The organism is Streptomyces sp. NPDC054047, from assembly GCF_055585065.1.
On record NZ_JBVJKV010000003.1, the window covers coordinates 53605 to 110164 of the forward strand.

General features: G+C 71.4%; 49 protein-coding genes (2 of these 49 running past the window's edge). 14 read left to right on the plus strand and 35 right to left on the minus strand.

Annotation, left to right across the window (positions count from 1 at the left end):
* The 18 genes from ACZ6ZP_RS12045 to ACZ6ZP_RS12130 form a co-directional block, all read right to left on the minus strand.
* Nucleotides 1-67: the start of a glycosyltransferase family 2 protein gene (locus ACZ6ZP_RS12045; protein WP_469406618.1), read on the minus strand. 881 nt of this gene lie to the left of the window's left edge; 67 of the gene's 948 nt are visible here — the first part of the coding sequence; it begins with the start codon at nucleotides 65-67; its stop codon lies beyond the left edge, outside the window.
* Nucleotides 64-1338 (minus strand): MATE family efflux transporter, encoded by a 1275-nt coding sequence (locus tag ACZ6ZP_RS12050; RefSeq protein WP_366463012.1) that lies wholly within the window; start codon nucleotides 1336-1338, stop codon nucleotides 64-66. The genes ACZ6ZP_RS12045 and ACZ6ZP_RS12050 overlap by 4 nt, the downstream gene beginning before the upstream one ends.
* A gap of 5 nt (nucleotides 1339-1343) precedes the next feature.
* Nucleotides 1344-2618, minus strand: a complete 1275-nt coding sequence (locus ACZ6ZP_RS12055; protein ID WP_366463011.1) for a DUF4910 domain-containing protein — start codon at nucleotides 2616-2618, stop codon at nucleotides 1344-1346.
* Complete coding sequence (locus tag ACZ6ZP_RS12060) at nucleotides 2615-3640, minus strand: NAD-dependent epimerase/dehydratase family protein (protein WP_351157780.1); 1026 nt, start codon at nucleotides 3638-3640, stop codon at nucleotides 2615-2617. The genes ACZ6ZP_RS12055 and ACZ6ZP_RS12060 overlap by 4 nt, the downstream gene beginning before the upstream one ends.
* Nucleotides 3641-3643: 3 nt before the next feature.
* Nucleotides 3644-4324 (minus strand): PIG-L deacetylase family protein, encoded by a 681-nt coding sequence (locus tag ACZ6ZP_RS12065; RefSeq protein WP_399981599.1) that lies wholly within the window; start codon nucleotides 4322-4324, stop codon nucleotides 3644-3646.
* Entirely contained in the window at nucleotides 4321-5115 is a 795-nt protein-coding gene (locus tag ACZ6ZP_RS12070) for a sugar phosphate nucleotidyltransferase (RefSeq protein WP_351157775.1), read from the minus strand. Before ACZ6ZP_RS12070 ends, ACZ6ZP_RS12065 begins: the two co-directional genes overlap by 4 nt.
* Nucleotides 5112-6347 carry a class I SAM-dependent methyltransferase gene (locus ACZ6ZP_RS12075; RefSeq protein ID WP_351157772.1) on the minus strand — a complete coding sequence of 412 codons (1236 nt, stop codon included), beginning with the start codon at nucleotides 6345-6347 and terminating at the stop codon, nucleotides 5112-5114. Before ACZ6ZP_RS12075 ends, ACZ6ZP_RS12070 begins: the two co-directional genes overlap by 4 nt.
* A complete protein-coding gene (locus ACZ6ZP_RS12080) occupies nucleotides 6344-7585 on the minus strand; it encodes a glycosyltransferase (protein WP_351157769.1) in 1242 nt (413 codons plus the stop codon). Before ACZ6ZP_RS12080 ends, ACZ6ZP_RS12075 begins: the two co-directional genes overlap by 4 nt.
* A gap of 2 nt (nucleotides 7586-7587) precedes the next feature.
* Nucleotides 7588-8847 carry an O-antigen ligase domain-containing protein gene (locus ACZ6ZP_RS12085; protein ID WP_383826180.1) on the minus strand — a complete coding sequence of 420 codons (1260 nt, stop codon included), beginning with the start codon at nucleotides 8845-8847 and terminating at the stop codon, nucleotides 7588-7590.
* 1 nt (nucleotide 8848) lies between these two features.
* A complete protein-coding gene (locus ACZ6ZP_RS12090; RefSeq protein WP_351157763.1) occupies nucleotides 8849-10387 on the minus strand; it encodes a right-handed parallel beta-helix repeat-containing protein in 1539 nt (512 codons plus the stop codon).
* 8 nt (nucleotides 10388-10395) lie between these two features.
* Nucleotides 10396-12354, minus strand: a complete 1959-nt coding sequence (locus ACZ6ZP_RS12095; protein ID WP_469406621.1) for a heparinase II/III family protein — start codon at nucleotides 12352-12354, stop codon at nucleotides 10396-10398.
* Entirely contained in the window at nucleotides 12351-14552 is a 2202-nt protein-coding gene (locus ACZ6ZP_RS12100; protein WP_366463009.1) for a bi-domain-containing oxidoreductase, read from the minus strand. Before ACZ6ZP_RS12100 ends, ACZ6ZP_RS12095 begins: the two co-directional genes overlap by 4 nt.
* Nucleotides 14553-14578: 26 nt before the next feature.
* A complete protein-coding gene (gene asnB / locus ACZ6ZP_RS12105) occupies nucleotides 14579-16504 on the minus strand; it encodes an asparagine synthase (glutamine-hydrolyzing) (RefSeq protein ID WP_469406622.1) in 1926 nt (641 codons plus the stop codon).
* Nucleotides 16505-16507: 3 nt separating this feature from the next.
* Entirely contained in the window at nucleotides 16508-18010 is a 1503-nt protein-coding gene (locus ACZ6ZP_RS12110; RefSeq protein WP_469406624.1) for a Wzz/FepE/Etk N-terminal domain-containing protein, read from the minus strand.
* On the minus strand, nucleotides 18007-19377 hold the full coding sequence (locus ACZ6ZP_RS12115) for a Wzz/FepE/Etk N-terminal domain-containing protein (RefSeq protein ID WP_366463007.1): 1371 nt from the start codon (nucleotides 19375-19377) through the stop codon (nucleotides 18007-18009). The genes ACZ6ZP_RS12110 and ACZ6ZP_RS12115 overlap by 4 nt, the downstream gene beginning before the upstream one ends.
* The gene (locus ACZ6ZP_RS12120; RefSeq protein ID WP_469406626.1) at nucleotides 19374-20648 is read right to left on the minus strand and encodes a glycosyltransferase family 4 protein; all 1275 of its coding nucleotides are present in this window, start codon (nucleotides 20646-20648) and stop codon (nucleotides 19374-19376) included. Before ACZ6ZP_RS12120 ends, ACZ6ZP_RS12115 begins: the two co-directional genes overlap by 4 nt.
* Nucleotides 20638-21954 carry a nucleotide sugar dehydrogenase gene (locus tag ACZ6ZP_RS12125; RefSeq protein WP_351157746.1) on the minus strand — a complete coding sequence of 439 codons (1317 nt, stop codon included), beginning with the start codon at nucleotides 21952-21954 and terminating at the stop codon, nucleotides 20638-20640. Before ACZ6ZP_RS12125 ends, ACZ6ZP_RS12120 begins: the two co-directional genes overlap by 11 nt.
* A gap of 73 nt (nucleotides 21955-22027) precedes the next feature.
* Nucleotides 22028-23506: a sugar transferase gene (locus ACZ6ZP_RS12130; RefSeq protein WP_351157743.1), complete on the minus strand. Its 1479-nt coding sequence runs from the start codon at nucleotides 23504-23506 to the stop codon at nucleotides 22028-22030.
* Between the two features lie 913 nt (nucleotides 23507-24419).
* Between ACZ6ZP_RS12130 and ACZ6ZP_RS12135 the strand changes: the two genes are divergently transcribed.
* Entirely contained in the window at nucleotides 24420-25286 is an 867-nt protein-coding gene (locus tag ACZ6ZP_RS12135; RefSeq protein WP_469407236.1) for a phosphotransferase, read from the plus strand.
* Between the two features lie 163 nt (nucleotides 25287-25449).
* Here the strand turns inward: ACZ6ZP_RS12135 and ACZ6ZP_RS12140 are convergent, their stop codons facing one another.
* On the minus strand, nucleotides 25450-26682 hold the full coding sequence (locus ACZ6ZP_RS12140; protein WP_469406627.1) for an alpha/beta hydrolase family protein: 1233 nt from the start codon (nucleotides 26680-26682) through the stop codon (nucleotides 25450-25452).
* Nucleotides 26683-27067: 385 nt separating this feature from the next.
* On the opposite strand from ACZ6ZP_RS12140, the gene ACZ6ZP_RS12145 reads away from it, so the two are divergent.
* From ACZ6ZP_RS12145 to ACZ6ZP_RS12155, 3 genes are all read left to right on the plus strand, one after another.
* On the plus strand, nucleotides 27068-28087 hold the full coding sequence (locus ACZ6ZP_RS12145; RefSeq protein WP_469406629.1) for an MDR family NADP-dependent oxidoreductase: 1020 nt from the start codon (nucleotides 27068-27070) through the stop codon (nucleotides 28085-28087).
* A gap of 22 nt (nucleotides 28088-28109) precedes the next feature.
* On the plus strand, nucleotides 28110-28487 hold the full coding sequence (locus ACZ6ZP_RS12150) for a MerR family transcriptional regulator (RefSeq protein ID WP_351157737.1): 378 nt from the start codon (nucleotides 28110-28112) through the stop codon (nucleotides 28485-28487).
* 279 nt (nucleotides 28488-28766) lie between these two features.
* Nucleotides 28767-29045, plus strand: coding sequence for a hypothetical protein (locus ACZ6ZP_RS12155; protein WP_351157735.1), 279 nt, complete (start codon nucleotides 28767-28769; stop codon nucleotides 29043-29045).
* A 301-nt stretch (nucleotides 29046-29346) separates the two neighbouring features.
* On the opposite strand, the gene ACZ6ZP_RS12160 is transcribed toward ACZ6ZP_RS12155, so the two are convergent.
* On the minus strand, nucleotides 29347-30537 hold the full coding sequence (locus ACZ6ZP_RS12160; protein WP_469406632.1) for an MFS transporter: 1191 nt from the start codon (nucleotides 30535-30537) through the stop codon (nucleotides 29347-29349).
* Between the two features lie 176 nt (nucleotides 30538-30713).
* Between ACZ6ZP_RS12160 and ACZ6ZP_RS12165 the strand changes: the two genes are divergently transcribed.
* Nucleotides 30714-31946, plus strand: a complete 1233-nt coding sequence (locus ACZ6ZP_RS12165) for an ROK family protein (protein ID WP_351157730.1) — start codon at nucleotides 30714-30716, stop codon at nucleotides 31944-31946.
* Here the strand turns inward: ACZ6ZP_RS12165 and ACZ6ZP_RS12170 are convergent.
* Both ACZ6ZP_RS12170 and ACZ6ZP_RS12175 read right to left on the minus strand, forming a co-directional pair.
* Nucleotides 31943-33157 carry an MFS transporter gene (locus ACZ6ZP_RS12170; RefSeq protein WP_469406634.1) on the minus strand — a complete coding sequence of 405 codons (1215 nt, stop codon included), beginning with the start codon at nucleotides 33155-33157 and terminating at the stop codon, nucleotides 31943-31945. The genes ACZ6ZP_RS12165 and ACZ6ZP_RS12170 overlap by 4 nt on opposite strands.
* 200 nt (nucleotides 33158-33357) lie before the next feature.
* Nucleotides 33358-34020, minus strand: coding sequence for a TetR/AcrR family transcriptional regulator (locus tag ACZ6ZP_RS12175; protein WP_351157726.1), 663 nt, complete (start codon nucleotides 34018-34020; stop codon nucleotides 33358-33360).
* Nucleotides 34021-34168: 148 nt separating this feature from the next.
* On the opposite strand from ACZ6ZP_RS12175, the gene ACZ6ZP_RS12180 reads away from it, so the two are divergent.
* On the plus strand, nucleotides 34169-34477 hold the full coding sequence (locus tag ACZ6ZP_RS12180) for a hypothetical protein (RefSeq protein ID WP_351157724.1): 309 nt from the start codon (nucleotides 34169-34171) through the stop codon (nucleotides 34475-34477).
* Between the two features lie 134 nt (nucleotides 34478-34611).
* On the opposite strand, the gene ACZ6ZP_RS12185 is transcribed toward ACZ6ZP_RS12180, so the two are convergent.
* From ACZ6ZP_RS12185 to ACZ6ZP_RS12200, 4 genes are all read right to left on the minus strand, one after another.
* On the minus strand, nucleotides 34612-35523 hold the full coding sequence (locus ACZ6ZP_RS12185; protein ID WP_469406636.1) for a phosphotriesterase family protein: 912 nt from the start codon (nucleotides 35521-35523) through the stop codon (nucleotides 34612-34614).
* Nucleotides 35520-36122, minus strand: coding sequence for a DUF4865 family protein (locus tag ACZ6ZP_RS12190; protein ID WP_469406638.1), 603 nt, complete (start codon nucleotides 36120-36122; stop codon nucleotides 35520-35522). Before ACZ6ZP_RS12190 ends, ACZ6ZP_RS12185 begins: the two co-directional genes overlap by 4 nt.
* Nucleotides 36123-36144: 22 nt before the next feature.
* Nucleotides 36145-36564 carry a (R)-mandelonitrile lyase gene (locus tag ACZ6ZP_RS12195; RefSeq protein ID WP_361472217.1) on the minus strand — a complete coding sequence of 140 codons (420 nt, stop codon included), beginning with the start codon at nucleotides 36562-36564 and terminating at the stop codon, nucleotides 36145-36147.
* 65 nt (nucleotides 36565-36629) lie between these two features.
* The gene (locus tag ACZ6ZP_RS12200; RefSeq protein WP_361472220.1) at nucleotides 36630-37205 is read right to left on the minus strand and encodes a TetR/AcrR family transcriptional regulator; all 576 of its coding nucleotides are present in this window, start codon (nucleotides 37203-37205) and stop codon (nucleotides 36630-36632) included.
* Between the two features lie 405 nt (nucleotides 37206-37610).
* Here ACZ6ZP_RS12200 and ACZ6ZP_RS12205 point away from each other — a divergent pair, with 405 nt between their 5' ends.
* The 3 genes from ACZ6ZP_RS12205 to ACZ6ZP_RS12215 are packed head-to-tail and all read left to right on the plus strand — an operon-like array spanning nucleotide 37611 to nucleotide 41322.
* The gene (locus tag ACZ6ZP_RS12205) at nucleotides 37611-37913 is read left to right on the plus strand and encodes an SHOCT domain-containing protein (RefSeq protein WP_351157712.1); all 303 of its coding nucleotides are present in this window, start codon (nucleotides 37611-37613) and stop codon (nucleotides 37911-37913) included.
* Nucleotides 37910-38755: an ABC transporter ATP-binding protein gene (locus ACZ6ZP_RS12210; RefSeq protein WP_469406639.1), complete on the plus strand. Its 846-nt coding sequence runs from the start codon at nucleotides 37910-37912 to the stop codon at nucleotides 38753-38755. The genes ACZ6ZP_RS12205 and ACZ6ZP_RS12210 overlap by 4 nt, the downstream gene beginning before the upstream one ends.
* Nucleotides 38756-38760: 5 nt before the next feature.
* The gene (locus ACZ6ZP_RS12215) at nucleotides 38761-41322 is read left to right on the plus strand and encodes an ABC transporter permease (protein WP_469407237.1); all 2562 of its coding nucleotides are present in this window, start codon (nucleotides 38761-38763) and stop codon (nucleotides 41320-41322) included.
* A gap of 38 nt (nucleotides 41323-41360) precedes the next feature.
* On the opposite strand, the gene ACZ6ZP_RS12220 is transcribed toward ACZ6ZP_RS12215, so the two are convergent.
* Together ACZ6ZP_RS12220 and ACZ6ZP_RS12225 are read right to left on the minus strand one after the other, a co-directional pair.
* Complete coding sequence (locus ACZ6ZP_RS12220) at nucleotides 41361-41900, minus strand: ATP-binding protein (protein WP_469406640.1); 540 nt, start codon at nucleotides 41898-41900, stop codon at nucleotides 41361-41363.
* A gap of 202 nt (nucleotides 41901-42102) precedes the next feature.
* The gene (locus ACZ6ZP_RS12225) at nucleotides 42103-42432 is read right to left on the minus strand and encodes a hypothetical protein (protein WP_351157705.1); all 330 of its coding nucleotides are present in this window, start codon (nucleotides 42430-42432) and stop codon (nucleotides 42103-42105) included.
* A gap of 330 nt (nucleotides 42433-42762) precedes the next feature.
* On the opposite strand from ACZ6ZP_RS12225, the gene cds1 reads away from it, so the two are divergent.
* Nucleotides 42763-43857, plus strand: a complete 1095-nt coding sequence (gene cds1 / locus ACZ6ZP_RS12230) for an L-cysteine desulfhydrase Cds1 (protein ID WP_351158034.1) — start codon at nucleotides 42763-42765, stop codon at nucleotides 43855-43857.
* 24 nt (nucleotides 43858-43881) lie between these two features.
* Here the strand turns inward: cds1 and ACZ6ZP_RS12235 are convergent, their stop codons facing one another.
* Together ACZ6ZP_RS12235 and ACZ6ZP_RS12240 are read right to left on the minus strand one after the other, a co-directional pair.
* Nucleotides 43882-44361 (minus strand): SRPBCC family protein, encoded by a 480-nt coding sequence (locus tag ACZ6ZP_RS12235; protein ID WP_469406643.1) that lies wholly within the window; start codon nucleotides 44359-44361, stop codon nucleotides 43882-43884.
* A gap of 63 nt (nucleotides 44362-44424) precedes the next feature.
* On the minus strand, nucleotides 44425-45327 hold the full coding sequence (locus tag ACZ6ZP_RS12240; RefSeq protein ID WP_351157700.1) for a DeoR/GlpR family DNA-binding transcription regulator: 903 nt from the start codon (nucleotides 45325-45327) through the stop codon (nucleotides 44425-44427).
* Nucleotides 45328-45534: 207 nt separating this feature from the next.
* Here ACZ6ZP_RS12240 and ACZ6ZP_RS12245 point away from each other — a divergent pair, with 207 nt between their 5' ends.
* Nucleotides 45535-47910: a hypothetical protein gene (locus ACZ6ZP_RS12245; RefSeq protein WP_469406645.1), complete on the plus strand. Its 2376-nt coding sequence runs from the start codon at nucleotides 45535-45537 to the stop codon at nucleotides 47908-47910.
* On the opposite strand, the gene ACZ6ZP_RS12250 is transcribed toward ACZ6ZP_RS12245, so the two are convergent.
* The 4 genes from ACZ6ZP_RS12250 to ACZ6ZP_RS12265 all read right to left on the minus strand — a co-directional run bounded on the left by ACZ6ZP_RS12250 (nucleotide 47870) and on the right by ACZ6ZP_RS12265 (nucleotide 52511).
* Nucleotides 47870-50287, minus strand: coding sequence for a right-handed parallel beta-helix repeat-containing protein (locus ACZ6ZP_RS12250; RefSeq protein ID WP_469406647.1), 2418 nt, complete (start codon nucleotides 50285-50287; stop codon nucleotides 47870-47872). The two genes, ACZ6ZP_RS12245 and ACZ6ZP_RS12250, sit on opposite strands and share 41 nt — an antisense overlap.
* A 176-nt stretch (nucleotides 50288-50463) precedes the next feature.
* Entirely contained in the window at nucleotides 50464-51069 is a 606-nt protein-coding gene (locus tag ACZ6ZP_RS12255; protein ID WP_351157696.1) for an Rv1733c family protein, read from the minus strand.
* 142 nt (nucleotides 51070-51211) lie between these two features.
* Complete coding sequence (locus tag ACZ6ZP_RS12260; protein ID WP_351157694.1) at nucleotides 51212-52036, minus strand: MOSC domain-containing protein; 825 nt, start codon at nucleotides 52034-52036, stop codon at nucleotides 51212-51214.
* A gap of 46 nt (nucleotides 52037-52082) precedes the next feature.
* Complete coding sequence (locus ACZ6ZP_RS12265) at nucleotides 52083-52511, minus strand: DUF6643 family protein (RefSeq protein WP_351157691.1); 429 nt, start codon at nucleotides 52509-52511, stop codon at nucleotides 52083-52085.
* A gap of 305 nt (nucleotides 52512-52816) precedes the next feature.
* Here ACZ6ZP_RS12265 and ACZ6ZP_RS12270 point away from each other — a divergent pair, with 305 nt between their 5' ends.
* On the plus strand, nucleotides 52817-54124 hold the full coding sequence (locus ACZ6ZP_RS12270; RefSeq protein ID WP_366463299.1) for a TerD family protein: 1308 nt from the start codon (nucleotides 52817-52819) through the stop codon (nucleotides 54122-54124).
* Nucleotides 54125-54140: 16 nt separating this feature from the next.
* On the opposite strand, the gene ACZ6ZP_RS12275 is transcribed toward ACZ6ZP_RS12270, so the two are convergent.
* On the minus strand, nucleotides 54141-55316 hold the full coding sequence (locus ACZ6ZP_RS12275; protein ID WP_469406649.1) for a glycosyltransferase: 1176 nt from the start codon (nucleotides 55314-55316) through the stop codon (nucleotides 54141-54143).
* A gap of 58 nt (nucleotides 55317-55374) precedes the next feature.
* On the opposite strand from ACZ6ZP_RS12275, the gene ACZ6ZP_RS12280 reads away from it, so the two are divergent.
* Nucleotides 55375-56160, plus strand: a complete 786-nt coding sequence (locus ACZ6ZP_RS12280; protein WP_468613414.1) for a glutamate racemase — start codon at nucleotides 55375-55377, stop codon at nucleotides 56158-56160.
* Nucleotides 56161-56309: 149 nt separating this feature from the next.
* On the plus strand, nucleotides 56310-56560 hold the 5' portion of the coding sequence (locus ACZ6ZP_RS12285) for a hypothetical protein (RefSeq protein ID WP_351157679.1). 304 nt of this gene lie beyond the right edge of the window; 251 of the gene's 555 nt are visible here — the first part of the coding sequence; its start codon is at nucleotides 56310-56312; its stop codon lies beyond the right edge, outside the window.

Genomic DNA, 56560 nt, shown 5'->3' on the forward strand with positions numbered 1-56560 from the left:
CCTCCGCGAGGTACTCCTCGCCGTTGTACACGGGCAGGCCGATGCTCAGCCGGGGTTGGGCGGTCATGACGTCCTCACTTCGGGAAGGGTGTTCTGGTGGCGCTCGTGCAGGGCGGACCGCAGCTGTAGCCACCACACGGCCGAGCCGCAGACGGTCGCGGCGGCGACGCCCCAGGCCGAGCCGACCGTGCCGGCCACGGCGGCTCCGCCGAGTCCGCCGCCGACGTAGCAGGCGGAGGCGAACAGTTGGCAGCGCAGGCTGCGCCGGGCCGCCGCGAGCGCGCGTAGCCCGGCCGCCGCGCCGGTACCGAGACCGGCGCCCGCGACGCCGAGCGCGGCCGGCACGATGAGCTCCGACGCGGAGTGCCAGACGTCGCCGAGCACGAGCTCGCCGGCGCGGTCCGGCATGAGGAGCAGCGCCGCGCCCCACAGCAGCGCGGCGGCGGCCTGCCCGCCGCCGAGGAAGAGGCAGAACCTGCCAAGGCGGTGCGGGGCCTTGCGCAGCACCCGGGCCGCCTCGGCGACGGTGACCAGCGACAACCCCATCAGCAGCGCGAGGAACGGGCCGAGCAGGAGCTCGGCGCCCCGGACCGCGCCCACCGCGCCGACCCCGACGATCACGCCGAGTCCGTAGGCCCGCAGTTGGCTCGCGCCGCTGACGCTGACGTTCTCGACCAGATAGCGGTAGCCGAGGTCGCGCTGCTCGCGCAGCCATCCGCGCGCCTCGGTCAGCCGGGGCCGGATGCCGGACTGGAGGCAGCCGTACACCGCGGCCACCGCGGCGGACGCGCCCCAGGCGAGCACGAAGGCGGCCACGCTGCCCACCTGGGCCGCCACGACCATGGCCGGGACGAGCGCGATGCCCCACACCAGGTCGTTGGCGAACGCCTTCTGGCCGGTGCCGGCGGCGAAGAACGCGAACCGCCAGGCGTCCTGAAGCAGCAGCGCGGGCAGCACGACGCCGAGGCTGACGAACGCGGGCCCCACCCGACCGCCGAGGCCGAGCCCGACCAGCAGACACGCCGCGCCGAGGACGACACCGACGGCGAGCGCCGCCCCCGACGCCCGGGTCGCCGCGGTGCGCCAGGACGCGGCCGGCACGCCGCTGAAGCGCACCACGAGCGGGTCGGTGGCCAGACCACGGGCGACGTTGAGCACCACGCCGTAGGTCAGCCAGGCCAGGCTGAACACGCCGAACGCGGCCAGGCCCAGCGAGCGTGCCACGTAGATGCCCACCGCGAAGTTGGTCATGCTGGAGGCCGCCTGGTCGGCGAGGCCCCAGGACAGCCGGCCGACCATGGCCCGCTTGGCGGTCCGCTTCTTCCCCTCGGCGGTCATCGGCGTCACGCCTTGATCAGTCCGGCGCCGTGCAGGGCGTCGGCCGCGGTGGCGACGGCGTCGAACGGCAGCCCGGCCCGCTCGGCGACGTCGAGCAGACTGTGCTCGCCGTCGGAGAGGCTGAGCACCCAGAGCATCGCCATCTGGGCCTGCTTCGCGTCGCTGCGCCCGCCCAGCGACTCGTACAACCCCCGTCGTCCCAGCTGTGGTTCGCCGTAGGGACTGAGGTTGAGGTAGCGCCGGTTGCGGTCGAGCACGGCGAACGCCTCACCGCAGACGGCGAGCGTGTCCTCCATCGCCTCCGGGGTGACGAAGCCCGGGCTGTCCGCCGAGGTGTGGTACTCGGGGTAGCCCGCGTACGGCGTCCGGCTGAGCGAGCCCACGCCGAGGTTGAACCCGGGGGAGCAGAACTGCCGCTCGTCGTAGCCGTACGGAGTGAACTCGGTGACGCGGTGCGGGCGTTCGGATGCGGCGAGCACGTGCCGCATCACCCGGTCGATCTCCGCGTCGGCGCGCCTGCTCTGCTTGTACGTCAGCTGGCCGGAGTCGCCCGCGCAGGCCAGCACGAGGCCGTGCTTGACGTGCTCGATCCGCTCCGCGTTGCGGGCCAGCCAGGTGATCGCCCCGATGGTGCCGGGCGCGTAGATGAACCGGTAGGTGTAGTACGGCGTCTCCCGCGCCAGGGCGCGGGCCAAAAACGTCGCCACCGCGATGCCGGCCAGGTTGTCGTTGGCCAGCGACGGGTGGCAGACATGGCAGGAGACGATCACCTCGTCGGGGACCTGGCCGGGGATGACGTGCTCGGCGTAGGTGAGGTGGCCGTCGGCGAGCGTGGAGTCGACACGCACCTCGTAGTCGCCGTCCGGCAGCGCGTCCAGGGTCTCCTGGGCCAGGCAGAATCCCCATTTCGGCTCGTAGTAGCTGGTGCGGTAGGGCACCCAGCTCGGGTGGTCCGGCAGGGTGTGCAGGTGTTCACGCAGCTCGGCCAGCGGCATGGTCGTCGACACCGGCACGCTGTAGCCCAGCACGTGCAGGCTGGACGCGGCGAAGTCGACGACCCGGTTGCCGGCGGAATCGGCGATGTAGGCGTCCCGGATGTTCCACTCCTGCGGCACCGTCCAGTCGAGCACCTGCGTCCCGGTCGGCACCTCGTGCATCTCCAGGGGGACGTACTCGTTGACGATGTCCAGGGTGGCGCGCACACCGTCGCCGGTGATGCTCCGGCAGAGCGGGTACAGCCGCTCCACCAGAGCATGCATCTCCTCGCCGACAGCGGTCATCGGCGCCCTCGCAGGGTGGCGTCGACGGTGCCGGCCTCGGACGCCGCGCGCAGCACGGCGAGGCGGGTGAAGCGCTGCTCGAAGTCCTCGCGGGTCAGCCCGTACGTCCGGTAGGCGTCGGCGAGTTCGAGCGCGCCCTGCTTGACCGTCCACTCGCAGTCGAAGCCGGGCACCGCGGCGCGGAACCGGGCGAAGTCCACCCGGTAGGAGCGCGGGTCGGCGCCGTTCTCCCCGGTGATCCTCACCTTCGACCCCGACACGGCCTCGGCGACCTGCTCGGCGATCTCGGCGACCGTGACGTTGTTGACCTCGCTGCCGATGTTGAACGCCCGGTCGTGCACCGCCTCTCGGGGCGCGGTCAGCGCGGCCGTGAAGGCCCGGGCGATGTCGGCGGCGTGCACCAGCGGGCGCCAGGGGGTGCCGTCGGAGAGCACCAACACCTCGCCGGACAGGAGCGCGTGGCCCACCAGGTTGTTCAGCACGATGTCGGCGCGCAGCCGGGGCGAGAAGCCGAACGCGGTGGCGTTGCGCATGAACACCGGGCTGAAGTCGCCGTCGGCCAGCGCGTGCAGGTCGTCCTCCACCCGCACCTTGGACTCCGCGTACGGCGTCACGGGGCGCAGCGGGGCGTCCTCGGTCACCAGGTCGTCACCGCCGGCGGCGCCGTAGACGGAGCAGGTCGACGCGTACAGGAAGCGCCGCACTCCGGCCTCGCGGGCCAGCCGGGCCAGGCGTACCGACGCGTGGTGGTTGATGTCGTAGGTGAGGTCCGGCGCCAGTGATCCCAGCGGGTCGTTGGACAGCGCGGCCAGGTGGATCACGGCGTCCACCCCGGTCAGGTGGTCGACCGCGACGTCGCGCAGGTCCACCCGGTGGCCCTGCGGGTCCGCGGGCGGCGGGCCGAGGACGCAGTCGGCGAACAGGCCGGAGTCGAGACCGACGACCTCGTGCCCGGCGGCCGTGAGGACCGGGGCCATCACGGTGCCCAGGTAGCCCTGGTGTCCGGTCAGCAGTACGCGCAAGGTTCATTCCCCCACATTGGAAGTGCCCAGGACATTCGAAGTGCCCAGGTCGAGCGTGAATTTGGTGACGGCGAACGCCTCGGCGTAGCGCGCGTGGCATTCGATGCCGCGGATGCGTGCGAGGCCGAGGAAGGCCTCGCGGTCGTACCAGGGGCGGTGGCGCTGCGAGGGGTAGTGCTCCTGCAGCAGCCGCACCTTCCGTTCGGCGATCTCCGGCGACAGCGGCTGGTACGCGGGCGGACGGCCGAGATCGCCGTCCCACTTGACGATCTCGTAGCCGAGTACGAGGTGGTCGCGGAACGCGGTGGTCATCAGCCGCGCCAGGCCGCGGTGATCCTGGTGCGCGTCATCGGTGCGCGGCGCGAGCACCAGATCAGGGTCGGTCTGCGCGCGCAGCTCCTCGACGGCGGCCTTGGCCTCCTCCCACTGCGCCGGCAGCCGGCCGTCCGCCAGCTTGAGGACGGTCAGCCGCAGGTCGGCGCCCGGGCAGAACGCGGCGAGCGCGGCCTGCTCCTCCTGCTCCCGCTCGCTGCCACCGCCGGTGAGCACCAGCGCGTCGACGCGCATGCCCGGCTGCGCCAGGCACATCGTCAGCAGGCTGCCGCCGGCGCCGATGGCGATGTCGTCGCAGTGCGCGCCGACCACGACGATCCGTTCCAGGGGTCCGGCCCCCAGCCGGATCACGCCCGGGCTCCGGCGGCGTCCCGCTCCCACACGGCCCACGGGCGGTCGCCCCGGGCGTAGGCTTCGTCGAGCGCGGCGCGCTCCTTCACGGTGTCGGTCGGCTTCCAGAAGCCGCGGTGCTGGTGCGCCACGAGGCGCCCCCGCTTGGCCAGTTGGGCACAGCCGTCGGCGACCAGGTCCCCGTTCTCCGGGATGTGGTCGAAGACCTCCTGGCGGAGCACGAAGTAGCCGCCGTTCTCCCACATCGGCAGCTCGCTCACCGGGGTGATGCCCCCGACCAGGCCGTCCTCGCCCATGTCCACGCAGTGGAACGAGGACTGGGGCGGCACCACCATCATCGACGCCCCGGCGTCACGCCGGGAGAACCGGTCGATCATCTCCGGCAGCGGGGCGTCGGTGAGCACGTCGGCGTAGTTGGCGAGGAACATCTCGTCGCCGTCCAGATGGTGGCGCACCCGGCGCAGCCGCTCACCGATCGGCGACTCGATGCCGGTCTGCGCGAACGTGATCGTCCAGTCGGCTATGTCGGTGGACAGCAGCTCGGTCTGCCCGCCCCGCAGCACGAAGTCGTTGGACGTCGTCTCCTCGTAGTTGAGGAAGAAGTCCTTGATGTGCTGCGCCCCGTACCCCAGGCACAGGATGAACTCCGTGTGCCCGAAGTACGCGTAGTAGCGCATGACATGCCAGATCAGCGGCCGCGGGCCGACCATCGCCATCGGCTTGGGCATGTCGTCGGAGGTTCCGCTGCGCATCCGCAGTCCGTAACCGCCGCAGAACAGGACGACCTTCATGACTTGACCTCGACAATGCTGAGTTCCGGGATGGGAAAGACAAGGCGGCCGCCCCACTCGTGCACGAAGGACAGCTGCTCGACCAGCTCGGCGCGCAGGTTCCACGGCAGGACGAGGACGTAGTCCGGCTTGTCGGCGGCTATCCGCTCGGGCGGCAGGATCGGGATGCGGGTGCCCGGGGTGAACCTGCCGTGCTTGTAGGGGTTGCGGTCGACCGTGTACGCGAGCAGGTCGGGCCGGATGCCGCAGTGGTTGAGCAGGGTGTTGCCCTTGCCCGGGGCGCCGTAGCCCACGACGCTCTCGCCGCGCTCGGCCGCATCGATGAGGAACCGCAGGAGGTCCCGGCGCACCTTGGCCACCCGGGCGGAGAACTCGGTGTACCCGGACAGCTCCTGCAGCCCGGCGGCCTTCTCCCGGTCCAGCACGTCGGCCACCTGCTGGGTCGGCTCGCCCGCCACCTCGGTGGGGCGGGCCCACAGCCGGATGGAGCCGCCGTGCGTGGGCAGCAACTCGACGTCCACGAGGGCGAGTCCGCCGCTCGCCAGGGCCCGGGCCGCGGAGGCGACCGTGTAGTACTGGAAGTGCTCGTGGTAGATCGTGTCGTACTGGTTCTCCTCGATCAGGGTCAGCAGGTGCTGCACCTCGATGGAGACCCAGCCGTCGTCGGCGACCAGGGCGCGAAGACCCTGGGTGAAGCCGACCACGTCGGGGATGTGCGCGTACACGTTGTTGGCCACGACCAGGTCGGCCGGGCCGTGCTCGGCGCGGGCGGCCGCGCCGGTCTCCGGACTCAGGAACTCCGTGAGCGTGGGCACGCCCGCCTCCCGTGCCGCGGCGCCGACGTTCACCGACGGCTCGATGCCCAGGCAGCGGATCCCCCGGTCCACCATGTGCTTGAGCAGGTACCCGTCGTTGCTCGCGACCTCGACCACGAAGGCGTCGGGACCGAGCGCAAGACGCTGTACGGCGTCGGCGACGAAGGTGCGCGCGTGCTCCACCCAGGAGGTCGAGAACGACGAGAAGTACGCGTACTCCTTGAACGTCTCCTCCGGCGTGATCAGCGGCGGGATCTGCGCCAGCCAGCAGTCGGTGCACACCCGCAGGTGCAGCGGGTACGCCGGCTCCGGCGTGTCCAGTTGGTCCGCGGCGAGAAAGCTCTCACACGGCGGGGTCGCCCCCAGGTCGACGACGCTCGCCAGAGTCGCCGAGCCGCAGAGTCGGCATCGTGTCATCTACTGCCCCCATCCCTGCCCGCGCGGGTGTCCCCGCCGCGAGCCAGTGCTGACCGACCCGCGATCGCGGTGCGGTACTCCTTCACCAGGCGCTCAAGACCGACGGCCGGGCTGAAGCCCTGCTCGTAACGGCTCCGGGCCGCCTGGCCCATCTCCCGGTTGCGGGCCGGATCGGCCGCGATCCGGCGTATGCGGGACGCGAGCGAGGCGGCCTCGCCCGGCCGGTGCAGCAGCCCGGTCACCTCGTCGTCGACGAGTTCGACGAAGGCGCCGTGTCCGGCGGCGACGGTCGGGACCCCGGCCGCCATCGCCTCCACGACCACCAGGCCGAACGTCTCCTGCCACGTCGAGGGCGCGACCACGGCGACCGAACGCGCCACGGCCTTGCGGGACTCCGCCGCGTCGTACAGGCCGACGTAGCGCACGTCGTCCCGGCCCGCCGCCCAGGCGGCCACCTCCTGCTCAAGCGGCCCCGCCCCCGCGATCACCAGCGGCACGCCCACACCGCCCTGTGCGGTGATCTCGTCCCACGCGGTCATGAGCAGCCGCAGGCCCTTGGCCTCCGCGAGCCGGCCGAGGTAGAGCAGATGCTCGCCGTCGCCCTCTCGGGAGGCGTCCGGCTCCGGCACGAAGTTGTGCTTCACCACCAGCCGCTCGGCCGGCAGGCCGGAGCGCACCAGGATGTCGCGCTGCGCCGCGGAGATGCACAGGAAGCGCTCCACGCCGGACCACCACCGCCGCCGGTTGACCGTCAGGCCGACCGCGAGCGGCACCGTCGCGAGCCGCGAGCCGCGGTAGCAGCCGTGCCGGACGGCGGGCAGCGGCGCCGACCTGCCCACGCACTCGGTGCACGGGCGGCCGTCGCGCTGGAGCGTGCCGGGCGGGCAGACCTGGTTGTAGTTGTGCAGCGTGGCGACGGCGGGCACACCGGCGTCGGCGCAGGCGGCGAGCACCGCGGGCGACAGGAGCGGGAAGACGTTGTGGACGTGCACCACGTCCGGGCGCGAGGCGCGAAGGCGGGCGGCGAGCTCCGCGCGGACCGCGGGGTTCCACGGCACGAGCAGCGGCACCTTGGCCTTGCCGAGCAGGGACAGGGCACCGATGTCGTCGCTGCGCCGCTCGAACACCTCCACCCGGTGGCCGGCCGCGCGCAGCAGCTCCGCCTCCTGGTCGACGACCTTGTTCTCACCGCTCGGCTGCGCCGACGCGTAGCGGTTGTGCACCACGAGGACATGCATGCTCAAGTCACCTCCGATGTGCGGGCCCAGCGCGGTACACGGCGGCGCGGGGCCGGGGGCGTCGGCAGCTGCGTGACCGCGGCGGGTGCCGCGAGCAGCGAGGCGGCCACGGCCAGATGCAGCAGATACGGCGAGGCGTCGCCGAGACCTGCCTCGGTGTACGACGCGATCGCGCAGTAGCTGATCAGGAAGATCGCGCAGGCCCTCGCCAGCGACGGCGGCCGCAGCAGCGCGACGCCGGCCAGCACGATGATGATCGCCGCCACGATGGCGGCGCCGGTCAGACCCTGTTCGTGGTAGACGGCCAGCCAGCTGTTGTCGATCGGAAGCCCGCCGAACGACTTGTCGCCGAGCCCCATGCCGAACAGCTGCTCCGATGTCGTGCGCGGGGCCGCGAGCAGGGCGTCCCAGACCTTGGCCCGCCCGGTGAGGTTGGAGAAGTTCTCCTGGCTCTGCCCGCGCAGGAACCACGCCTGCACGGCGGTGCTGAAGGCCACCGTGGCGACGGTGGCGCACAGCACCGTCCAGGCGAAGAACCGGCGGGCGGCGGCACTGGTCAGGATGAGCGAGCCGATCGCCAGCGCGAGACCGACGAGAAGGCCGAGCGTGGCCGTGCGGGTATGGGTCAGCGCGAGCAGGACGAGGGAGGGCACGATGACCACCGCCGCGCTGGTCCTGTCGGTCCTGCGGCCCAGGAGGAGCAGCACGGTGAGCCCGATGATCACCGCGGCGTACTGGCCGATCTGCGGCGGGGTGAGCGGCCACAGCGCGCCGACGAGCCGCCCGCCGTAGAGCTCGGGCAGGGCCGCTCCCGGTGAGATGACCAGGCCGGCGGCCACCGACCCCAGCACCACGAAGTACATCCGGATGTGGTGCCGCACGAACGTCACGCCGCCGTCCCACCAGCGGCTGAGCAGCCACAGCGTGGCGACGAAGAGAGCGAGCCGCCCGCAGCGGAACAGCGCCCCGAACCCGGACTCCAGGCCCACGCTGGCGATCACGCTCGGCACGAGTAGCAGGGTGAGCAGGAACACGAAGGCACTGGCCCGGATGCGCAGCCGCAGATTGACCGCGAGCGCCAGCGCGAACGCGGCGACCAGCGCGCCCATGGTGACCATCTGGATGAGGGAGCGGGGCAGCGGGACGATGGTCTTCGCCCCGGCGGAGCCAAGCGTGTTGAGGATCAGCAGCCCCCAGACCGTCCCGACGATCTTCGACGTGTGGTCCTTGTGGTTCATGTGCTCCGTGTGCTGTGGACTCATCTCAACCACCGTCCCGCGCGCGGAAGGTGCTGCCCGCGTCCTGCTTGTACGGCGTGCTCTGCCACTGCGCGAAGTCGAGCTTTCCGCTCGGGTCGTGGGCGATGAAGCTCCACGGTCCGCGGTAGACGTTGTCGTGCCAGCGGTTGTGCTGCTTGCGGGTGATCGCCTCGGAGACCCGTTCGCCCTTGTACGGCGACCAGTCCGGGTAGGTGCCGTAGTTGGCGAGCACCGCCATGCGGCCGCACTGCACCGTGCACTTGACGACGGAGGTGTCCAGGACGAAGCGGTTGTGGTGGATGTCCACCCGCTGGGTCTTCCACCGGCAGTCGTCGTAGAGCGGTGCGTCGGTGATCTTCGGCCGCGCGCAGCGGTCGGTGTTCTTCACCAGCAGCGTGCAGTCACCGGACGAGGTGTTGGCCGGGCTGTTGCAGAACCGGTCGGCGTTCTCCCACAGGGTGATCCCGGACCAGTTGTTCTCCAGGACGTTCCGGTAGACCTCGATCTTGTCCGTGCGGGCCCGGACCCGTGGTTCGCCGCCGGACTCGGACAGATAGATGGTCGCGAAGGGGAAGTTGTCGCCGCGGTCGGCGTACCGGCGGCCCTCGACCCAGTTGTTGCGCCGGATCGTGTTCTTCCGGATGACCGCGTTGTAGCTGGTCTCGTAGATCAGCGCGGCACCGTCGTTGGCCTCGAGCACGTTGTTCTCGATGCGGAAGTCGTTGTTGTTGGTGTCCGCCCACAACCCCGTTCCGCGGTTGTCGTGCACCCAGTTGCCGCGCACGTCGGCGCCGTCGACGGCCCAGAACTTGATGCCTCCGGTGCAGCCGCAGCCCTTGCGCCGCCGCTCCCAGTCGTCGGTGTTGTTGCCCACGATCTCGTTGCCCTCGACCACCAGGCCGCTGATGCGGCCGGAGGCCTTGTACGCGTTCATGCCGTACTGGCCGTTGTCGCGCAGGCAGTTGGCGCGCACCTGCTGGCGGGCCCCGGCCATCAGCCCGGCACCGGAGTTGTTCTGGACCGTCGCGTGCTCGATCACCCACCCGTCGGCCGAATCGTGGTTGACCACGCCCTCGTCCGGCGGTGCCACGAACCGCTGCACGGTCAGGTGGCGGATGGTCACGTCGTCGGCCCTGCCGCCGAACGCGTACTGGTTCTTCTTCCGGCCGTCGAGCACCGCGCCCGGCGCGCCGAGGTAGCGGTTCCCCTTCTTGGGGATGACCTGGGCGTAGCGGTTCCGATCGAGCCGGTGCTTGCCCGGGCCGAGCCAGAACGTGGTGTCCGGCGGGCTGCTCTTGGTCTTCGCGGCCAGGTCGCCGACCACCGCGGGGTCGACCTTCACCGCGCCCTTGGGCGCCTTCGCGGGACCGGCCGCGGGCTTGGCGCACACCCGGGCCACGGACGTGGACGGCGCGCCGGACGCGGCCGGTGCGTCGGTCGGCTTCGCTTGGTCGTCCGACGAGCTCGTACAGCCGGTCGTCGCCAGCAGGGCCAGCGCCACCGGTGCCGCCGGCCACGCCCACTGCCGCCACTTGATCCCCACGCGGCCCCCTAGTCGCAGAACCTGAGTACGGTGGTGAACCCCTTTGCGCCGTCGGCGAAGCCCGTGCCGATCAGCGTGGTGGCGGGTTCCTTGCGTCCGAAGCCGGGGGAGTACCAGCCGAGGGGCGGGTCGCTCTCGCCGCGATGCGCCCGCCAGTCCAGCTGTCCGGGCAGGTCGAGCACCGCCGAGCGGTCCTCGCCGTCCCGGGCCCAGGTGAGCACGGCCCAGTTCCCCACCAGGTCGACGGCGATCGCCGGGCCGAGGTGGAACGCCAGGCGCACGGCCCGGCGCGGGCCGCGCACCTCGTCGATCACCCGCAACTCCTTGGCGGAGGAGACCAGTTCCACCCGGCGGCGGTGCACCGAGCGCTGGTAGCCGTCGTGCTCGGCGCACCAGCGGGCCACGTCCTCACCTGCGGTGTCCGCGACCAGGACGCGGCTGCGGGCGTGCCCGGTCCACAGGAACGGGCCGCCGGAGACGGACTGGTCGGCGCCGTCCAGCTCCAGCGTGTTGTGGCCGAGCGTCGAGCGGAAGTACTGCCGCCACTCGGGCTGCCCGTGGTAGCAGAACGTGCCCGGGTCGGCGAGTACGTCGACCCCGTCGTGCCGGACCTCCACCGACAGCGCGTCCGCGTGGGCGTGCGCGGCGATGGACAGGAACCCGTGCGGACCGCCGTCGCAGCGGCACCAGATCCCGTCCGGACCGCGCAGGATGGTCATGCCCGCATCGGCGAAGTGCGCCGGGCGGTCGGCCGGGCGGGACACGGCCGGTCCCGTTCCCTTCCGTGCGTACGGCTTGATGAGTGCGGCAAGGAGCGGGGTGCGCACATCGGTGCCGGTCACCTCCGGCCACCAGGCGAGCCGTCCGAACACGGCGTCCCCGGTGGCGAGGAGCGAGCCCCAGCGGTCGGTGCCCGCGCCGTCCACGATCAGTCCGTGCCCGTCGTCCGCGTCCCCCTGGCGCGGCGGCCGCAGCCGCCCGTCCACCACGGCCGCGAGCGCGTCGGTCATCCGCAGCAGCACCAGGCGCACCGACGGGGGGACCGGCACGCCGGAGGCATCCGCCTCGGCCAGCGCGGCCAGGCCGAGCTCGAGCACGAGGCCGTGGTACTCGGTGGCCAGCTCGCGGTTGAGGCCCGAGCCGAAGGTGTTGGCGCGCAGATGCCGCTCAAGGGACCGCAGCGCGTCGGCTCGCCAACGCGCCGACGAGGGGAACCAGCCGAACGCGCAGGCCGCGGCGAACTGCCCGGCGGCCTCGGCGATGACGTGGTTGTTCGCCGATGACCCCCGGCTGGGGAAGGCGGCCAGCCAGCGCTGGTGGTGCCAGATCTGGTTCCGCGCCACCGGGTTGTCCTCGAAGAGATCGGCGGCGCCCGGCCAGCCGTCGAGCAGCCGGCGGATCCACACCCAGGAGAGCAGCCGGATTCCCAGCTCGATGCCGCTGATCCAATGCACGCCGCGCAGCGGCGCGTTGGCCGCCCACCACAGCCGCAGGTGCTCGGCCACGCGCTCGGCGTACCGCTCGTTCCCGGTGATCGCGTAGGCGGCGGCGAGCACCGTCAGGTACTGGTGCCGGGACGGCTCCCAGATCTGCTTGATGTCGCCGACCGCCTCCTCGTTGCGGTACGGCACGTCGAAGGCGTAGCCCCACGGAGCCCGCCGCCCGGTCTTCGGGTCGTACCACCAGTCCGGGTTCACCAGGTCGTCGCGGACCACCCCGAAGAACTCGGCGTGCCCGGCCATCAGCCGGTCCGCCTCGGCGACGAGACGCTTCGCGGCGTCCGGCGGCACCGCGGCCGCCGTCCCGGCGGGCAGCACCGCACTGAACCGGGCGTCGGTCACGTCCGGGCAGTCCGGCGGCGCCGAGCGCCACCGCCGCCTGCGCACCGCGTCGCCCACCCGGCCGCCGACCTCCCGCGGCCCCATCCGGGATAATCGCCGCAGGTACCATCCCGCGCTCAACGTCATCGCGCCCTCGCCAACGTCACCGGCGCGCCGCCGGCCAGGCCGGTCTGCACGGCGAGGGTGGCCGCCGTGGTGGCGACGAGCGACTCCAGCGGCACCGGCATCGGCCCGCCCGTGCGCACGGCCTTGATGAACGCGGCCAGCTCGGCGTTCTGCCCCTTGTCCCGGGCCTTGGGCAGCCGCGAGCTGACCCAGCGCTTGCGGCCGACCCCGCCGTCCGCGAACACCGAGGCACGGACGAAGTCGTCGAGCCGCAGCACCTTGCCGTCCGCGATCAGGTCCACCGTCTCCTTGGGGAAGCCTGCCGCGCCGGTGGTGACGTAGCTGATGGTGGCGGTGGACCCGTCCGGGTAGCGCAGCACGACCTGAAGGTCCTCGTTGCCGGACGTGGCGACCGCGTACACCGAGACCGGTTCGGCCCCGAGCAGCCAGCTCGCCGTGTCGATGAAGTGCCCGCCCTCACCGGCGAACCGCGAGCCCTCGGTGCCCTGCTGCAGGTACCAGCTGCCGTGCTGGAGCCGGCCCGCGTTGACCAGGTAGCGCAGGCTCGCCGGACCGGTGCGGGCGCCGAAGCGTCCCTTGGCCTCCTGGAGCAGCGGCGCGAACCGGCGGTTGAAGCCCACCTGGAGCCGGTCGTTGCCGGACTCCTCCACCGCCGCGAGCACGCCCGCAAGCTCGTCCTCGGTGAGCGCCAACGGCTTCTCCACGAACACCGTCTTGCCGGCGAGCAGCGCCCTGCGGGTCAGTTCGGCGTGCGAGCTGTGCCGGGTGACCACGAACACCGCGTCGATGGACTTGTCGTCGAGCACGGCGTCGAGATCGGTGGTCGCCTCGGCGAAGCCGAACTTCCGCTTCGCGTTGGCCGCGGAGAGCGCCGTCGTGGTGACGACCGTGGACAGCTCGACGCCGTCGCGCCCGGTCAGGTGCGGCAGCAGCATCGACGTCGCGTAGTTGCCCGCGCCGACGAACGCAAGGCGCACGGGCCCCGTGACGGCCCGAGCCGCACTCGGCCGCACCTGCACCGCGGGCACGGCCACTGCCGGGGACTGCGCTTCCCCTTCCTCCGCTTCCTCGACGTGATCGGGGTAGCGGAACAGCACCGCCACGGCCTTCAGGTCGCCGTCCTTCAGGCTCTGGTACGTCTCGACGGCGTCATCGAAGTCGGCGACGTGGGAGACCAGGGGCTCCACGTCGACGCGGCCGCGGGCGACCAGGTCGAGGAAGCACGCCAGGTTGCGGCGCTCGGTCCAGCGCACGTAGCCGATCGGGTAGTCGCGCCCTTCGAGCTCGTACTCCGGGTCGTAGCGCCCGGGGCCGTAACTGCGCGAGAAGCGGACGTCCAGCTCCTTCTCGTAGTACGCGTTCCACGGCAGGTCCAGGCGGCACTTGCCGATGTCGACGACCCGGCCGCGGTCCCGGCAGAGCCGGGCGGCCAGCTCGACGGGCTGGTTGCTGCCGCCACCGGCGGCCAAGTACACCTGGTCCACGCCGTGTCCGTCGGTGAGTTCGGCGACGGACGCCTCCACCGCCGAGGAGGCGGGATCGCCACAGGCCACCGCGCCCAGCCGCTGGGCCAGTTCGCAGCGCGCCGGGTCGGGGTCGGCCCCCACGACACGTACTCCCGAAGCGGCCAGGAGCTGCACCACCAACTGCCCGATCAGCCCGAGGCCGATGACCAGCGCCACCTCGCCGAGCTGCGGCTCGCCTTGCCGGACGCCCTGCATCGCGATCGACCCGACGGTGCCGAAGGCCGCGTGCCGGGGCGCGAGGCCGTCCGGCACCGGGACGTAGAGGTTCTTCGGCACCCAGTTCAACTCGGCGTGCAGCGCATGCTCATTGCCGGCGCACGCCACGACGTCGCCGACCTTCACGTCGTCGATCCCGGCGCCGACCTGCTCGACCACCCCGCACAGCGAGTAGCCGAGCGGCGTGTAGGAGTCGAGCTTGCCCATCACCTTGCGGTAGGTGGCCGGCACCCCGTTGGTGGCCACGCTCTGCACGACCTTGGCCACCTGGTCGGGCCGGGAGCGGGCCTTGCCCAGCATCGACATGCCGGCCTCGGACACCTTCATGAGCTCGGTCCCGGTGGAGATCAGCGAGTAGGCGGTACGCACGAGCACACCGCCCGGCTTGCACCCCGGTACCGGCACGTCGAGCACCGCCAGCTCGCCGCTCTTGTAGTTCTGCACAACTTGCTTCACTCGAACTCCTCTGATTCCTAAGCCGTTTACCGAGTGCTCCGGCCGGACCCAGAGGTCGCGCCGCGATACCAGTACTCGAGGGTCAGCACATGCCACAGATGCTTGGAGAAGTCCCGCTGCCCGGCGGCGTCCTCGGCGACCATGCGCGCCAGCGCGTCGCGGCGCAGGAAGCCGGAGCTGACGAGCACACCGTCGTTGACCACCTCGCGCACCAGCGGTGCCAGATCCCGGCTCATCCAGGCGCGCAGCGGGGCGCTGAACAGGCCCTTGGGCCGGTACACGATCTCCTTGGGCAGGATCGAGGTGGCCGCCTCCTTGAGGACGGCCTTGCCCTGCCGTCCGACGATCTTGCGATCGCCGGGCACGGCGAACGCCGCCTTGACCACCTCGACGTCCACGTAGGGCACCCGCACCTCGGTCGACGCGGCCATGCTGGAGCGGTCCGTGTAGGCGAGGTTCAGGCCCGGCAGGAACATCCGGGCATCGCCCAGGCACATGCGGTTGACGAAGTCGTCGAGGTCGTTGTCCTGGTAGATGTCCGCGTGCTCGGTCAGTACGTCGTCGACCGTCGGGGCCAGGTCCGGATTGATCAGGGCGAGCAGCTCGTCCTGGTCGTACATGGTGTAGCTGCGCCGGAACGCGGTCTCCTCCGGCAGATCGGCGAAGGACAGGAACCGCTTGGCGAAGCGCACCGACCGGTAGCCCCTACGGGCCGTGGCGACCGGCAGCCGGTCCACGGCCCGGGACAGACCGCGCCGCAGGGGCCGCGGGACACGCTGGTAGCGCAGCGCGATCAGGTTGGCCAGGTGCTTGCGGTACCCGGCGAACAGCTCGTCGGCGCCCATCCCCGAGAGCATCACCTTGACCCCCGCCTCGCGGGCGGCCTCGCAGATCAGGAACGTGTTGATGGCGGCGGGGTCGCCGATCGGCTCGTCCAGGTGGTGCGTCATCTGCGGCAGCAGGTCGAGCACGTTGGGCGCGATCTCGATCTCGTGCAGGTCGACGCCGAACTGCTCGGCCACCTGCCGGGCATAGCGCAGGTCGTCGGGCATCGCCTCGAACTTTGCGTCCTCGGCACGGAACCCGATCGTGTAAGCGGAGATCCCGGGCCGGTCGCGGGCCGCGAGCGCGGTCAGATAGCTGGAGTCGAGACCGCCGGAGAGGAACGTCGCCACGGGTACGTCGGACATCAGGTGGCGCCGGGTCGACTCCTCGACGATGGCGGCCACGTCCGGCAGCTCGCCGCCGCGCGCCCGGTCCCGCCCCTCGGCGGCGACGTCCCGCAGATTCCAGTAACTGCCGCGCTGCACCTGGCCGTCGGGCCGGACACGCAGCCAGCTGCCCGGCGGCAGCTTCTCCGCCTCGCGCAGCGCGCAGCGCGAGTCCGGCACCCAGTAGTACAGCAGCGAGGCCACCAGCGCCGCCTCGTCCACCTGAAGCGACCCGCCGGTGGCGGCGGCCAGCGCCTTGAGCTCGGAGGCGAACACCAGGCCCCCGCCGCGCCGGAGCACGAACAGCGGCTTGATGCCCAGCTGGTCTCGGGCGAGCACCAGGTCACCGGTGCGCTCGTCGAAGATCCCGAGCGCGAACATGCCGCGCAGCCGGGGCAGGCAGTCGGTGCCCCAGCGCCGCCAGGCCTCGAGCAGCACCTCGGTGTCGGAGGTACCGCGGAAGCGCACCCCGGAGGCCGCCAACTCGGCGCGCAGCTCGGGCGCGTTGTACAGCTCGCCGTTGTACGTCAGGGCGAGGCCGTCCGAGACCATCGGCTGGGCGCCGGTCTCGGACAGGTCGATGATGGCCAGCCGCCGGTGCCCCAGCTGTACGTCGCCGTCACCGACGGAGTGGCTGTAGCGTCCCGCCCCGTCCGGACCGCGGTGAGCGAGGGTATCGGTGAGCCGGTCCGCCACGACCTTCCCGTCCGGCCATCGGTACGTGCCTGCGATGCCACACATGTTCTACCGCGCTTCCTGGTCGATGTCCGGGACTCGTGCCCATGACGGCCGCTCCGTCCGCGGCTGGCCCGTCCCGTTCTGCCGACCGCGCAGCGCGGTGTGCAGCCCGTCCCACAGGGTGCCGTCCGTGCGGTCCCGCGGATCGGGGTCGATCAGCACCACACCGATCACCGGAATGAGCAGGTCCGCGAGCTGCCGCGCCACGGTGTGCAGCCAGGCGGCGCTGCCGTGCCCGGCCCGCACGACGAGCACGGTCTGGGTGCCGAGGTACTGCAGGTCGGTCCACGCCGCGCCGGGCGCCACCGAGCCGACGCCGATCCGGCGCTCCTGATGCGGCACGGCCGCCGCCTGCTCGAAGCTGACCACGGCCGGGTCTCCCGGCTCCTGGCCGCGCCCCGCGAGCCGCGGGCGCAGCCCGTCGACGACGAGCACCGGCCCCTCCGCGGCCAGGGCCCTCGCGAGGTCCAGGGCGATCACGCTCGTGCCGCGCGCACAGCCCAGTTCGAGCAGGGACACCGGTTCCGCGGAGCCGCGCACGGTGCGGGCCAGGGTCGCGGTCAGCCGTGCCCGCTCCTCCCGGGTCCGTCGGCGCCGCCACGGCCCGGCCCGCCGGTGGGGCGCGCGGCGCAGCTCGGCGATGACCGAGGCGCCCAGGTTCGCCGCGATGTCCCGGCGCAGCACGGGGCGGTCCGCCACCACCGTGCCGACCGCGGCCACCGCGAGCCCGAGGACGAGCCCCAGGACGAGCCCGATCGCGGCGTTGGTGACAGCGGTCTTGGGCATGGAGTGCTGCACCGCGCGCGGTGCGTCCACGATCTGCGTCCCGGCGACGAGCCGGGGCGTGCCCATGCGGGCCTCCTCGGCGCGCTGGTCGAAGTCGGCGATCCGCGAGGTCAGTTCGGCCCTGCGGGCGAAGAGCGACTCGATGCTCGCCGACGCCTTCGGGTCGCTCTCCGGCGACCTGCCGCCGATCTCCTCGTTGACCTGGGCGAGTTCGCCCCGCATCCGGTCACGCTGGTCGCGCAGGGCCTTGGCCTCGGCCTTGGCGGCTTCCTGCATCCGCCGCACATGGTCGGCGACGAACGCGTCCGCCAGCGCCTTGGCGCGGGCCACCGCGTCCGCGTCGCTCTCCCCTGTCACATCGATCTGCAGCAGGTTGTTGGTCAAGCCGGTCCCTCGGTAGTCCTGCATGAAGTCTTCCGGGAGTTCGGAGGACTTGAGGGACCGCAGGGCCCGGTCGGCGATCCGCGTGGTCCCCAGCAGCTCCACGTCGGTGCGGATCAGCGTCCCGGTGTCGTTCGGCTGGTCCTCCTTGTGCGCGACCAGGACCTTGACCACCGCGGCGGGCGCCGGCGGCCGCAGGACCGCCACCGCCGCGCCGACCAGCAGCCCCAGGAGGGCAAGCGAGCACCAGAGGCGGCGACGTCTGCGCACCGCCACCACAAGACCCTGCACATTCAGCAGCGGGGCGGATGCCGACGATTCCGTCGGCGTACTCGTCGTCACACCGAACCTCCCGTCGCGTGGCCGCGCACCGCGAGCGCCGGCGTGGCATCGTCCGCACGATGGCCGGCCGACCGCGTCGACCCGTCCCGTACGGTGCCGGCGACGACGACGCCGACGACCTCGTGCCGGCCGTCCGCACACGCCTCGGCGATGCCGCCGAGCTCCACCGCGGTCCAGCTGCCCGCGCTGAGCACGACCAGGGCACCGGACTCGGTGTCGCGGTCGGGCACCATCGGCTGGGACACCGAGACGTCCACCACCCGCAGCAGCGGATCGTTCTTGGCCTCGGCCACCAGCTGCCCGGCGGCCCGGCGGGCGATCTCGTCACCCTCCGGTACGACGACCAACAGGCGCCGGGGCGCGGGCAGTTGGGTCCGGAGGCGCGCGCACAGCCGCCGGTAGCGGATCTGCCTGGCGGCCTCGTCGCCGGACACCTGCGGGGTCGGTATGTCCCACCGGGTGTCGGCGCCGAGCAGCCAGCGGACCCTGGCCCACGGGCCAGGGCCTCTGGGCCGTTGCGCGGACCGCTCGCCGGGCACGTCGACGGTGCCCAGCAGCGGCGAACCCAGCGCCGCGGCGATCTCAGCCTCGGTGCGCAGCCGACGGCTCATCCGCGCGGCGGCGAGATGCCCGATGACCGCGACCAGCAGGAACAACAGCGCCCCGCCGACGGTGAGTTGCAGCCTCGTCGGCGGTGCCTCGCCGGTCGGCCGGGCCGCGGGCCCCATGACGACCATGCCGGCCTTGTTGGACGCCGGGTCGGCCTCCTCCAGCTTCTGCATGGCCTCCTGCAGCGCGGTGCGCAGCTTCTCCAGCTCGGTACGGGCCTGTACGCTCTCCACGGTCTGCCCCGGATCGGCCGCGTTGGCCAGGTCGGTGATGCGGCGGTTGGTCTCCGCCACCTTCTTCCGCAGCGCTTCGGGCCCCGTCGCCGTCTCCGGCTCCTCGGTGGTGTCACCCGCGATCCGCGACGCGAAGGTGACGAACTGCTGGGCCACCTCGTCGGAGAGCCGCTGCGCGCGCCCCGGGGTCTCGGCCGTACCCGAGATCTTGATGATGTTCCCGTCGGCGGCCGTGGCGCTCACCTGGTCCCGCAGCTCGCTGTCGCTGACGCCGGACCAGTCGAGCGTGCCTGCCGCGCGGTCGACCACGGCCGAACTGGCCGCGATCTCCGCCTGGGTCAGCAGCTCGCGCTCCTCCCACTGCCCTGCCAGGAGGACCGATGTCGACGTCGTGTATCTCGGCGGGAACAGCATCGACGTGCCGTAGCCGACGAGCGCGCCCACCACGACGAGGACGGCCAGCAGCCGCCGTCGCCGACGGAGAATCCGCCCGATGGTGACCAGGCGTATCGTGTCGTCGCTCAACGGCCCGGCCTCCTCCCGATCCGGGCCGGGCCGCGCTTCGAAGTGCGGACACGGCAGGCGGCGGCGTAGGCGGAGAGCAGCGACACCTGCGAGTTGCGCCAGGAGAGCTCACCGGTGATCCGCTCCTGGCCGATCTCGCCCATCCGGGCCCGCTCCTTCGGATCGTCGAGCAGCAGCGCGATGAGCTTGGCGAATTCGCCCTCGTCGTTGGCGGGCGCGTACACGGCGGCGTCACCGGCGGAGACGCGCGCCTCCCGGAGGTCGAACGAGACGATCGGCCGGCCCATGGCCATGTACTCCAGGACCTTGTTCATGGTCGACACGTCGTTGAGCGGATTGCGCGGGTCGGGGGAGAGGCACACGTCCGCGGTGGACAGGTAGCGCACCAGGTCGGCGTCCGGAATGCGCCCGGTGAACTGCACCTGCTCACCGAGCCCGAGCTTCCGGGACAGCTCCACCATCGCCTCGAAGGCGTCACCGGAGCCGACGAACACCGCGTGCCAGTCGGTCCGCCCGAGATCGTCGCGCAGCTTCGCCAGGGCCCGCAGGGCGTAGTCGACACCGTCCTGAGGGCCCATGACGCCGAGGTAGCACAGCAGATGAGGCTTGCCGCGCTTCAACTCCGGCTCGGGGTCCACCGGTTGGAACCGGTCGGTCTGGGGCGCGCTGCGCACCACGAAGACGTCCTCCGGCCGCCGCCCGCCACGGCGCACCGCGACGTCCCGGTAGCTCTCGTTCGTGGCGAGCACGATGTCCGCGGCCCGGTAGGTCCGCCGCTCCAGCGCGCACACGGCGCGGTAGAGCAGATCCTTGCCGCGGTCGAACCGGGAGAGGTACAGCTCGGGCACCAGGTCGTGCTGGTCGAAGACGAACCGCGCGCCGCGCCGCTTCATCCACAGCGCGGGCAGGAACAGCAGGTCGGGCGGGTTGCAGGCGTGGACCACGTGGACCGGTCCGACCTTCCGGGCGAGCCGGACCGTGTGCCACAACGCCGATCCGTACTCCCGCAGGTAGCCGGAAGGACCGCCGGTGGCGGCGCGCAACGGGTAGCGGTGGATCCGCACCCCGTCGATCACCGCCTCCGGCTCCGTGTCCCGCTTGGTGCCCTGGGGGCAGATGACGTGCACCGTCCAGCCCGCGTCGCGCAGCGTCGTGCACTCTTGCCACACCCGCCGGTCGAAGGGCACCGACAGGTTTTCCACCAAGATCAGCGCGCGCCGGTTGGTCCCGTCGCCGCCGGTTGTTCCATCGAACGATGTGTTACCAAGCAAGGCCCACGTACCCAGGTTCGGCCCGCCGCGCGTCGGCGTCGGGAAGGTGGATGAGGTCGACGAGCACCGGGCCCTCGCCATGGGGCAGTGCCGAAAGCACGGCCGGATCCTTGGTGCCGATCAGGCACACCTCGGAGTGTTCGAGCACTTCGTCGACGGAGTTCGCGAGCAGCTGCGCCAGGTGCGGCAGCCGGGTCTCGATGTACTCGCGGTTCGCGCCGAGCAGTCGGGACATGCTCACGTTGGCGTCGTAGATCTTGAGGTCGTACCCCTTGCCGAAGAGTCTCTCCGCCAGCTCGACGAGCGGGCTCTCGCGCAGGTCGTCGGTGCCGGGTTTGAAGGACAGCCCGAACAGGCCAACCCGGCGCTTGCCGGTGCGCTCGACCAGCTCCACCGCACGCTGCAGATGGTCGGAGTTGGAGGGCAGCACGTGCGACAGGATGGGCACCGAGACGTCCGCCCGCTGCGCCGCGTGGACCAGGCTGCGCAGGTCCTTGGGCAGGCAGGAGCCGCCGAAGGCGAAGCCGGGACGCAGATAGGCGGGGCTGATGTTCAGCTTGCGGTCGGCAAGGAACACGTCGATCACCTGGTGCGAGTCCACCCCGAGCGCCTGGCACACCGCGCCCAGCTCGTTCGCGAAGCCGATCTTGAGGCCGTGGAACGCGTTGTCCGCGTACTTGATGGCCTCGGCCGTCGGGAGCGGCACCCGGAACACCTCGCCGGGCAAGCCGTCGTACAGCGCCGCCACCGCGTCGCCGCTCGCCGGGTCGAACTCGCCGATGACGGTCTTGGGCGGGTCGAAGAAGTCCCGCACGCTCGTGCCCTCGCGCAGGAACTCCGGATTGACCGCGACCCCGAAGTCCACCCCGGCGGTGCCGCCGACATGCTTCTCCAGGATCGGCACCAGCAGGTTCAGGCAGGTGCCCGGGAGCATGGTGCTGCGGAACACGACGGTCTGCCGCCCGCCCCGCTCGGCCAGTGCGGCGCCGATCTGCTCGGTGACCCGCTCCAAGTACGTGGTGCACAGGCTGCCGTTGGGCTCCGACGGGGTGCCCACGCAGATCAGCGACACCTCGCTGCCCATGATCGCCTCGCGTACGTCACCGGTGGCGCGTAACGCCCCGGTCCGTACGACATCGGCGATGAGCTCGCCGATCCTCTCCTCGACCACCGGGGCCTTGCCGTCGTTGACCAGGTCTACCTTCACCTGGTTCACGTCGACGCCGATGACCTCGTGCCCCATGCTGGCCAGGCACGCGGCTGACACACAGCCCACGTAGCCGAGCCCGAAAACGCTGACTCTCATGACCCGCTCTTCCCCCCAGGCAGGCCCTTTCGGCCTGCGGTCCACGTGCCGACCGGACGGCGATTGCCGCGCATCAGTAGGCCCCCTGCCCGTAGAACACCGCGCGCAGGGTCTTCCACAAGATCACTGTGTCCAGGGCGAGCGACCAGTCCTCCACGTACCGCAGGTCGAGGCGGACCGCCTCCTCCCACGGCAGGTCGCTGCGCCCGCTGATCTGCCACAGGCCGGTGAGGCCTGGCTTGACCAGGAGCCGCCGCCGGATGTCGGGGCCGTACGCCGCGGACTCCTCCGGCAGCGGAGGCCTCGGGCCGACGAGCGACATCGATCCGGCGAGTACGTTGAACAGCTGCGGGAGCTCGTCGAGCGAGTACCGGCGCAGCACTGCTCCCACCCGGGTCACCCTCGGATCCCGGCGCAGCTTGAACAACAGACCGGCACCTTCGTTGCGGTCGGCCAGCGCGGCCCGTGCCCGGTCGGCCCCGACGACCATGGTGCGGAACTTGAAGATGGTGAACTCGCGGCCGTCCTTGCCGACTCTGCGCTGGCGGTACACCGCACCGCCCCGGCTGTCCATCAGCACCAGCAGCCCGACGAGCACCATCAGCGGCGCGAACACCATCAGCAGGATCGCCGCGCCCAATCGGTCGACGACCCCTTTGACCACCCGGCGGCCCCCGGTGAAGGTCGGCATGCTGACCCGCAGCAGCGGGATTCCGAGCACCGCGTCGACATGCAGCCGCGGTCCCGCCACCTCCATCAGGACGGGGGCCACGACCATCTCGGCCTCGCTGCCCTCGAGGTTCCAGGCCAGCCGCTGGAGCCGGTCAGGCGACCAGTGCGGGTCCGGTGTGACCGCGACGACACGGTAGCCGTCGCGCCGGACGTGATTGGCGACGTCTTCCAGTCGGCCGACGACCGGCACACCGTCCAGCTGGTCACCGTCGAGGCCGAGACCGTCCGTCGTGCACACCGCCTCCACCCGCCAGCCGAGGTGCGGGAACTTGCGCGCCCGGGTGATCAGGTCATGCACGGTGGCCACGCTCCCGGCAGCGAGCACCGGTCGCAGGCACTGCCCCTCTTTCCGCTGTTTGTGCAGCCAGAGGCGGAGCAGATACCGCGCGGTCATGGTGACGAGCGCGATCGCGGGGACCGCGACGAAGATCCAGAGTTTGATGTTGCGCGAGGTGAGGGCGATCCCGCCGAGCGCGAGGACGACGACCGCCGCGAACAGCGAACGTCCGAGCCGACGGAATTCCTCCGCGCCCTGGCCGAGCACGTCCGGCGCCCACGCCCGGCTGACCGCGAGCGCTCCCAGTACGAGGAGCTCGGTGCCGAACGCGAGAATGCCCCACTTCTCATGCCAGTTGGCGGCGTCCCGGGCCCCGAAGAAGAGGCCGATCGACGCCACTACGAAGGCGGTGGTCAAGGTATCGCTGGTGATCACGGTACGTCGGTACCGCTGCTCCCAGTCGACAGCGGGCCCTCTGATTGCCCCGTTCGTCAGACGCCCGCTCGCCGACGGAAACGGGCTCGCTAATTCCCCCTGCTGCACAGAACCCCCCACAGGTCACCAGTGGTTGGGCGTGATCGCCCAGCACTGTCCCTCTCCCCCGGGAGACGCCCCCGCCCCCCGCGCCGCGCTGTTCCTCCCCTTGAGAGGCCCCCAGCCTCCCGTGCACGCCATCCAGGCCATTGCACTGTTACGTGGTCAACTCACCCCAGCGGCACCGGACTAGACCACCCGACTCCGCCCACGAGGTGCCTCGGAACCCGTCGCGACCTCGGGCGCTCCCCGCGCCCAAAGCCCTTCCGGTCCCCAAGAAATGACCACCCCCACGACCGCTGCCGGGGACGCGACCACTGGCCATATGTCGCGCCGGACCTAAAGATCATTACTGGTCGCTTCGTGCCCGAACAGCTGAAGCACGGTCAATTTAGACCATCGGAATCGGTATGTAGAGGGGCTGTGTGCATTTTGTGCTCAAGCTTTGTAACTGGACCCTCTGATCGGTGACTGCACGCGGGTGTCCCTGCCGAAGAACACATGCCCTGTGACCTGTGACGACGGGAGTTCTCCAGGCCGCCCGACACAGCCGGCCCCGAGGCTTCCCGGAACCGGAAAATGGGCCGAATACAGGCCCTGCGAACGTCTGCCAGCGGTCTGGACCCATGGTCCAACAGCCCTGCGTAGGCGGGATGTTGGGCGGCGGGGACGCATGGCCAGATTTGTTGCCCAGCTGCCACGGGAGGTGGTTGAAGGGCGGACCGACACGGCCAACTCGCGTACCGCAGCGCCGACATGTGGACACACTGCCTCATGTGGACACCGGTTCCGCTCGCTGCACAAGGACCCGACCGCGACCCTCGCGGACAGGATCGAGAAGCGAGCTGTGCCGAGCCGCGACGGTTGCCACCTGGCCACGCCGCTCGGCACCGCTCTCGCTCATCTGTGCCAAGATTCCAGGGTGGAGATGACCGACGTCACGCGTGCGATCGCGGCCGCGACTTCGGTCGCCGCATCGCTCGACCTGCCGGCCGACGACGCGATCGTTCTCCACAACTCGAACAAACTGGCACTGCGGCTGACGCCGTGCGAGGTCTTTGCCCGGGTCGCCCCCGTGGGGCAAGAGGTCGCACAGTTCGAGATCGAGCTCGCGCAGCGGCTCGCCGAGGCCGGATGCCCGATGTGTCCCTTGGAGCCTCGGGTGGAGCCGCGTGTGTACACGCGCGATGGCTTCGCGGTGACGCTGTGGACCTACTACGAGCCCGTGACCCCGCACACCTCACCAGCCGACTACGCCAAGGCGCTGGAGCAGCTGCACACCGGCATGCGCAAAGTCGATGTGCCGAGCCCGCGGTTCACGGACCGGATCACGGAGGCGGAAGAAGTTGTCGCCGACCCGGATCGCTCGCCGGAGCTCGCCACCGCGGACCGCGTGTTCCTCAGCGGCAGGCTGGCAGGCCTGCGACGAGCCATCGACGACCGCGGCGCCGTGGAGCAGCTGCTCCACGGCGAGCCGCATCCGGGCAATGTGCTCAGCACGACGCAGGGCCCGTTGTTCATCGACCTTGAGACGTGCTGCCGCGGACCGGTCGAGTTCGACCTCGCCCATGTCCCCGAGGCGGTCCGCTACCACTACCCGAACGTCGACCAAGGCCTGCTGGACGAGTGCCGGCAGCTCGTCCTCGCGATGGTCGCCGCGTGGCGTTGGGAGCGTGGCGACCAGTTCCCGAACGGGAGGCGCTTCGGAGAGGAACTCCTGCGCGCACTGCACGACGGCGCTCCTTGGCCGACACTCGACACGATGAACAAGCGAGCGGGCGGCCCGTAGAAACGCCGGAGGCCACGGGAGAGCGGCAAGGAACCTAGCGACGAGACGGTCGCAGTTGCAACCCCATGCGCGCCGGCCTCGCTGCCGCGCTGAGCCAGGGCACCGGTGCAGAGCCGGAGCTCAGCCGACCATCCACGACCGGATCGACCACCGGCGCAATTCCCTACGCCAGTCGCAGGAACCAGCGCAGCACGTCCGCCGTACCTTGCACGTTCGACCCCAGATGCCGCGATCCTTCGTAGTCGACCGCCCCCAGGTCCACCACCTTCGCCTCGACCCCATTGCCCCGCAGGGACTGTGCGCAGTGCGCCGTATTGGCGGTGGTCGCCTGTTCATCGCCGCCCGCCATGTACAGCCGGACCGGCACCCGGGGCGCCCAGTCGCGGCACACGCTGTCCGTCTCCCGCAACGCATCCGCGAGGCCGCCCCGGGGCCGGGCCAACAGGTCCAGGCCGTACGGAGTGAGCAGGTCGTCCAGCGAGTCCGGTGTGCCCTCGAAGAGCTGGCGTCCGGTGTGCTCACCGTCGAAGAGCGCCTCGACGGAGGGGTCCTCGAAAACCTCACCGGGATGGTCGTACACGCGGTGCACGCGGTTGAAGGCGACCAACGTGTACGCCGCGTAGATCACGCTCGACTTCTGGTCCAGGTCCCCCGCGAGCAGTGCCGGGAGCTCGGCTCCGCCGAAGTCGTATGCACCGCTGATGGGCGCGAGCGCGCCGAGCCTGAAGTACCGGTCCTCGCCCGCCTGTAGAGCCCGGCCGAGCCCGAGGGCGGCGGAGGCTCCCTGCGAGAAGCCGGTGGCCAGGACCTTGCGATCGAGAGGGTGGAAGGCGCGGACCGCCCGGAGCAGGTCCAGGGAGGCGGTCGCCTCGGACGGGACGTGCATCCAGGGGTGCAGGCCCGGCCCCGAACCCATGCCGAGATAATCGGGCGCCACGGCGGCGAACCCGGCCGAGGCGTAGGTGACGGGCGGGCCGGTCAGGAATGTGCCGCGCTGCATCGAGGGCGTGTCGCTGCGATGGCTGCCGGTTCCATGCGCGAAGGACACGGCACGCAGACGGCCTTCACGGCCGCGCGGCAGGACGAGCAGGCCGCTGGCCGTGGTCGGGCGCCCCTGCGGGTCGATCGTCCGGTAGGTGAGGCGGTAGGCATCCACCCCGTGCCGCGCCTGCGAGGCGTCGAACCCCGACTTTGTCAGCTCGGCAGCGACGGCTTCGCGGGTCTTCAGGGTGTAGAGGTGCTGGGCGTGGAGCAGGGCGCCGCGGCCGCTCTGGTGCTGGGGGTGCGTGACGGCGGTTCGGACCGGTGCTGCGATCGCGCCCGTGGCTGCGGCCGCGGAGCCGATAAGCATGACGGCGCAGGCCACTGCGGTGGTGAGTCGTCGGCGGCTGGGCATGAAATTCTCCTCAAGTCGACTCAGTAGCTGTTGAGTTGACCCTCTCCTCTGCGATCTCTGGGCGCACTGGTGCGGCCCCCCGGAGTGAGTGGGGGCCCAGCCGCACCGGAGTCTGCCTGCGCCAGGGCAGGGACCGCCGCCTGCCCGCCGTGTCGGCCGCCGAAGCCGTCCACTTGTAACCGGTTGTGCCATCCGCCTTTGCGGCCCGGTGGCCGACGCCGAAACCTGTCCCGCTCACGGCGAGGTGTCCGGCCCCGGCAGCGCAGCCGGGAGGAACTGGGCCGGGTGTGTAACGCCTCGAAGGTGCTGCCCAGGCTGTTCTCCGCGTCCCCTGCACTGCGCCCGCTTGCGCTTGACGTGCACGTCAAGTTCTACCGTGCGCGGCATGAGTCACAACAGCGCCACCCACCGCGAGGTACGTCTGTCCATCCGGCCTCAAGGGACCCTCACCCCCGCGCACTTCGAGGTGGTCGAGGTGCCGGTCCCCACCCCCGCCCCTGGCCAACTGCTCGTACGCAACCGTCTCATGAGTGTCACCGCCGTGATGCGCACCCTCATGCGGGGCGAGGTCGAGCTGCCGATGCCCGGATACGTTCCCGGCGCGGTCCTGTGGGGACCGGCCGTCGCCGAGGTGGTCACCGCGCCGCCGGGCTCCGGCCTGCGCCCCGGCGACCTCGTCGAACACGGACTGGGCTGGCGCGAGTACGCCGCGCTGCCCCCGGAGGACGCACAGCTCCTGGACCTCGACGTGCTGCCCGACCCGACCGCGCATCTCTCCCAGGGATTCATCGCCTGGCTCGGAGTGGTACGGGCGGCTCACGTGCGGCCGGGAGACACGGTATTCGTGAGCGGCGCGGCGGGCGGTGTCGGCTCGCTGGCGGGCCAGTTCGCGCGACTGCGCGGCGCCGGACGGCTCATCGGCAGTACGAGTACACGGCGCAAGGGCGCGTACCTGATGAAGGAACTGGGTTACGACGCCGTCGTATTGCGCACGGAAGGCGAAGGCACCGTTGAGGAGCAACTGCGCGAAGCCGCGCCGGAAGGTCTCGACGCGGTCTTCGACAACGTGGGCGGCGAGCAGCTGCGCGCCTCGGTGGCGCTGGCCCGCAGGGAGGCGAGAATAGCCCTGGTGGGAGGCCTGTCGGGGCAGATGGCGGGGGGAGCCGGAACCCTCACCGAGATCGACACATTCGACCTCGTCTCGCGGGGGATCACTCTGCGAGGGATCGCGGGGGCCGACCATCTGGACGCGCTCCCGCAGTGGCAGGATGAGTTCGGCCGAGGGCTCCGGGACGGAACCCTGACCGTCCCGCACGCAAGCCTGCTGGGCATCGACCGGGCCCCACAGGCACTCTGCGAGCTTCTAGAGGGTCGGCACGTCGGTGCTGTCCTGGTCAAGCTCTGACCTCGGATCAGGAAGGCTGTGCATGCGGATCGGCGACGCGGCAGCGGCGGCTGGCCTCACACCGAGGGCGCTGCGCTACTACGAGCAGCAGGGCCTGCTCATGCCCGGGCGTGCGCCGTCCGGTCACCGGGAGTACGGAGCCCAGGACGTCCGGCGGCTGCGAACCGTACGCGAACTGCTGGAGGCGGGCCTCACCATCGCGGACGTCAGAAGCTTCGCCCACGTGCTGGAGGGCGCGCTCGCCGCCGACGGTCATGATCATGAAGGTGAAGCGGAGCACTGTGAGATCGGGGAGGTGGGCATGCGGCGGCTCGCGGAACTCGACGAGCGTATCGAGCGGCTGACACGTCTTCGCGCGAAACTGGCCTCCCGGATGGCCGACCGTTTCGGCTTCGGCTGAAGGCATCCTCGTACTGGCCCGGTCTGGGGGCCGACATCCACGGCTTGGTCGATCCACGCATCATCCGGCGCCTGGCCGTCCCCCTCTCTCTGCCGCGGGCCGTGAACCCCTCCCGGACTCACTGCCGAGGGATGCCTTCACGGCGAACACCCATCAACCCCGCAGCCTGTTTGTGCCAGTGAACGTCGATCGGGCATGTCGCAGCGTGTCCACTCCGCAGACAACCTCCGCGCTTCCCGGCCATCCGACTGCGCGATTCGCCATGGGACGATCGGCCACATGGAAACCCACCAGCCGCCGGACGGATGGACGCTTCAACGAATTCGGGACGTCTCCGGGGATATCCGAGCCGAGGTGCTCAGCCCAGATCGAAGGGTCGTGTATTACGACGCCGCTGACGACCTTCTTCACCCCACGCTCGTCCTCGGGTTCGGTGAACTCTGCATAGTGAAGGTCCTCGATGACGACGACTGGTACATGGGCAGCCTGAACGACGACGGCAGCGTCATCTGCTGGAGCATCTACGACGATCTCTATGAGGCGCTGCGTGGTTTGTAGTCCCCGCAGCGGAGCCGTACCCGGTCCGTGCGAGGGTGGACGACGGCACCGACGACCATGGGCCGCCAGGCCGCAGTTCACAGGGTGGACCGCCCCCGACGCCACCGATGCGCAGGCGAAGTACCTGACCACGGTCGCGGAGAAGGTCGGCAAGAAGCGGTTCGACGCCTAGTCCGGCACCTGCCGGGCCACGGACACCCACTCGGCGTCCTCACCGTGCACGTCTGGAGTCTGAAGGCGCACCTCAACGAGCCGGCTGAGGCGAGACCCTGCGTCCGTGGACGCCCGCTTTGCGGCAGCGTCAGCGGCGGGTGGTGTAGCCGATCAGCGCGGCGAGGCCGGCGAGTACGGCGACGCTGGTGAGGGCTGTGGGGAGGGTGAGCCAGTCGGCCATGAAGCCGATGGTGGGTGGTCCGAGGAGCATGCCGCCGTAGCCGAGGGTGGAGGCGGTGGCGACGCCGCTGGGGCCCGCGAGGGCGCCGGCGCGTTCGACGGCTACGGGGAAGATGTTGGCGAGGCCGAGGCCGGTGACGGCGAAGCCGAGGAGGGCCAGCCAGAGCGTGGGGGCGAGTGCGCCGAGGAGCATGCCGGCGGCTGCTGTGGTGCCGCCGGCGACGAGTATGGGGGTCTGGCCGAGGCGTTCGAGCAGGGTGGTTCCGCTGAGGCGGCCGATGGTCATGGCGAGGGCGAAGCAGGAGTAGCCGGCGGCGGCGAGGCCGGGGTGGGCGTTGAGGTCCTGTTCGAGGTGGAGGGCGCCCCAGTCGGCGAGTGCGCCTTCGCCGAAGGCGGTGCAGAGGGCGATGAGGCCGAAGACGATCACCAGGCGGCGGGTGCGGGTGTCGAGGCGGCGCGGGGTGCCGTCCGTGTCCGGCCGGGTGTCCGCGGGCGCCGGGGGTTCGAGGCGCAGGAGGGTGCGGCCTGCGACGGCGGTGACGATCAGGCCGAGGAGGGTGAGGCCGAGCAGGTGGCGGGTGGGGGAGAGGGAACCGGCGATGAGTCCGCCGAGTCCGGCGCCGACCATGCCGCCCAGGCTGAAAGCGGCGTGGAAGCTGGGCATGATCGGGCGCCGCAGGGCGGCCACCAGGTCCACGGCGGCGCTGTTCATCGCCACGTTGATCCCGCCGTACGCGGCCCCGAACACCAGCAGCACGAGCCCGAGCGACAGTGCCGAGTGCGTCAGCGGGGGCAGCGCGATGCTCAGGGGCAGCAGGACCCCGCAGGCCACGGTCACCGGGTGGCTGCCGAAGCGGCGGCAGAGCCGTCCGGTGAGCGTCATGGTGATGACGGCCCCCGCCGAGACGCCGAGCAGCGCGAGTCCGAGGTCGCTCGCCGATGCGCCGGTCTGGTCCTTGATGGCGGGGATGCGGACGACCCATCCGGCGAAGATGAAGCCGTCGAGCGCGAAGAAGACGGTGAGCGCGACACGGAGCCGGGAAAGGCTCGGGGGAGTGGCCCGCGACGCTGCGGACGTGGTTTTGTTTAGTAGCGGCACAAAAGCAGAGTAGGGGTGCGCACCCGTGGCGTACAAGACAGTTCCTGTGAGGCGACGGTCACCGGTGAGCGGACGGTTCTCGTGGGGCGGCAGGGGAAGGGCAGGGAAAGAGCGGTGCACGAGCGGATGGCGAGCGAACGGCGGGGCGACGTACGGATCATGGGAGACTCGCCCTCATGAACGGCAAGGCTGCCCCCCGCACCGAGGCGGATCTGTCCACGCGTACGCGCCTGGAGCGCGGGCGCGGCGCGCTCGGTCCCGCCCTTGAGCTCGTCCACACCGGACGCGCCCCGACCCGTGCCGTGCTCACCGCCGAACTCGGTGTCACCCGAGCCACGGCGGGCGCCGTCGCCGCCGAGCTGGAGGCGCTCGGCCTGATCAGGATCGACGCGCGGCCCAGTGCGCCCGCGGGTTCCCAGGGTCGCCCTTCGCACGGCCTTTCCATCGCCGAAGACGGGCCGGTGGCGCTTGCCGCGCAGGTGCACTCCGACGGATTCCGGGCCGCGCTCGTCGGGCTGGGCGGCCGGATCGTCGCCACCGCGCCCGGCTGCGAGACGATCGACGCCGACCCGGCGCAGGTTCTCGGCTCGGTCATCGACGCGGGCGCGCAGCTGCTGCGGGAGACCGGAAGGCGCTGCGTGGGCGCGGGCCTCGCGGTGCCGTCCGCCGTCGCCGAGCCGGAGGGCACCGCCCTCAACCCGCTGCACCTGGCGTGGCCCGCCGGCTCGCAGGTCCGCCAGATCTTCGCCGATTGCGTACGGGAAGCGGGCATCACGGGGCCCGCGTTCGCCGCCAACGACGTCAACCTCGCCGCGCTCGCCGAGCACCGGCACGGAGCCGGACGCGGAGCGCGCGACCTGCTGTGCGTCGCGACCGGGCACCGGGGGGTCGGCGGCGCGCTCGTCCTCGACGGGCGTCTGCACACGGGCAGTTCGGGCCTCGCGCTCGAGGTCGGCCATCTCACCGTCAACCCCGAGGGCCGCCCCTGCCACTGCGGCAGCCGGGGCTGCCTGGACGTCGAGACGGACCCGCTGGCCTTCCTCACCGCGGCCGGCCGCGAGCCCGGCCCCGAAGGGTTGCTGCAGCAGGCCCGCGACGTGCTCCGTGACGCGGGCGGCGACCCCGCGGTCCGTGCGGCCACGGAGGAGTTGATCGACCGCCTCGGCCTGGGGCTCGCGGGCCTGGTGAACATCCTCAACCCGGACCGCATCATCCTGGGCGGCCTGCACCGCGCGCTCCTGGAGGCCGACCCCGAGCGGCTGCGCGCCGTCGTCGCCGACCGGAGCCTGTGGGGGCGCAGCGGCGGCGTACCGATCCTGGCCTGCACACTGGACCACAACAGCCTGGTGGGGGCCGCCGAGCTGGCTTGGCAGCCGGTGCTCGACGACCCCCTCGGGGCGCTGGGCTAGACGCGGGCGGACTCCTTCGGGGAGCAGGTGTCCTGTGCCTCGACTTCCCTTGTTGTATGGCTGGTTCGGCCCTCGCGCAGTCGCTTCAGGTCGGGCAGCAGCGTGACGAGGCCGAGCGCGGCGAGTGCGGCGCCGATCCAGAGCGGCGCCCGCAGCCCGAACGTATCGATGGCGGGTCCGCCGACGGACGTCGCGATGATGATGCCGAGGGTGATGAACGAGGTGTGGACGGTGTTGACCAGCGGCCGGGCGTTGCCCGTGCGCTGGACGCGGGTCATCAGGGCCGGGTTCATCGTGACGCCGACCAGTCCGATTCCCATCATCAACGCCACTGCGGGGACGCTCAGTTGGGCGAGTACGGCGAACCCTGCAAGGAAGGCCAGATTCAGCAGCAGGCCGATGAGGAGGACGGGGACGGCGTGCTTGTCGGCGAACCGGCCGACGATGGTGTTGCCGATGACGGTGGCGGCTCCGTACGCGATGAGCAGCAAGGGGACGGTGCCGGTGGAGAAGCCGGTGATCTCGGTGAGGATCGGGTTGAGGTAGCTGAACGCGGAGAACGTGGCGCCGATGACGAAGGTGCTGGTGGTGAGGGTCAGCCAGAGCCGGGGGTTGCGGAAGGCGCCCAGTTCCTGACGCAGGTCACCGCCCCCGTCGTCGGCGCGCTCCACGCGCGGTACCCCGATGAGGGTGGCGAGCGCGGCGAGGACGGTCAGTGCGGTGATGGCCCAGAACGCGGCCCGCCAGCCCAGGTGTTCGCCGATGACGGTGGACAGTGGCAGTCCGAGGAGCGTGCCCAGCATCAGCCCGTTGAGGGCCACCGCGATGGCCCTGCCCCGCACTTCGGGCCGGGTGAGCTGTGCGCACAGGGAGATGGAGACGCCGAAGAAGGCCTGCGACGCGATGCCGGTGATGACGCGGGCCACCAGCATGGTGCGGTAGTCCGGGGCGAGGGCGGCGAGGACGTTGCCTGCCAGGAAGATGCCGAACAGGACCATCAGGGCCGACTTCTGGCGCATCTTCAGCAACGCGACGGTGAGGAAGGGCCCGCCGAAGGCCATCGCTGCGGCGAAGGCGGTGATCAGGTAGCCGATCTCCGGAATCGTGGCGTCGAGTCCGTCGGCCATCTGCGGCATCAGACCGGCGACCACGAACTCACTGGTCACCATGGCGAAGATGCCGAGGGCCAGGAGGTAGACGGCGCGGGGCATGGGGGCTCCTGTCGGGGGTGGGGTGGTGAGGGGGGTGACGGGTTATGTACTGCTCGGTGCAAAACTAGGGCGTGCGGGTGCGCGGGCGTGGGGGCGTGCGGTGGGGCGCAAGGGCTGGGGTGAGGTGTTGAGCGTGCGGATCGGCAGGGCTGCGGGGCCGGTGGAGCCGGTGGGGCCCGTGGGTCAGTGGGGTTCGCGGGTCAGTGGTTCAACGCGTCCAGCGCCGTCTCGCCGATCGCGGTCAGGGTGGCGCGATCGGCCCCACCCTGGGCGGAGATCCGCATGCCGCCGATGACGGCGTTCAGGAAGCGGGCCAGGTCGCCCGCGTCCCGCGTCGAGCTGATGTCGCCGCCGCTCTGCCCCGCACGGACGACGGCACTGATGGCGGCAAGTCGCACCGAGAGGTCGCGCGCAAGCAACTCGGCGGCCTCGGGGTCACGCCCGGCGAGCTCCACGGTCGTATTGACGGTCAGGCAACCGATGCTGTGTCCGTCCGCGCCTCCGCCCCTGCCCCCGTCTTCGCTGCCGTCGCCGTCACTGTTCCCGCTTCCGTCCCCGCTCGCGCGGCACTCGAACTCGGAGTCGACGATGCGGGTGAGCAGGGCGCGAAGGCGCTCCATCGGCGTGCGCTCGGTGTCCTCCAGGATCTTGATCTGGGTGGAGGTCATGGAGTCGATGTAGCGGGCCAGGGCTCGCTGGAACAGCTCGTGCTTGCTGCTGAAGGTGTTGTAGATGCTGCTGCGGCCCAGGCCGGTGGCGTCGCACAGGTCCTGGGTCGAGGTGGCCTCGTAACCATTCGCCCAGAAGGCGTGCATCGCCGCGTCCAGGGCCCGTTCCTCGTCGAAGGTTCGCGGTCGGGCCATGGTCGGTACGCTACCTGTTTTGGAACGGGCAGTGCAATACGTGGAGTCCGGGTTACCTCTTAGTTGGATTTACTGGTAACGCCGATCTCCGAGGTGATGGCGATAGGGCGGGTCCGCACCGAGTCTGCCGCCCCTGAGAGGATGCCGCATGATCCACTACCTGCGATTCTTCTTCGAGATCGGCGTAGACACCCCGTTGTGGCCGGAGGACATGGACAGTCCGTATGGCTACCCCTGCGAGTTGGATCGGCTGCCGATCAGTCCGGAGATGCGGGCCGAGTTGGCCAGGCTCTCCAAGTGGTACCAGTCGTCGATCGACTGGGACTATCCGCCGAATCCGTCACCGTGGTCCGATGAGGAGCAGCAGCTCTTCAAGCAGCAGGCGCAGGCCGCATTGGGGACTCTGCGGCGGGAGTTGGGTGCAGGCTGGGTCGTTCGCGACGAGAGCCTTCTCTGAGGAGCACAAGCCTCCGCGCGAGCTGTCTGGGGTGGGGCCTGTGGTCTGCGGTCCGTGGCTCGGAAGAGTCTGTGAGCACGGCCTGACGTGAGTCATCAAGCCCGTGCACGCGGCGGGACGTGGGTAGCCGCCCCCTACGCCCACTTCGCCGCGAACGCCCGCCCCGGATTCCGGGTCAGCATCCGCTCGACAACCACTTCTCCCACGGCGAGTTCGAGCCCAGGTCGCACCCTGCGCAGCAGATACGGCATCCCGGGACCGCCGTTCACCGCGCGCGCCCCGGCCGTTGTCGTGTCGCCGCCCAGGAGGAGCTGATCGGCGAAGCCTGCCTCGGTCAGGGTCTGAACGGCTTCCGGCATGCGCCAGTCCGTGGCGTGGTTGGCACGGGACGGGCCGTCGAAGGCGAGGTACGCGCCGGCCGCGGCTGCCTGGTGGTGGATCGCGAGGTCGGGGGAGCGGTTCAGGTGGCCGAGGATCAGGCGGTCGGGCGGCACGCCCAACTCGCCGCACAGCAGGTCGAGTACGTCCAGGACGCCCGTGCCCAGCTCCAGGTGGACGGCGATGGGGGCGCCCGTCCCGCGGTGCGCCTCGGCCGCTGCTTCCATCGTCCAGCGGGCGTGCGCGTCCAGGCCGTGGAAGCCGCCCGCGACTTTGATCAGCCCCGCCCGTACACCGGTGTCGGCGATGCCCTGGGTCAGCTCCCGCAGGAAGACGTCCGCGAGACCTTCCGCGCGCAGGCGGGCCAGCGACTCCGGCGTGTAGTGCTGTGATTGATGGAGGCCTGTTGCCGCGACGATTCGTATGCCGGACGTTCTCGACAGCTCGGGCAGGTCCCCCGCCCGGCGCCCCATCCCGTGCGGAGTCCACTGGATCAGGCTCTCGCCGCCCGCTGCTCGGTAAGCCGCGATCTCCCGGGCGGCGGACGCGACTGAGTCCAGCTCTTGGCCTGGTAGTTGAGGGCTCGTCAGGAAAAGATGGTCGTGGGCGTCGCAGATGCCGAGCTCCGCCGGGGTGATGTCTCCGAGGACCGTGCGGACCGCGTTCACCACTGCTGACCCTCGGGGAGCAGGTGCCGTTCCGGTGCCGACAGATGCAGCACCTGGAACACATCGCCCTGTCCCTTGGGTGATGCGTGGTCCCAGACGGAGAAGCGCAGCACCTCCCAGGTTCGCGGGTCGATGGCCGCCGTAGCGTAGATCAAGCCTGGCTCGTCGGCCAACCTCCGTGTCTCAGCGGCCAGTTCCGACGCCAAGCCGCCCAGGTGCGTGCCCGCGGGGATAGGAGAGCGGCGCCGTATCGCGGCCTTCGCGCGCGCACCCGTCATCGCCCCCTCCGCCCTCTCTGACCCCTCCGCGTACGCAAGCCCAGTCCAATGCTGCACCTCCGGGCGCCCGAAGTCGTCGACGATGCCCTGGAATCCGGGGCCCCAGAGGAAGGAGTTCATGCCCTCGGGGGTGTTCCAGAGGTAGAAGGGCGCGTACTGGTTCACGGGGGAGTCGTCGACGCCGCGCTCACGCATCAGGTACGCCTTGGCACCGAGGCCCGGGTAGTCGTCCAGCAAGTGGCCTTTGGTCGCCACTCGGTTGCGGATGATGCCCATGTCGTAGCCGGCCGGGAGCGTGATCTCGTACTGCATCGCGTGCATGGTGGTTCGCTTCTCCTCGGGATCAGGCTGCCGGGTATGCGTTCGCGGTCGCCGGATACTCGTCCGCGCCCACGTGCGCGTCCCAGTGCGTGGTCGTGCCGTCGTCCGTTGCCTCGACGACCGCCAGATGTGTCATGAAGGTGCGGGGCGCGGCGCCGTGCCAGTGCCATTCGTCCGGCTCGATCCACACGGTGTCGCCCGCGCGGATCGTCTCCGGCTCACCGCCCTTGCGCTGCACCAGCCCCTCGCCCTCCAGGACGTGCAGGACCTGGCCGTGCGGATGGCGGTGCCAGGCGGTGTGCGCTCCGGGGGCGAAGCGGACGTTGAACATGCGCAGCCGGGAGGGGGACGGTGGCGCGGCGATCTCGTCCAGCCACACCGTGCCGGTGAAGTTCTCGGCGGGGCCCGCCTGACTGTCGGGGCGGTTGCGGGTGATGTGCACGGCTCTTCAGGTCCTTTACGTCTGTGCTCTTCAAGTCCCTTACGAGGGACGGTCGGTGGAGTCCTTTACGAGGAAGGGGTGGTGGCGGTGAACAGGAGGGCGAGCAAGCCTCGTACGCCGGTGTCGAAGGCCGCGGGTGACCCCGATGCGCGAGCCAGCACGTAGCCGCCCTGGACCGTCGCGACGACCGTCGCCGCGATCGCCCGCGCATCGAGCGTGGCCGCGAACTCGCCCCGCTCCTGGCCCTCTTCGACGATCCCGGTGATCCGGTTCCGCAGCCAGTCGAGCGTCTCGGTGACGGGCGCGCGCAGTTCGTCGCTCGCGATGACGTCCGGGTCCATCGTCAGCCGCCCGACCGGGCAGCCGCGCAACACGTCGCGCTCGCGCAGCAGATACGCCTCGATGCGTTCGTACGCCGAGCCGGTGCCGCCCAGGACGCCCTCGGCCGTGGCGCGCATCTCCTTGGCCGTGCGCCGGATCGCGGCCAGCGCGAGGTCGGGCTTACCGCCGGCGAAGTGGTGGTACATGCTGCCCTGCCCGGCGCCCGAGTGCTGCTGGATCGCCTTGGGGCTCGTGCCGACGTAGCCGCGCTCCCACAGCAGCTCGCGGGTGGACTCGATCAGACGCTCCGGGGTGCTCATGAACGCACTGTACATACTAGTAGGTACAGAGGTCCAGGTGACGGCTGCGGAGGCCTGACTGCCCCTGGCGCATCCCGTACGTACCAGTAGGTACAGCCGCCTGACGCGCCAGCCACCTGAAGCGCCAGCCGCCCGAAGCGCCGGCCACCCTCCCCGAAAAGCGGCCACCCACACACCCACACACCCGCTCTCCCCGCCCCCGCCGGAAGCAGCCCCGCCCCCCCCACGTACTCCCGCGGTGGTACACGCACAGCCGCTGGCCGTACGACGACTCGGACCCCCTCGGAGCGCGAGTCTCGATACATCGCACCTCGCTACATCGCACCTCGCTACATCGCACCTCGCTACATCGCACACGACGCCGCACAAGGCATCGCAGACATCGCTTCCGAGGAGATGGACACCATGAACACCCTGGCTCACTTCGATGGCGGGCCCGGCCCGTGGATCCTGTTCTTCCCGCTCATCTGGGCGGCCGTCGTCATCGGCGGCATCACCCTCCTGCGCCGCACCGTGTGGCGGGGCCGCCGCGCACCGTGGCAGCGGGACGGCGGCGCCGATGGCACCGTACGCATCGACGAGAAGTCGCCCATCGCCGTGCTCGGCCGGCGCTTCGCCGCCGGTGAGATCGACGAGGACGAGTACTGGCGGCGTCTCTCCGTCCTGAACGAGGAGTTCGGGCGCACCTCCAAGGGCGGTGCGGCATGACCACCGCGACCGGACACCGAAGCGGCACCGCCACCATCGACGCCGCCCGTGTCACCGAGGCCGTCAAGGTCTACGGCAGTGGCGACACCGCCGTACGGGCCCTGGACGGGGTGAGCGTCGGCTTTCCGGCCGGACGCTTCACCGCGATCATGGGCCCGTCGGGCTCGGGCAAGTCCACCCTGATGCACTGCGCCGCGGGCCTCGACACCCTCACCTCGGGGTCCGCCCACATCGGCGACACCGAGCTGGGCGCGCTCGACGACCGGCGCCTGACGCTGCTGCGCCGCGACCGCATCGGCTTCGTCTTCCAGGCCTTCAACCTGGTGCCGACGCTGACCGTCGCCGAGAACATCACGCTCCCGATGGACCTCGCAGGCAAGCGCGGCGACGCCGAGTCGGCGGAGTGGACCGACGCCCTCATCGACGTGGTGGGGCTGCGCGACCGGCTCCACCACCGGCCCGCCGAACTCTCCGGCGGACAGCAGCAACGGGTCGCCGTGGCACGGGCGTTCGCGGGCCGGCCCGACGTCGTCTTCGCCGACGAGCCGACCGGCAACCTCGACTCCCGCTCCGGCGAGGAGGTCCTGCGCCTCCTGGGCCGCGCGGTGCGGCAGATGGACCGCACCGTCGTCATGGTCACCCACGACCCGGTGGCCGCCGCCCACGCCGACGAGGTCGTCTTCCTGGCCGACGGCCGTCTCGTGGACCGGATGGCGGACCCGACCGCCGACAAGGTCCTCGACCGGCTCAAGGCCTTCGACACGAAGGCCGCGCCCGGTACCGACGCGGCCGCGCCCGACACCAAATCAGCCACACCCGGCACCAAGGGAGAACCGTCATGAGTTCCCTGAGCGCGTCCGCGCGCATCAGCCTCTCCTCGCTGCGCGGCCACAAGCGGCGCTTCGCGGGTACGTTCCTCGCGGTCATGCTCGGTGTCGCCTTCCTGGCGGGCACGCTCGTCATGGGCGACACCCTGCGCGGCAGCTTCGACACGATGTTCGGCAACGCGACGAGCGGCACCGACGCCGTCGTCCGCGGCGCCGACACCATCACCACCCCCGACGACAGCCAGGGCACCCGGAAGCCGGTCAAGACCTCGCTCGTCGAGAAGATCGAGCAGACCGACGGCGTCGCCGCCGCCGCGCCCGCCATCCAGGGCGCGGGCCAGCTCCTGGGCAAGGACAAGGAGCCCATCGGCGGCGAAGGCCCGCCCACTCTGGCGGGCAACTGGATCGACGACAAGGAGCTCAACGCCTACCAGCTGGCCGAAGGCCGCGCCCCCGCCAGGTCCGGCGAGGTCGTCGTCAACCGGGGCGCCGCCGAATCCGGCGACCTGAAGATCGGCGACACGACCACGCTGCGCACCCCCGACCCCGTCCAGGTGACCGTCGTGGGCCTGGCGACGTTCGGCGGCGAGGACGGCATGGCGCAGACCACCTTCACCGGCATGACACAGGCCGATGCGGAGAAGTACCTGACGTCCAAGCCCGGCGAGGCCGCGACCATCCAGGTGCGGGCCGGGCCCGGCGTGAGCGAGCAGGAACTCGTCGACGCGCTGGGTCCCGTACTGCCCAAGGGAGTTGAGGCCATCACCGGAGAAGCGTCGGCGGCGGAGAACACCGACAACATCTCCGGTCAGTTCCTCTCGCTCTTCACCAGCTTCCTGCTCGTCTTCTCCGGCATCGCCCTGCTCGTGGCGACCTTCAGCATCCACAACACCTTCGCGATCGTCGTCGCCCAGCGCACCCGTGAGAACGCCCTGCTGCGCGCCCTGGGCGCCTCGCGCCGGCAGGTCACCGCCGCCACCCTGGCCGAGGCGAGCGTGGTCGCCGTGGCGGCGTCCGCCGTGGGCCTCGCGGGCGGCATCGGGGTGGCGGCCGGGCTCCAGGCGCTGTTCCCGGCCATCGGATTCCCTTTCCCCGAGGGCGACTTGGTGATCAGTGCCCTGTCGATGCTGCTGCCGCTGGCCGTCGGCATCGTGGTCTGCCTGGGCTCCGCCCTGCTGCCCGCCGTCCGCGCCGGGCGCACCGCACCCCTGGCCGCGCTGCGCGAGACCGCGGTCGACCACTCCGGGGCCTCGCGGGGGCGTGCCGTCGCAGGCGCGGTCCTCGTACTCGCCGCCGTCGCTCTCTCGCTGACCGGTGTCCTGGTCAGCCCGTCCGTGTGGCTGGCGGGGGCCGGGGCGGTCCTCGCGCTCGCCGCGTTCGTGGTGCTGGGGCCCGTCGCGTCCTCGCGGGCGGTACGTATTCTCGGCGGACCCCTGGACCGGCTGCGCGGCGTCACGGGCGGGCTCGCCCGGCGCAACGCCCTGCGCAGCCCCAAGCGGACCGCCGCCACCGCGAGCGCCCTGATGATCGGGGTCGCCGTCGTCTCGCTCTTCACGGTCTTCGGTGCCTCGCTGAAGGCGACCATGGACCAGACGGTGAACCGCTCCTTCGCCGGCGACCTGGCCATCAGCACCCCCGGCTTCGGCGCGGGCGGCAGCGGCCTGAGTCCCAAGCTGGCCCCCGCGCTCGCCGAGCGGCCCGAGGTCGCCACCGCGGTCGGCCTGGGCAAGGGCGCGGCAGAGGTCGACGGGGAGGGGCGCGCCCTGACCGTCACCGACCCGGGCCCCTTCGCCAAGTCCTTCGACCTCGGGAAGGTCGACGGATCACTCGACGGCCTGGGCACCAACGGCATCGCGATCACCCGCGAGGAGGCCGAGAAGCAGGACCTGAAGGTCGGCTCCACGACCGAACTGGCCTTCGCCGACGGCAAGAAGGAGACCTTCACCGTGCGCGCGCTGTTCGGCCGGTCGGAACTCGCGGGGGACTACGTCATCACCCGCGAGGCCTGGGCGCCGCACCGCATGCAGGACGCCGACAGCCTCGTGTCCGTCACGTTCAAGGACGGCGTGAGCGCGGACGAGGGGAAGGCAGCGGTCTCCGAGACCGCCCAGGAGTACGGCAATCCGGATGTGCAGACCCGCGGCGAGTACGCACAGTCCGCGGCGGGCGGCATCGACATGATGCTCACCCTGGTCTACGCCCTGCTGGCGCTCGCCGTCCTGATCGCCCTGCTCGGCATCGCCAACACGCTGACCCTCGCCGTCCACGAACGGACCCGTGAGCTGGGCCTGTTGCGTGCCGTGGGGCAGACCAGGGCGCAACTGCGGGCCATGGTCCGCTGGGAGTCCGTCCTCGTCGCCGCCTTCGGCACGGCCGGTGGCCTGGCGCTCGGCGGCTTCCTCGGCTGGGTGCTCGTCAAGGCCTCGGACGGCGCGACGAGCAGTGCCTTCGCGTTTGCGGTGCCGCCGGTGCAATGGGCGGTGGTCGTCCTGGTGGGCCTGGCGGCGGGAGCCCTCGCGGGTCTGCGTCCGGCACGGCGGGCCGCACGCCTGGACGTGCTGCGTGCCATCGCCACCGAGTGACGTAGGACGCCCGCGCGGCGGGGCGTGTCACCGCCCGGTCAGCCGACAACGGCCGACCGGGCGGGAGCATGACCGGGCGCGTGCCCGTCGGTGAGGGACCGCGGCCCGGCACCCAGGTCGGCGAAGGGGCCGGCCGTGGCCGCGCCGTACGCCGGATACCTGGGCGGCAGTGCTACGGCGGACGTAGGGGCCGGGAGGGTGAACCAGACGACCTTGCCCGTGTCACCGTGGGGGCGTACCCCCCAGCTCTCGCTGACCGCGGCGACCATGGCGAGCCCGCGTCCGCAGGTCTCGAACGGTTCCGCGTCGTGCACCTCGGGAAGGCGCGGGTCGTGGTCGTGCACGGAGACCGTGAGACGGTCGAGCAGCAGCTCGATCTCCACGGTGCACACCTTGTCCGGCTGTGCATGCCGGTGCACGTTGGTCAGGAGCTCGGTCACACCGAGCGCGGCCTGGTCTATCAACGGATCGAGATGCCAGTAGCGCAACTGCGCGGATACGATTCTGCGGACCTGGCCGATCCGCGACGGCAGAGCCTGAAGCTCCACCGTGCAATACCTGCTTGGCTGGCTGATCACGGCTGCGACTCCCCGAATTGCGTCCGGAAGAAGGCGACGTTCGGATCCAGCAGCGGCCGCGGGGTCTGCCGGCTGCTGTTCGCGGCCGGCGGGCTGGTTCGCAGCGTCATCGCCGGTGAACCCAGAGTGATGTGACACCAGAGTGACTCAGGGGGTGCGGGCGTGCAACTCGCACCCTGGCGCCGGGAGCGCGACGGGCTCCTCAGGCGCGTGCCCTGCGGCCTTTGGCCCTGCTCACCGCGTCGATGAACTTGCGTACCGTCGGCGGTCCTGCCTTGCCGGGCGCCGGATCGTGATCGGCGAGCGTGAGGCGGTAGCGCGTGCCGTTCAGTTCGGCGAGGGCCCGGTCGTCGGCGGAGAACCACGGCTTTCCGGCCCGCACCGTCTGGACCGGTGCGCTGTCGATCTCCCGGCCATAACTGGTCAGCAGCTCGAACCGGCCGTCGGTGATACGGATTTGACCCGCCCGGGTGAGGGAGCGCAGCCGTCGTCCGATACGCACGCCTGTAGCCGTGAAATCCGGCTCCGCCATGACGTTCCGCCCCCTTGAGCGATTCGGTGGGTCGTTCGGTACGAGACCGCCGTCCCGTGCGGTGCAGTCTGCACGCACCCGGCGTCGAGCACCAGTGCGTATGAAGACGTGGTCATAAGTGGACGACGTCACCTCTCCAGTGTGCCGTGCCGCTGTGCCAGTCGACTGCGCCAGGTGTGCCTTTGAGGTGCTCAAAGGTGTGTTTATGCAGGTGAGAAGCGTGCGGAAGGTGCCTATGATCGAGGCGTCCGGCCCGCTCGGAGCGCGGCCAGGTTGACGCCAAGGAGCCGCGCGGTGAGCACCACACAGCAGGATCAAGCCGATGAGCCGATGACCACGCTCGACGTGGACCGCAGCGACGCGGAGTACCGCGCGTGGCTCAAAGAAGCCGTACGCAAGGTGCAGGCGGATGCCAACCGTTCGGCCGACACGCACCTGCTGCGCTTCCCGCTGCCGGAGCAGTGGGGCATCGACCTGTATCTCAAGGACGAGTCGACCCATCCGACCGGCAGCCTCAAGCACCGTCTGGCCCGCTCGCTCTTCCTCTACGGCCTGTGCAACGGCTGGATCCGGCCAGGACGGCCGGTCATCGAGGCCTCCAGCGGGTCGACGGCCGTCTCCGAGGCGTACTTCGCGAAGCTGATCGGGGTGCCGTTCATCGCGGTGATGCCCCGCACGACCAGCGCCGAGAAGTGCCGTCTGATCGAGTTCCACGGCGGCCAGTGCCACTTCGTGGACGACTCGCGCACGATGTACGCCGAGTCGGCCGCCCTCGCCGTCGAGACCGGCGGCCACTACATGGACCAGTTCACCTACGCGGAACGGGCCACGGACTGGCGAGGCAACAACAACATCGCCGAATCGATCTACCAGCAGATGAAGTTGGAGCGCTATCCGGAGCCCGCGTGGATCGTCGCCACGGCGGGCACCGGCGGCACATCGGCGACCATCGCCCGCTACGTCCACTACATGCAGCACGACACCCGGCTCTGTGTCGCCGACCCCGAGAACTCCTGTTTCTTCGACGGCTGGACCCACCACGACCCGGACGCCACCAGCGACTGCGGCTCGCGCATCGAGGGCATCGGCAGGCCCCGGATGGAGCCGAGCTTCGTGCCCGGCGCGATCGACCGCATGATGAAGGTGCCGGACGCGGCCAGCGTCGCCGCCGTGCGGGCCCTGGAGCAGGCGATCGGCCGCAAGGCGGGCGGCTCCACGGGCACCGGGCTCTGGAGCTCCTTGAAGATCGTCGCCGAGATGGTGGCCGCGGGCCGCACCGGCAGCGTCGTCACGCTCCTGTGCGACCCGGGCGACCGCTATCTGGACAAGTACTACTCGGACGCGTGGCTGGCCGAGCAGGGCCTGGACATCACGCCGTACGAGACTGCCATCAAGTCGCTGCTCGCCAACGGCACCTGGACCTAGGCGGCCCCGCCCCCGGCGCGGGGCTCAGGCGTTGGCCGCGGTCGGACGCCGGTCCAGGGACGTGACGGCGTCGCGGAAGGCCCGGCCCATGCCCGCCCTGCCGAGCCTGAGGGTGAAGCGGAAGGGGGCGGCGCCGTCCGCGGCGAACGTCCACTGCACGCGGGTGCCGGTCCCGGCCGGGGTCAGCCGCCACTCCTCGAGGAGGGCGCGCAGGCCCGGGGCGTTCGTCTCGTCGGCGCGGTAGGCGTACCGCTGCGCCGGGTCGGCCGCCATGATCGTCTCCCGGAAGCGCGTGCCGCCCTTGAGCCGCACCTCGCGGCCCTTGCCGCCGTCGGTGGGGCGGCACAGCGTGACCGCGGTGAACCACTCGGGCCAGCCGGCCGTGTCGTCGGCCAGGGCGCGGTACACCGCCTCCGGGGACGCGCTCACCTCGCGGGCGAAGACCAGACGCAACGGAGCGGACTCGACGAACTCGAGCCCCACGGGCCTCAGTCGGCGTGCCATCGAACTCAGCCCCCAGCGGAATCGGGTGGTTGACCGGCCACCGTCACCATAGCTGTCGGACCGTCAGATGTCTGCGGTGCTCCCGGCGTTCTCCGCCCGGCCGCCGCTCTCGGCACCCTCGCCGCCCTCACCCTGCCCGTCGACCCCCGGCTCCCCGGACTCGCCCGTGACCACCAGGCGCCGCAGATGCTCGGAGATCTCCACCCGCGCCTCCGCGGGCAGCCCGGCATCCGTCACGAGCGTGTCGACCTGCTCCAGGGTGGCGAACGAACTGAGGCCCACCGTGCCCCACTTGGTGTGGTCGGCGACCACGATGACCCGCCGCGCCGACTGCACCAGACGCCGGTTGGTCTCCGCCTCCGCGAGATTGGGCGTGGACAGGCCGGCCTCCGCCGATATGCCGTGCACTCCCAGGAAGAGCACGTCGAAGTGGAGCGCGCCGATCGCCTGGTCGGCCACCGGACCCACCAGCGAGTCCGAGGGGGTGCGCACGCCGCCCGTGAGGACCACGGTGGCCGCGCCCTGACGCTGGCCGGAGGTGCGCTGCGCGGAGTGGAACACATCCGCCACCCGCACCGAGTTCGTCACCACCGTCAGGTCCGGCACGTCCAGGAGATGGTGGGCCAGTGCGTACGTCGTCGTGCCGCCGGAGAGCGCGATGGCCGTGCCCGGCGCCACCAGGGAGGCCGCGGTGCGCGCGATGTCCTCCTTGGCGTTCAGCTCCAGGCCCGACTTGGCCTCGAAGCCCGGCTCGTGCGTGCTCGCCTCGACCACCGGCACGGCGCCGCCGTGCACCTTCTCCAGGACACCCTGGCGGGCGAGGGCATCGAGATCGCGGCGGACGGTCATGTCCGACACACCCAGCTTGCGGGTCAGTTCGTTGACCCGGACCCCGCCCCGGCGGCGCACCTCGTCGAGGATCAAGGCACGGCGCTGCTCCGCGAGGAGGTTCTGATTCTCACTCACGACCGTCCCGGCCCTTCTGCCTCGTCACACCCGTCACACCCGTCAAATGCGCTGCCTCATCCTCGCATGCGCCACCGGCAGACGGCCCACCGCCCGAGACCGTGCACACCCTCGGAACGGGGAGATTACGTGACGGGAGGTGTGGACGGGGCCCTGAGCGGAGATCCTGTCTGCCTGACCAAGCGCACATTCGGGGGAAGCGGCACGGTGGCAGCTGATCACAGAGAAGAGACGGCTCTCGAACTCCTCGTCCACGGAGTGGGGGGCACGACACCCGAGGAGATGCTGGGCGATCCGCGGACCGTTCGCGTCTCCGGCGACGAGACGGCGGCGGTCTTCCGCCGCACCGAGGACGCCGACGCCGAGAAGCGCCCGGACGACTACCGCGGCAAGCCGGTCCCCGAGGCGTACGTCTGGTGCAACCTGACCTCGGGAAACGGCTCGCGGGCGCTGTGGCTCCTGCTGCTGCCTTTCATGGTGGTCAACCTCGCGCACTGGATGCGCCCCACCTCGCGCCGCAGGAAGAAGACGGTCCGTACGTACGGCCTGCTGGTGCGGCTGACCGGACTCACCCTCACCGTCCTGCTCGTCGCCGCCGCCTGCGAGGTCGCCATCGACCTGACGGCCTGGCAGTGCGCGGGCACCCCCGAGTGCGCCGCCGAACGCTCCTGGCTCGGCTTCCTGGCACCCGACGCCTCCGGGCACGGCGGCTGGTGGAGCCAGCCGGGACGCCGCCTCGCGCTCGCCGCCCTGGTGCCCGCCGCGCTCACCGGGCTGCTCTGGTACCTGTCCCAGCGCACCTGGAGCGCGTACGAGTCCCAGACACCGCTGCCCCACCAGTCCGACCCGGAGGAGGAGGCCGGGCGCACCGCCCTCGGCAGGCCCGGCTTCTGGTACGGGCGCCGCCTGGTGGCCCGGCTGCGCGCCGCGCACACGGCCGCGGGCTTCCTCACGGTGGCCGCCGCGGTCGGCACGTCGGCCGCGCGCCACGACCGGCGCCCCGGCGGACCCGCACTGCTCGACGCCCTCGGCTGGCTCCTGGAGGTGACGCTCGTCCTGGGCGGGGCCTTCATCGTCCTGGTGGTCTGGCGCAGGGGCCGCAGCGAGAACAAGCTCGACTTCCACCTCGACGAGACACTGATCCGCCGACTGCCCCTGGCCGCGCTCACCCTGCTCGTCCTGACCCTCCTGTACGCCGGGTGGTCACGCCCCGGCTGGACCTCCGAAGGCAGGCTGCCGGGCAACCTGACCTTCGGCGGCATCGTCCTGGTCCAGGGTCTCCTGGTCATCGCCCTCGCGGTGGTCGCCCGCGCGCTCTACCGCACGGCTCCCGACCCCCGCACCGCCCTGCGGGGCTTCGCGGGACCCGCCGTCGCCATGCTGGCCTGCGCGCTGGGCGGCGTGATGTCCGGCGGCGGCGCCCAGCGCGTGGCCGACTGGCTCGACGGCGCGGGGGAGCCCGGCTCCGGCGGCACCATCGACGGCCCGCCGGTGCTGCTGACCTGGCAGGCTTCCGTGATCCCGCCCCTCCTCGTGGTCGTCGCGGCGCTCTGCGGCTGGCTGGGCGTGCGCACCTGGCGGCGGGCACGCCGCGACCGGGCGACCATCCCCGGCGAGTACCCGGGCGAGCCGGAGGACGCGGCCCGCAGCCGCCGCATCGCGGGCACGCGCGCGCGTGCCGCCCTCACCGACCGCGCCCCGCTCCTGGTGGGCATCACCTCGGCGGTGACGCTGCTGCTCGGAGCGGGGGCGCTCGCCGGCGCCTGGGCCAGCGAGGAGGTGCCCAGCAAGGCCGCGCAAGGACTGCCCCTCTTCTTCGAAGGAGCCGCCGAGACCTCCCAGGCGCTCGGCTCCTGGCTGATCGGCTTCGGCTTCATACTGTTCGTGACCTGGGGCCGGCGCGCCTACCGCGACGCGTCCGCACGGCGCACCATCGGCATCCTGTGGGACGTCGGCACGTTCTGGCCCCGCGCCGCCCACCCCTTCGCGCCGCCCTGCTACGCCGAGCGCGCCGTCCCCGACCTCACCTGGCGCATGCACACCTGGACCCGCGCGACGCGCGCCACGGGCGGCAGGCTCGTCATCTCCGGCCACTCGCAGGGCAGCGTCCTGGCCGCCGCGGCCGCCTGGCAACTGTGGCCCTCCGTCCGTAAGCGGGTCGCCCTGCTCACCTACGGCTCACCCCTGGAGCGCCTCTACGGCCGCTGGTTCCCCGCCCACTTCGGCCCGGCCGCCCTCAGCTCGCTGCACCGCGAGGTCGACTGCTGGCGCAACCTGCACCGCACCACCGACCCGATCGGCGGTCCCGTGCGCGTCCTGCCCGACGGCGACGGACCGCAGGTGGACCGCGACGCCCTCAGGGACCCCCTGGTCTACGGACGCACGCAGGAACACCCGCTGCCCGCGCCGATCCTGGGCCACGGGGACTACCAGGCCGACCCGGCCTTCGCCGAGGAGCGCGCCCGGCTGCTCGCCCGGCTCAAGCCCGCCGTGCCCGCCCCGCGCCCGCAGGCCGCCGAGCCGCCGGAGCCCGTTGCAACGGTCACGGCAGCTCCGGCAGATCCTCCGGATACAGCAGGGTGAGATCGTCCGTGCTCGGCTCGGCGAACTGGGCCACGCGCCCCGCGTGCCGCTCCACCATCGCCTCGAACGTCTGGCGCGCGGTGCGGCCGTTGCCGAACGCGGGGCCCTTCGGAAGTGCCGTGAAGTACTTCAGGAGGGCCTCGCCCGTCCCGGTGTCCAGGCGGTACTCGTGCTCCTCGGCCTGCTGCTCGACGATGTGCAGCAACTCGTCGGGGGCGTAGTCGCCGAAGGTGATGGTGCGTGAGAAGCGCGAGGCCACCCCGGGGTTGACGGAAAGGAAACGCTTCATCTCCGCCGTGTAGCCCGCGACGATCACCACCACCGCCTCGCGGTGGTCCTCCATCAGCTTCACCAGCGTGTCGATGGCCTCCCGGCCGAAGTCGCGCCCGGAGTCCTCGGGCGAGAGGGCGTACGCCTCGTCGATGAACAGCACACCGCCGCGCGCCCGGTCGAACGCCTCCTGGGTGCGGATCGCCGTCGACCCGATGTGCTCGCCCACCAGGTCGACGCGCGACACCTCGACCAGGTGCCCGCTCTGCAGGACGCCGAGCGAGGCCAGGATCTCGCCGTAGAGCCGCGCCACGGTCGTCTTTCCGGTGCCGGGGGAGCCGGTGAACACCAGATGGCGGCGCGCGGATGCGGCCTTGAGCCCCGCCAGCTGCCTGCGCCGACCGACCTCGATCATGTCGGTGAGGGCGCGCACCTCGCGCTTGACGCTGTCCAGGCCGACCAGCTTGTCGAGCTCGCCGAGCACGTCCTTCGACGAGCGGGACGGCGCCGCGGGGGCCGTGCTCTTCTCGGCCGCCGGGTCCGTGGGGCGCTGCCCGGGGACCGTGCCGAGCAGCCCCACGGACTGCGTGGCCGTCTGCGGGGCGGACTCCGGCGCCGCGGACGCCGCGGTCCGCACGCCGCCGCTCTCGTCGCTGGTGCAGTCCTCGACGAGCGGCCCGTCCTCGGCGAACTCGAAGCCGCCGCGCGCGCACCGCTCCGTACGGCACTTCTTCAGCGTCGTACGGCATCCGTCGATGACGTGGAAGCCGTAGCCGCCGCTGTCGGTCACCCGGCAGCCGTGCAGGCTGCCCCGGCCGCCCGCCGAGACGTAGAAGCCCGCCTCCGCGGGCGAAGTGACCGTGCAGCGCTCGATGGTGGGGTCGGCGCCCTTGGTGACGATGACGCCCGTCTGCACGCCGTCGACCGTGCAGTTGGCCAGGGTGCCGCCGCTGCCGTGGTCGCGGAACCACGCGCCGGTGGCCGCCTCGCGGATGCGGCAGTCGTCCAGCTGGGCCGTCGCGCCGTCGCTCACGGACACCGCCGTGTTGCGCACCTGGGAGAGATCGCTGTCGACGACGTCGGCGCGCGAGCCGCGGTCCAGGACGAACAGCGCGTCCGGCACGTCGTGCACCCGGCAGGACTCCAGGACGACCGTCGCCCCGTCGCTGACCCACACCGCGGGGTAGTCGCCCGTGCTGTCGTGGATCTCGCACTGATTGGCGTCCACGCGCGTGCCCGGGTCCCACACCGAAAGGCCGTTGCGCCCGAACTGCCGCACGGTGGACCGCGTCAGGGTGAGCACCGAGCGGGACCGCAGGTCGATCGCGTTCTCCGGGATGTCGTGGATGCGGCAGTCGGCGAGCGTGAGCACCGCGTCCGTGTCGAGCGTGACGCCGTCCGAGGTCGTGCGGTGCACGTCGCAGTCCGTCAGATGCGCCACCGCACGCCCGGTGATCTGCACGCCCGAGCCCTTGACCTCGTACACCTCGCAGCCGATCGCCTCGAGCCCCGAGTGCTCACCGGTCACCGAGAGCCCCGCGCCGGACGCGTGATGCACCCGGCAGCGCTCCAGACGCGGATGCGCGCCGCCGCGCACGGCGACGCCCGACTGCCCGGCCGACACGACCTCGCACTCCTCGAAGACACCGCCCCCGCCGTCGAGCACGGCGATGCCGATGCCGCCGGGGTTGTCGACCGTGCAGCGCCGCACCGTCGGGCGCGCGCCGCCGCGCACCTCGATGCCGCTCGCGGACCGCGTCACCACGCGTACGTCGATGAGTTCGGGCGCGCCGTCCTCGACGAGCAGCGCGGGCGCCGCCGAGTCCTGCCCCTCGACATGGAGGTCCTGCACCACGGCGGAGGACCGGACGGTGAGCGGCACCCCGTCCGAGGGCGCGATGCGCACGGAGCCAGGTGAGCCCTCGGGGCCGCGCAGCGTCACCGCCCGCTGGACGACGAGGTTCTCGCGGTAGGTGCCGGGGGCGATGGTGAGGACGTCGCCGTCGCTCGCGGCCTCCAAGGCGGCAGCGAGCGATGCGTACTCACCCGTGCGGCGCCGCCATCGCGAGGTGCCGGTGTGCGTCACCTGGACCGTGCCCTGTGCCATGGAGTTGCTCTGCCCCCACCTTGTCGTACGCGGGACCTCACGACCCTCGCGCAAGGTGCCGAAGAGTTCGGCCGGTCCACCGTAGCGCGCGCGGCGAGGGCGAGTTGACCCGATCGCCAGGCTCTCACCTGGTCATCGCCGGTCTCTCACCGGCCTCGGACGCCGGCATTGCTCCCTCAGGAGCCGGTGCCGGTGCGTCCCCAGTCCGGTCCGGCCTTCTCCCAGGCCTGGTCCCAGCGGTCGTAGCGCCGCTGGACGATGCGCCAGACGACGAGCCGCCTGGCCCCCTCGACCAGTCCGGCGACCGCCGCCGCGGCGCCGAATCCGGCGAGCGCCGCATGCGTGCTCGCGGTCGCGCCGTCCAGCGGGCGGCCGACCACCTGGCCCCGCACATCGGTCCAGAGCCGGAAGCGGTCGCCCGGGTCGGGGGAGCGGAGGTCGGCGAGGACCGTGCCGGAGTGCGCCGTGCCGTCGGGCGCCGTCCATTCGGCGAGCACGCGGCTGTGCCGGTCGCGAGCGGACGCCGTCTCGGGATCGGGGTCGACGGGGGGCCTGGAGACCTTCTTGACCACCGTGCCGGTCACTTCGTGCCGCACCTCGCGCTGCTCCCGCACCGACTGCAACAAGGCGTCCCGCGAGAGATTGCCGACAGCGAAACCGGCCAGCGGGGCGGCGACGGCGATGAGCAGCACGGCCGCGCAGGCCACCCAGGCCTCGACGAGGTCGGTCTTGCGGCGCAGCGGATTGTGCCGCCAGCGCCAGAGCCCGACGAGTGCTCGCACAGTCCTGCACCCCCTTCCGCGTCCGTCTTAACCACGAACGGCACGGCCCACGCGTCGACGGGAAGAAGAGAGAGGGAAATCACCCTTCTCGTCCACGCTCAACGACCGTGCCCCGCCTTCGAGTTCCCCACCCCGAAGACCTTCAATCGAGGACGGTGAACGGGTCGCCGATCCGCACCGAACCGGTCGACTCCGGCACCAGATTCTGGCCGAAGACCAGCTGGTCGCCGAAGCGGCGGTGCCTGGCGAGCGTGCGCAGCGGCTCCTTGCCGCGCTCCGCGCTGCGCTGGTCGGTGGTGGTCACGACGCAGCGGCCGCACTTCTTGGCGACCCGGAAGGTGACGTCGCCGATCGCGACGCGCGACCAGTCGTCCTCGGCCCAGGGCGCGGTGCCGTCCACGACCACATTCGGCCGGAAACGGTTCATGGGCAGCGGCCCCTCGTCGGAGTGGTCGCCCTGCGCGATGAGCGAGTTCAGGGCGTCCAGGGAGGAGAGCGTGGTCAGCAGCAGCGGATAGCCGTCGGCGAAGGAGACGGTCTCGCCGTCCTCGGCGTACGCGGGGTCGATGGGGCGCCGGGTCGCGGGGTCGTCGAGGTGGACGAGCCGGACGTCGGTCTCCAGGTAGGCGCTGAACCAGGCGTGCGCCGCCGCGTCGGCGGGCACCGCCTCGACCTTGTCCTTCCAGATCTCCACCGTGACGGTCTCGCCGGAGGGCGGCACGGCGACCGTCAGCGGCTCCCGGCCGGGCGCGGACGTGCGTATGCCGCCGCCGGGCAGGAGCTCGGCGGCGGCCAACGCCAGCCTCGGATGCGGCCGTTGCGTGATGATCCGTCCATCGCTGTCCACCAGCATCCACCGCCGGTCACCCGCGAGTCCCCAGGGCTCGACGACGGCCTCACGCGGAGCGTGTCCCCCGACCGCCTTGAGCGGGTAGTAGTGGATCGAGTGCAGCGCTGGATTCGGCATGCGGTCATCCTGCCAGCAGCCACTGACAGGGGCGCATGCGGGCGAATCAGTAGCCGCGGTAGGGGCGGTTGTACGGGTCCTCGTACGTCGCCGGGGCGGGGCGGGGTGCCGCGGGGCGCATGGCCTCGTAGCCCGTTCCGGCCGGGGGACGCTGTTGCTGTTGCTGCGGGCCCGGGTATCCGCGCGGTGCCGAAGGCTGCTGCGGGATGTACGGCGCGGGCGCCTGTTGCAGCGGCGCGGGCTGCTGCGTGTAGCCGTACGCGGGGTTGTGGTGGGACGGGGCCGCCGGCAGAGCGGGCAGGGCTGCTACCGGGAGCGCGGGCAGGTGACTGCCCGTGTCGTACGCGGAGGGGACCCGGATCGGGGCGATCTGAGGAGTACCCCGCTCGGCGACAAGGGAGTCGTAGATCGGAGTGTCCGGGAAGGACGGCGCGGAATAGTAACCGCCGCCATAGGTGGAGCGGGGGGAGGTCATGACACATAAGTTAAGCCCTTGATGTGCTGGTTGGGGAGACCGATAAGAGGGTTGTTTTACGTGTCGGTAGTGACTCCGCATCCCCAATGCGAGCGAACTTAGGAAAAATCGGTCGCACTCGGGCGTAGGGATCGTGTAAAAGCCAAGCTCCGTACGGGTTACCGGCGGTTGACGCACGGTTGACGGGAAGGCCGTGCGGCAGGGTGTCGGCGGTGGACATGGGCCTGCCCGGGGTCCGGGTAATAGGTTGGTCATGAACGGGACGGCGGCCTGGCCGGACGTGGCGACGTACGATGTGACTTGCGATGGGGGCGGACATGACAATGCCTAAGGGATCGAATGTTCCTGTGCCGGCACCTGCCGTGCGCGTCGAGTTGGGGTGGACTTCAGGAACCGGGGCACCGGACGCCGACGCGTCGGCGCTGCTGCTCGCCGCCTCCGGGAAGGTCCGCTCGGACGACGACTTCGTCTTCTACAACCAGGCGGTCCACTCCTCGGGCGGAGTGCGCCACGAGGGCAAGAAGACCGAGGGCGGCCGGGTGATCGACGCGCTCGTGGTGGACTTCGCGCGCGTGGAGCCCGCCATCGAGACCGTGGTGCTCGCCGCATCGACCGACGGCGGCACTTTCGGACAGATCCCCGGTCTGTTCATCCGCGTCGTCGACGCGGCCAGCGGTGCCGAGATCGCCCGCTACGACAGCGAGGACGCGACCGTGGAGACGGCGTTCGTCCTCGGCGAGCTCTACCGCCGCCAGGGCGCCTGGAAGTTCCGCGCCGTCGGGCAGGGCTACAGCAGCGGACTCGAGGGCCTGGCCACGGACTACGGGATCTCGGTGGACGAGCCGCAGCAGGCGCCGCAGCCCGCCCCGGCCGCCGTGCGGCCTCCCGCGGCCCCGGTGACCCCCGCGGCCCCCGTCCAGGCCCCGCCGCCGCCCGCCCAGGTGCCCGCAGCCGCGCCCGCCGCCGCCCAGCCCGTGCGCCTGACCAAGGTCACGCTCACCAAGGACGCGCCGTCCGTCTCGCTGAAGAAGCAGGGCGGCACATCGGGCGCGATGCGCGTGAACCTCAACTGGGAGGTGCGCAAGCAGTTCAAGGGCTGGGCCAGCAAGCTCGGCCGGGCCGTGGCGATGCACGCGGACCTCGACCTGGACCTGTGCGCCCTCTACGAACTGGCCGACGGCCGCAAGGGCGTCGTCCAGGCGCTCGGCAACGCCTTCGGAGCGCTGGACCAGCCGCCGTACCTGCTGCTCGACGGCGACGACCGCACCGGCGCCGTGGCCAGCGGCGAGAACCTCACGGTCAACCTCAACCACATCAAGGACTTCAAGCGCATCGTCATCTTCGTGACGATCTACGAAGGCGCGCGCAGCTTCGCCGACCTGAACGCCACCGTGACCCTGCAGCCGCAGCACGGCGCCTCCATCGACTTCTCGCTCGACGAGTGCACGGTGCCCTCGACCGTGTGCGCGCTCGCGCTGCTCACGAACAACAACGGCGACCTCTTCGTCCAGCGCGAGGCCCGCTACCTGGTGCCCGAGCGCGGCGTGAGCCCGCAGCGCACCATCGACTACGCGTACGGCTGGGGCATGAACTGGACGCCCGGCAGGAAGTAGCCGCCTTCGCCGGTGATCAGTGCCGGTCGGGAGTGGGATCGGGGCGGGCGTAGGTCCGCCCCTTCCACGCGGCTCCGCGCCCCCGGTAGTGCTGCACCGCCGAATCCACCGTCATCAGGAGGTAGAGGAACGCGGTGAACGGCAGCAGGGGAGCGAGCCAGAGCGTCTGCCGGTAGTAGCGCAGCATCGGGATGTACGTCCCCGTCATCACGAGCCACGCGATCCCACCGAGCAGGGTGAGCCCCGTGCGGCCGGAGGCCAGGCCGGCGAAGAGCGCGACCGGCGGCACCAGATAGATCAGGGCGAGCCCCAGGACCGTACCGAGCAGGACCAGCGGGTTGTGCCGCAGCTGGGCATAGGCGCTGCGCGAGACCATCCGCCACAGGTCGCCGAGCCCGGGGTAGGGGCGCACGCTGTCCACGCGCTCCGCGAGCCCCAGCCAGATCCGGCCGCCCGAGCGCTTCACCGCCCTGGCCAGCGTCACGTCGTCGATCACCGCGTGCCGGATGGAGTCGGGGATGCCCGCGCGCTCGGCGGCCACCGTGCTCACCAGGACACAGCCGCCCGCGGCGGCGGCCGTGCGCGAGCCCTTCTCGGCGATCCAGCGGAAGGGATACAGCTGCGCGAAGAAGTACACGAACGCCGGGACGACCAGCCGCTCCCACATGCTCGCCACACGCAGCCGCGCCATCTGCGAGACGAGGTCGAATCCGGCCGTCTCCGCCGCCGCGACCAACTCCCGCAGGCTGTCCGGCTCATGGGCGATGTCCGCGTCGGTCAGGAGGAGATATCGAGGCGCACGCGCGCGTGCCAGGCCGATGCCGTGCCGCACGGCCCAGAGCTTGCCGGTCCAGCCCGGCGGCGGCTCACCCGGTGACCCGACGGTCAGCGGCAGGCCGCCGTGCCGGTCGGCCAGCGCGCGGGCCAGCGCGCCGGTGCCGTCCGAACTCCCGTCGTCGACAAGGAAGATCTCGGCCTGCCCCGGATAGTCCTGGGCGAGCAGCGAGGGCAGGCTCTCGGGCAGTACGGCGGCCTCGTCACGGGCGGGGACGACGACGCACACCGAGGGCCAGGTGTCCGGTTCGCGGCGCGGAGGCAGCCGCAGGTCCGTGCGCCAGAAGAAGCCCTGGCCCAACAGCAGCCACAGCCAGGCGGCAAGCGATGCGGCGGCGGTCCACACAACGGCGCTCATCCGACGAAGTCTGCCCCAGGCCACCGGGCGTCGCAGGCCCATCGACTATGGTGACCGGGTGAAGATCGCGCTCATTGACTCCGGTATCGGCCTGCTTCCCGCCGCGGTGGCGGTACGCCGTCTGCGGCCGGACGCCGATCTCGTCCTCTCCTCGGACCCCGACGGACTGCCCTGGGGACCGCGCTCCGCCGAGGACGTCACGCAGCGCTCGCTGGCCATCGCGGAGGCGGCCGCCGCGCACCACCCCCAGGCGCTGATCGTCGCCTGCAACACCTCGTCCGTGTCCGCGCTGCCCGCACTGCGTGCCCGGTTCGAGCCGGATCTGCCCGTCATCGGGACCGTACCGGCGATCAAGCCGGCCGCGGCGGGCGGCGGACCCATCGCCATCTGGGCCACCCCCGCCACCACCGGAAGTCCCTACCAGCGCGGCCTCATCGAGGAGTTCGCCGGCGGTGTCGCCGTCACCGAGGTGCCCTGCCCCGGCCTCGCGGACGCCGTGCAGCACGCCGACGAGGCGGCCATCGACAAGGCGGTCGCCGCCGCCGCGGCCCTGACCCCGCGTGATGTAACGGCCGTCGTCCTGGGCTGCACCCATTACGAGCTGGTCGGCGAGCGCATCCGCGCGGCCCTCCAGCAGCCCGGCCTGCCGCCCCTGGTCCTGCACGGCTCCGCCGGAGCGGTCGCCGCCCAGGCGCTGCGCAGGACAGGAGAGCTTCCCGGCCCGGACACCGGTGCCCGGGGCGGCCTGACGGTCATCCTGAGCGGGCGGCCCTCCGAGCTGCCGGTCGCCGCGCACACGTACGCCGAAGGCCGGCTGCTCGCGGCGGTCAGCCCCGCGCACTGAGCCCCCGTACGTCCCCGTACGGAGGCATGCAGGGCCCGCGACCGGGCGCCCGCGAAGCCCGCGTACAGAACGGCGTCGCCCGTCCACCCCTGGCGGTAACGCTCCGCGATGCGGTGCCTTCCCACCGGAACGTGAGTAGTCTCGGAGCCATGAGGGACCACACTCACGGCGAGCGGGGCAACACAGCCGACGCCCCGCCGGAAGTCTGGACCGGTAGCGCGACCAACCGCGTGCAGTGGCTGCTGGCGCTCGCCGGTGCCCTCTGCCTGGCCCTGGGCATCGAACTGGCCGTCGACAACATGTGGACGTCCGGGATCGCGGCCCTGGCCATGTCCGTGGTGGGGTGCATCGCCGCGGGTCTGCTGATCCTGTTCGGCACCCTCGCCTTCGTCCACGTCGC

What these genes read in the sequence shown, in the direction of transcription:
- ACZ6ZP_RS12050 (WP_366463012.1), bottom strand. Translation starts at nt 1,338, where the DNA reads ATGACCGCCGAGGGGAAGAAGCGGACCGCCAAGCGGGCCATGGTCGGC.
- ACZ6ZP_RS12055 (WP_366463011.1), bottom strand. Translation starts at nt 2,618, where the DNA reads ATGACCGCTGTCGGCGAGGAGATGCATGCTCTGGTGGAGCGGCTGTAC.
- ACZ6ZP_RS12070 (WP_351157775.1), bottom strand. Translation starts at nt 5,115, where the DNA reads ATGAAGGTCGTCCTGTTCTGCGGCGGTTACGGACTGCGGATGCGCAGC.
- ACZ6ZP_RS12075 (WP_351157772.1), bottom strand. Translation starts at nt 6,347, where the DNA reads ATGACACGATGCCGACTCTGCGGCTCGGCGACTCTGGCGAGCGTCGTC.
- ACZ6ZP_RS12080 (WP_351157769.1), bottom strand. Translation starts at nt 7,585, where the DNA reads ATGCATGTCCTCGTGGTGCACAACCGCTACGCGTCGGCGCAGCCGAGC.
- ACZ6ZP_RS12085 (WP_383826180.1), bottom strand. Translation starts at nt 8,847, where the DNA reads ATGAGTCCACAGCACACGGAGCACATGAACCACAAGGACCACACGTCG.
- ACZ6ZP_RS12095 (WP_469406621.1), bottom strand. Translation starts at nt 12,354, where the DNA reads ATGACGTTGAGCGCGGGATGGTACCTGCGGCGATTATCCCGGATGGGG.
- asnB (WP_469406622.1), bottom strand. Translation starts at nt 16,504, where the DNA reads ATGTGTGGCATCGCAGGCACGTACCGATGGCCGGACGGGAAGGTCGTG.
- ACZ6ZP_RS12125 (WP_351157746.1), bottom strand. Translation starts at nt 21,954, where the DNA reads ATGAGAGTCAGCGTTTTCGGGCTCGGCTACGTGGGCTGTGTGTCAGCC.
- ACZ6ZP_RS12140 (WP_469406627.1), bottom strand. Translation starts at nt 26,682, where the DNA reads ATGCCCAGCCGCCGACGACTCACCACCGCAGTGGCCTGCGCCGTCATG.
- ACZ6ZP_RS12145 (WP_469406629.1), top strand. Translation starts at nt 27,068, where the DNA reads ATGAGTCACAACAGCGCCACCCACCGCGAGGTACGTCTGTCCATCCGG.
- ACZ6ZP_RS12150 (WP_351157737.1), top strand. Translation starts at nt 28,110, where the DNA reads ATGCGGATCGGCGACGCGGCAGCGGCGGCTGGCCTCACACCGAGGGCG.
- ACZ6ZP_RS12155 (WP_351157735.1), top strand. Translation starts at nt 28,767, where the DNA reads ATGGAAACCCACCAGCCGCCGGACGGATGGACGCTTCAACGAATTCGG.
- ACZ6ZP_RS12165 (WP_351157730.1), top strand. Translation starts at nt 30,714, where the DNA reads ATGAACGGCAAGGCTGCCCCCCGCACCGAGGCGGATCTGTCCACGCGT.
- ACZ6ZP_RS12170 (WP_469406634.1), bottom strand. Translation starts at nt 33,157, where the DNA reads ATGCCCCGCGCCGTCTACCTCCTGGCCCTCGGCATCTTCGCCATGGTG.
- ACZ6ZP_RS12175 (WP_351157726.1), bottom strand. Translation starts at nt 34,020, where the DNA reads ATGGCCCGACCGCGAACCTTCGACGAGGAACGGGCCCTGGACGCGGCG.
- ACZ6ZP_RS12180 (WP_351157724.1), top strand. Translation starts at nt 34,169, where the DNA reads ATGATCCACTACCTGCGATTCTTCTTCGAGATCGGCGTAGACACCCCG.
- ACZ6ZP_RS12190 (WP_469406638.1), bottom strand. Translation starts at nt 36,122, where the DNA reads ATGCACGCGATGCAGTACGAGATCACGCTCCCGGCCGGCTACGACATG.
- ACZ6ZP_RS12200 (WP_361472220.1), bottom strand. Translation starts at nt 37,205, where the DNA reads ATGAGCACCCCGGAGCGTCTGATCGAGTCCACCCGCGAGCTGCTGTGG.
- ACZ6ZP_RS12205 (WP_351157712.1), top strand. Translation starts at nt 37,611, where the DNA reads ATGAACACCCTGGCTCACTTCGATGGCGGGCCCGGCCCGTGGATCCTG.
- ACZ6ZP_RS12210 (WP_469406639.1), top strand. Translation starts at nt 37,910, where the DNA reads ATGACCACCGCGACCGGACACCGAAGCGGCACCGCCACCATCGACGCC.
- ACZ6ZP_RS12225 (WP_351157705.1), bottom strand. Translation starts at nt 42,432, where the DNA reads ATGGCGGAGCCGGATTTCACGGCTACAGGCGTGCGTATCGGACGACGG.
- cds1 (WP_351158034.1), top strand. Translation starts at nt 42,763, where the DNA reads ATGACCACGCTCGACGTGGACCGCAGCGACGCGGAGTACCGCGCGTGG.
- ACZ6ZP_RS12235 (WP_469406643.1), bottom strand. Translation starts at nt 44,361, where the DNA reads ATGGCACGCCGACTGAGGCCCGTGGGGCTCGAGTTCGTCGAGTCCGCT.
- ACZ6ZP_RS12250 (WP_469406647.1), bottom strand. Translation starts at nt 50,287, where the DNA reads ATGGCACAGGGCACGGTCCAGGTGACGCACACCGGCACCTCGCGATGG.
- ACZ6ZP_RS12260 (WP_351157694.1), bottom strand. Translation starts at nt 52,036, where the DNA reads ATGCCGAATCCAGCGCTGCACTCGATCCACTACTACCCGCTCAAGGCG.
- ACZ6ZP_RS12265 (WP_351157691.1), bottom strand. Translation starts at nt 52,511, where the DNA reads ATGACCTCCCCCCGCTCCACCTATGGCGGCGGTTACTATTCCGCGCCG.
- ACZ6ZP_RS12270 (WP_366463299.1), top strand. Translation starts at nt 52,817, where the DNA reads ATGGGGGCGGACATGACAATGCCTAAGGGATCGAATGTTCCTGTGCCG.
- ACZ6ZP_RS12275 (WP_469406649.1), bottom strand. Translation starts at nt 55,316, where the DNA reads ATGAGCGCCGTTGTGTGGACCGCCGCCGCATCGCTTGCCGCCTGGCTG.